The organism is Glaciecola sp. G7-5 (genome assembly GCF_055808975.1).
On sequence record NZ_CM147892.1, the window covers coordinates 3,575,631 to 3,633,301 of the forward strand.

The following is a 57,671-nucleotide window of genomic DNA, read 5'->3' on the forward strand; positions in this document are numbered from 1 at the left end:
CACCACAGAGTTACAGATCGAACTCTTAATATGAAATGTTCAGTTAAAATTTAACGTAATACACTCAATCAACGCTAGAACAATTTAGCGTCTACGAGATTTGGTGCTCTCCTCTATAGACTTTATCAAGAGAGTGAGTCCGTCATGTGGATCAACCATTAAAATATCGCACAACTCAATAAATTCTACCAATTCAATCTTACGCCTAGCTTGCTCAATTTTCCCAAGTATAGAGTGATGCTTGCCCCACTTTTCCGAGACTTCTCGCAAAGAAAGTGACTGTTCCTCACGATGTGCTTTTAACCACAATCTGAGTTTGTCGTAATGTGAGGAGTAAACTGATGTTTTCATTGTCTCGATGATAGAGACAAAGTACACTGTCGCGAAATTCGAGACAGTAATCATAAAAAGAGATATTTTGCAAATGCCAAAGAAGCAATATGACATTGATATATTAACCTTTATCCGCTCACTTTCACTGGAAACGTTCACTGTTACGGATATAACGAGACAGCTTTTAGAGGTTCACGTAAAGATGTTCGACAAAAAGAAAAATGCTACACAATTTGTCTATCGCCACCTTAAATTTCTCGAGAAACAAGGAATCATTAAGACACTAACTAAAAATAATCAGAAAGCGATCGTTTTTTGTTGGTCAGTCCAAGGTGAGGATATTAATGGTTTGCAAAAACGCACCCATCTCGAAAATAAAAGTCACAAAAGTATCATCAATAAATTACAGGAGAAGATCCGTTTATATAAGGCAGAAATGCTGACAAATATTGGTGAAACCGAAGCCTATTCTGAATGGGTAAACGAGATGCCTGAGTTAGCAGACGACGTTAAGTTACATTACCAACACACCCGAGACCAAGCAAAGGTGATGCTAGGCAAAGTAAAAGGGTTTGAGCGCTTATTGGCTCAGTATGAAGCGCGTTTATGATCAATTTGAGAAATTGGCAGAGTGAAGCCATCGCAACTGCTTTAGAAAAATTTGAAGCTCTATATTCTCACTTTTTATGTCTCGCGACCCCGGGTGCTGGCAAAACGGTCATGGCATCTGCGCTTGCAGATATCCTTATCAAAAAAGACAAGGTCGATTTAGTATTATGTTTTTCGCCATCAACCGTAGTTGCAAATGACTTTAAAGTCGAACTCGAAGCTATAACAAAAAAGCGTTTCTGTGGTGGGCTCGGTGCAACCGGATCATCACTCACGTACCAAAGCATGAGGCATTTAGATGCGGCGTTTTGGACGTTGCTCGATACCTATAGGGTATTTGTGATTTTCGATGAAATTCATCATTGTGCGGGTACTGGCATCGAAAATGCGAATGCGTGGGGAGAACAAATCCTAATGAACATACAAGGAAAAGCTCACTATACAATCGCATTGACGGGAACGCCATGGAGAAGTGACACAATTCCTATCGCATTGGCCAACTATATTGGCGAGGATAATAGATTACAGGTAGATTATCGATATGACTTAACTCAAGCTATTAAAGATGGTGTATGCCGTTCTCCACACATTACTTTGTTCGACAATGAGCTTATAGACGTTATTGAAAATAATGAAAGAACCTCTTATTCATCAATTTCAGATTTTCTTATTGAAAGTGGCTTGTCTTATTCCGAACTTATCTTTCATGATGAAGTAATTCGCAAAATACTAAAGCATGGAATAATTCAGTTAAACAAAGAGCGCCAGAATTTTCATGATGCTGGAGGTCTCATAGTCGCAGCAACGACATCTCATGCAAAACATATCCAAATGCTTTTATCAGAATTAGGCGAATCCAGTGAGGTCGTGACATATCAGGAAGATGAACCTGAAAGCCTTATTCGCCGATTTAAGAGCGGCAGTCAAAAGTGGATTATATCTATTGGTATGATAAGCGAAGGAACAAACATACCTCGTTTAAGAGTTTGCTGTTATTTGTCTCTAGTTACAACAGAGCTTTATTTCAGGCAAGTATTAGGTCGTGTTTTAAGAGCGCAATATTCACCTGTTGAGATTGGTTATCTGATTATGCCTGCGCATCCTCGTCTACTAGAATATTCAAATCGGGTCGATGAAGAAGTGCCGCATTACGCAGTGATCAAATCATTAGGCAATAATGAAGATCGGAACTCAGAAGATTCTTATTTAGAAGAGGATAGTGACTTACCGCCCAAGAGCAACGAACTAGAAATGCCATCCACAGCTCTCTTAAATATTGAGATAGGAGAGGAGCCTTCTCAAGGGCCACTCACCTCATGGTATGATTCCACAATCGATTCTTTTGGTCGGTTTCAGCAAAAAGTTTTTATGTTATGAACCTCTAGCAGTATCTCTCCCTAATCCAGTGAGCATCAATCTATTATCAACCAATTAGTAACGAAAGAAAACGACCATTTGTTTTACATCCCCGTTGCATAATTCATTTCCAGCAAATTATCTTGTTTTTGTGTAAATAAACCCGTAAATTAAACTATGTAAATTAAACGTACGTTTTTTGGTGGGATTGCTGTGAAATTGGGATATGCAAGAGTCAGTACAGATGAACAATCTGACAATGCTCAATTAGATGCACTAAACGCCGCTGGGTGCGAGCGCATATATAGTGAGAAGTTTAGTGGCAAGTCAAAACAACGCCCTGAACTTGAACGTTTGATAGACTCGCTAAGAACTGGAGATACCGTCGTAGTGCAGCGCCTCGATCGATTAGGCCGCAGCCTAAAAGATCTCATTGAGTTATTGGATGGCTTTCAATCGCAACAGGTAAGCTTTATTAGCCTTAATGAGAATATTGACACTACAACGGCGGTTGGTGAGCTAGCGTTTCATATGATTGGGTCTATCGCGCAATTTGAACGTCGGTTGATTTCGGAAAGAACAAAAGCCGGTTTGAACGCAGCGCGAGCCAGAGGACGCAAAGGTGGCCGACGTGTAAAACTAACACCTTCAGATATAAAAAAGGCGCAAGCAATGTTGCTTGATCCTACCGTAACAAAAAGTGAGGTCGCTGCACATTTTGGCGTGAGCAGACCAACCTTAAATAAATCATTGAGCACAGCACCTCCACCACAAGAGCGCTCACTATTTGAAAAGTGAGCTGAACGACTTTTAAACGGTTAAGTTTTAGGGCAAGGTTGCTTAGCTTTAGAAAATAATAGCAATAACAATTATTTGGATTAGAAATATAGATGTTTGAACAAACTTTTAAAAATATTGACGACATACTTCACAAGGACGCTGGCTGTTCAAGCGAATTAGACTATACAGAACAAACTTCCTGGATGCTGTTTTTAAAGTATTTGGATGACTTAGAGTTTGCCAAGTCGCAAGAAGCTGAATTAATTGAGCAGGAATACAGCTACATCATTGACGAAGCGCACCGCTGGAGTAAGTGGGCAGCGCCTAAAAAAGCCGATGGTAGTTTTGATCATGACAACGCTTTAACCGGTGATGATTTAATGGAATATGTCGATGGCAAATTATTCCCATACCTCAAAGGCTTTAAGCAGCGAGCAGAAAGCCCCAACACTATTGAATATAAAATTGGTGAAATCTTTGGTGAAATAAAAAATAAAATTCAAAGTGGTTACTCGCTGCGAGATGCCCTTGAAAAAGTAGACGAACTCCAATTTCGTTCACAAGAAGCCAAGCACGAACTATCGCACCTGTATGAAGTGAAAATTAAAAACATGGGTAATGCTGGGCGCAACGGAGGCGAATACTACATAATGTCATCTTCATTTTTTACTAACGAATGCCACCTTCATAAAGCAGCTTAAACTGTTACCCAGCGCGACTAAGACTTTTCTCAAATACCTTGTTAAATTTCATGGCCTATATCTGCAAGTTCTGCAATTAACTTTGATAGATAACATTAAATCAAAACACCTAATTTCTCCCATAGAGATAATTGATTATCTAAAGGGATAATATGTCGCCATTTACTACCTACTATAGTAAAAATAACAATGGCGCACCCACCATTTATAAATTCTTCATCCGGTAGGTATATCGCTTTTAAATTTCCAGAACTAAACGAAAAATTAGGATCTAACCCCTCAAAGGCAAATCGGTCTAATAGCTTATTAATTTTTAGGTCCTTTTTTAGAATCTCCTGAACTGAACACCACCTATCTCCAATAGAAATTAAATAATTATCCTCAGGTGACGGCATAAGTATCAGTTGACTAGTAAAATCAGGAATAAGGTCGTTAGAAGAGAGTGATTCCAAAAACTTAATAAAGCACTCAGGTGTCTTATGCATAGTCATATTCATATACTCACTAAAGATTTTCTACTCATTCAAATACATCTCCGCCATGTCATCCAATTTGGCTTTTACTTCTTTCCAGTTTGGCATTACTTGGGTTAATAAGCGCCAGAAGCGCTCGCTGTGGTTGTGTTCAGCAATGTGGCAAAGCTCATGTAGTATTACGTAATCAATGCATTCTTTCGGTGCTTTAACAAGGTGAGGGTTGAGCATCAAGTTGCCTTTAGTTGAGCAACTTCCCCATTGCTTTTTCATTGCCATCACACGAAAAGAGGGAATGCCTGTTACCCAAGTGGCTTTCGGAAGTAATTCGGCTAGTCGCTCATGAAAAATTGCTTTTGCTTTGTGCTGATACCATTTGTCGATTAGCGGTTTAATTTTCACCAACCGATCATCAATATCTTTAGTGACTTCCTGCTTGATTGTTACATTCAATTTGCCACGGCTTAGCTTCACGTTAGGCACTTGCTCTGCATCATTGATGATCTTTAATACATAGCGCTTACCTAAGTAAAACTGTGTTTCACCACTCACGTAACGCTTAGGTAAAACCGTATCTTTTTGCTTAGCAAATTCATCAATGCTTTGCCAAATCCATCTGGCACGCTTATGCATGGCATCTTGAATAGCATCATCACTTGCATCATGTGGCACAGTAACCACAACACGCTGATCTGGATGAACCTTGATAATTACCTTGCGTGCTGTTTTTTTAGTATTTTCAGCAGGCTTGGTTTTACGAATAACATCATAGTGAATGGTGTCGTTACCATATGTAAAAACACCTCGTTCATTGGTTGTTGTTCTGCTTTCTTTTGGGCAAATAGCGGCAGCAACGGCTTGTTTACTCACTCTCGTTAGCCCCTTGCTAAGCCTAAGCGAGTGATCTTAAGCACTTCTTCAATCAGCTTTTGAGCGTTATCAAGGCCAAGATCAGCAAATAACAGCGGTAGCAACTTCATGTGTATGGCGTTTTCAATTTCAGCAGGGTTGATGGAATACTCAGCAACAGCGGTATTCACAACTTCATCGATGCTAAACGCCAACGCTACGAGTTTATCGTTATCTAAGGCTTTATCATTCAAGAACTCAGCATCAAATAGGTGCTTAAACAAACCAAAATAGGCTTGAGCATGTTTATTTAACTTGCCGGAGTCATCTACAAAGTCATTGGGAACATCAGCGACTTTGCGCTCTTTCACTTCTTGCTCAAAGTCAGCAAAAAGGATGTACTGCTTAACTGGCGCATCAAACATCGCTTTGGCATCTTCAATCGCCTTTTTCAGCATCTTAGAGAAATATTCCTGTGCATAAGGATCATCTGCTAAGTCTTGCTCAATCATCTTAGTGATTCGGCCTGTAATTTTGTCCGTTTGGTTACGAGCTTCGTCATCGCTCATATCCTGTGGCTTAACGTCTTTCCCTAAATTACCGACCAAGTACGCACCGTCAGGCTCTTTAACTTCAATACCTGCAATATGCTTGTCTAATAGACTTCGAATATCTTCTGCGTATTCGTCATAATTAATGGTTTCGTCAGCATCTTCACGCACTTGTTTTCGCAAATCGACAAAGGCTTTTAGCTCACGTTTGTACAAGTCACGTTTGCTATCGAATGACTTATCTTCAAAGTAGGTTGCTGACTGCAATGCTACTTTCATACAGTTTGAAAATGCGGTCAGTGCCGAATAAAAGTCATCACGCTTTTTAAGATTGGTATCAACAAGCTTACCATCGACTTCTTGCACCTTTGGCGCTAACGCTTGGCGAAGCGCTGGACCATCTTGCTTGTTTTTAATACCATCAAATATTGCCCATAAATCGCTATGCAGCCCCGGAAGCTTTTTGTATTCCGTGTCCATGCGGTTATACAAACCTTTTAGGTCATCTATATCAAAACCGCCTTGAGTTCGCTCAGCAAGGTCTTGATACTTTTCTATTGTGGTATCAAGCTCTTTTAAAATGCCTCGGTAATCGATTAAGTAACCAAACTGCTTTTTGCTGTGCAATCGGTTAACACGAGCAATGGCTTGAATTAGGTTGTGCTCTTTGAGTGGCTTGTCGATATAAAGTACGGTGTTCTTTGGCTCGTCAAAGCCCGTTAGCAGCTTATCCACCACAATCATAATGTCAGGGCCATCATCTCTGCCAAAGTCTTCAATAATGGCTTTGGTGTAGGCTTTTTCGTCCAATTTATTTACGTTAGCTTTCCACCAATTTTGCACAATGTCTTTGCTTTCCTGATCAACCGCCTCGTGACCCTCGCGAGTATCAGGAGCCGACATCGCTACAACCGATGTCACTGTGCCTATTTTATCCAATGCCTTCTTATAACGGATTGCAGAGGCTTTGGAATCACAAGCTAGTTGGCCTTTTAAGCCTTGTTGTTTAAAGTTCTGGAAGTGGTCGGCAATATCATAAGCAATCAGGTCAATGCGACCTTCGGTTTGGTATATCTGACCTTTTTGAGAAAACTTCTTCTTTAAATCCGTTTTTTGCTTGTCAGTAAGTTTACTGGTACTGCGTTCAAACCAAGCATCAATGGCTTTGTCATTAACGTTCAACTCTGGAATGCGTTCTTCGTATAACAGAGGGGTAACGGTTTTATCTTCAACCGCTTGCTGCATGGTGTAAGAGTGAATGATCTTACCGAATTTGTTTTCAGTCTTATCGTCTTTTAATAAGGGCGTACCCGTAAAGGCAATATAGGCCGCTTTAGGCAGCGTCTGCTGCATACGGATATTATTTTCACCGTTCTGGCTACGGTGGCCTTCATCCACTAAAACAATAATGTTTGGGCTATCGTTGTAACATTCTTTATATTTAATCGCTGAGCCAAACTTATTGATGATCGAGAAGATAACTCGCTCATTTCCTTTACCAATTTGTTCAGCTAAACGCTTACCAGTTGTCGCCATTGCATCTTTTTTATCTCGGTCAGTTAATACACCACCAGATGCAAAGGTTCTGCTGAGTTGATCTTCCAAGTCCACACGGTCTGTCACTATGATCACACGGCATTGCGCCAGCTCTTCAAGCCAAATAAGCGCTTTGGATAAAAACACCATAGTAAATGACTTACCACTGCCCGTGGTGTGCCAGATAACACCACCTTCACGAGCGCCAGTGTCATCTAAGGTGTTTATGCGCTCAATAAGTGCCTTTATGCCAAATACCTGTTGATATCGAGCGACAATCTTGCCTGCTTTTTTATCAAACAAGGTAAACAAGCGAGTCATATCCAATAGGCGCTCAGGACGGAGCAAGCTAACAATAAGCCTATCTTGATCGGTAACAGTTAAGTCACCAGCAGCAACCAAAGACAAGTAATCATCTTTCGCTTTGGCAGGACGATGATTAAACAGCTTATTTAATTGTTCATCGCTCAGTTTATGATTTTTTAACCTGACAAATTCCGCTTCAGGTATTTGCTCTTCTTTCCACTTCGCCCAGAACTTTTCAGGGGTGCCGCAAGTAGCATATAAACCTTCATGCCCATTTACTGCTAATAACAATTGGCTATAGGCATACAAGTGAGGAATTTCAGCCTGACCTTGATTCCGAATGTGCTGAGAAATCGCCTCTGCGTTGGTTGATTTACCTTCTTTATTCGAATCTGGGCGTTTCGCCTCGATAACCACTAATGGCAACCCATTCACAAAACACACTATATCTGGAATGCGATTACCAGTGCCTTCGGCATTTTGCACCACTAACTCTTCAGTAAAATGGAATTGGTTATTATCAATATTATGCCAATCAATGAGTTTAATGGTGGGAGAGGCTTTTTTGCCATCTATAAACTCAGTAACACTCACGCCATACATTAGCGCATTGTAAATTTTCTCATTTGCTGCTTTTAGCCCTAAGTTCATAGCTGGGTTCAGTTCATGCATGACTTTATCAATAGCAGCTTCTGATAATGTATGTTGCTTGCCTGCAAACGAAAACGTTTGTTTTGCTAAAAAAGCACGCATTACGGGCAATAAAATAACCTGATGAGTGCTTTTTTTCTCGCTTGCTAAGGTATTACCTCGTAACGCCTCGCATTCACTTGGTGGAATGAAGGTATAACCCAAGTTGGTTAACAATGTTAGTGCGGGTATTTTTGCGCTGAATTCTTCTTGGAAGCTAACAGAACCATTACTCATGAGTTAATTCCTTTTGTTTGAATGAATTCACAAACATGAGCCATGATTGCTTCTGTATTTAGCAAAAGGGTAATTACCGTCACAATTAAGGAAATCCAAAAAGATAGAGGTACTTTATCCCTAAAGAAGCCGAATTTTCTTTGTTCGTCTATCCAAGCAATTTGCTGTTCCCAAAAGAATTTATAGTGAGCAAACCAAGTTGCAAACATAATGTGACTTGACGCACAGCTATTGTTATATCGCTGTTCAATGTCATTAAGTTTGCTTGCTATATCTGGAGTTTTTGGGGATTGAGATTTAGCGTCCGACATTAAATGTTTGAGTTCATTGAACAGACCAGTTAATGCAATACCTTTTTCTTCGTATATCTCTTTATCCCCATTTTTCATAGAAATATAAAGTCCAATAAGTCCAAGTACTAAAAGCGTGCAAGACATGAATTTTGTCGAAAGGCTAGAGAACGCTAACGCATAAATACCAAAGGCCATTGAAAAAAAGCTAATTAAGCCGGGTAGTCTTTCTATCATTTCATAGCTAGCGAAATGAAGCTTAGCTGAGTAGCCAACATTATAAGCTGTTTCAGCAATGTGCTTTTTCAAGTTATTAATATCCATTTTTTCTCCTATTGAATCGGCACGTCAATTCTGTCTTTCGCCACTACCACACCGTTCTGAATGGCGTAACATTCAACAATATGCTCGCCATTAAAGTCAGTCTTTTCTTCTTTATTTCTAAAGCCTTTGTCGATCACAATATCGCCACGGATACAATCACGCCTCTCCGCTTCTGTACCCTGATTCAAAACTTTCCACTTTAATATGAAGTCTCCGGGCACATTGATATCAGCTACATAAAACTTCAATTTTTTCTTTGCTTGTAATTTTAATTTTTTAGCCAACATCGTTCTTAATAAAGCTTCTCTAAATCCATTCTGTGACACTTCGCATTCAAGAGTTAAGTTGTATCTGATGTCTACACTGTAATAATCCTCAATAAATTGCTCGGTATTTCTATAGTTGTAAGCTGAGGATTTACTCTCTTGAATTGCTGCGGCAGGGAATGGTCTTCCAAATATTTTTTTCCACTTTTTGTTAGCTGATGATGACTCACCAGCGTCTATAGCTTTTAACGAGTCTTCATATGCTATTTTCGCTTTTCGCTGAAAATTTGCTTTAACGTTTACTCTTTGGTTGCTGCCAAGTGCCAAATAATAGTCTTTAGTAGGTTCTTCAGATAAATATTTGAAAAAGTCTCTGCACATCCAGTCATAGAATGCTGTGGACCGATTATCGTAATAAGAAGAGGACTTCAGAAAATTATACGCTAGTGTATCGATAAGTAGACCGCCCATACCAACACCGCTTTTGTTTTTCCATGCTCTAGCCATTTTACAAAGCTTCCGTAGATTTTTATTCTTTTGATCTACAAACTCTTTCATAGCCTTTATTTCTTCACGAGGTTTGGTAACTTTCCAGTTACCACCACTGTACGTGTCAGGGTATTTAAAGCTGCCATCATCTTGCTCAAACACAGGTTGAACTTCGACCATAAAACCATTGTAGATAACTTGAACTACTAATCGGTCCTTTTTAACGGTAGTTCTAGGATACCTAGCGGAAATGGCATCTTTTGTATCATCTAACAACTTAGATTGTTTACCGTCTTTGTAATCATTCCATTTTGATGTTGGCATAATGTAAAGCATATCAAGATCTGAAATGCCTTTTATGCCAGTCCAGCGACCATATGAACCGACCTGTAAGCTATTTGCTGTTTTGGATTCGGTATCGCGAAATTTTTTATTTAACGCTGATGTTATTTCTTCGTACTTTGAAGTAATAGAAGCCGCATTATCAATTTTTAAATTTGCTAAAAAATCGGTAAACATTTCTGTTGTTGTCATTGATATTCCCTTATCTAAATCTTAACTCTGCGCTTGCCTGTTAAAAGCTGCTGCATCAACGCTTTTTTCTCTTGTTTTAAGTCAGCAAGCTGTTGCTCTAATAATTCTATTTCTTTGTCCGCGTTGCTAAGAACAGAGGCGATTTTTTGCTGTTCTGCTTTTTGGGTAAAGGTATTTTTACCTTCAATAGCTGTGTTTTAGAAAGGTTATATCTAGTTGCTCCCTGAGCTAGTATTGAGATAGAGCGCCTAACAAAGCTACTCCTCAGGACATGTTTCATAAATATGGGAGTCGCTTGCTCAAAAGAATGAAGTCTGAAACCAAAGCAAAATGAGTTTAAATAAACAGCTTCATTTGGCATATCGAGCATCACTGAAGACATACCTACTTCTTCAGGAGTTTCAGATGAAGTTGTAAAAAATATGTCGCCAAACTTAACTTCGTTTTGTCGTTCATTTTCGCTTATATTTACACGCTCCAAATGATTGATATCCACAGATGCGTTTTTAAAGATATTGATGTAGGGAACATATAGTTTGCCTGAACCAAAGTCGGATTTGGTTTTGCCTGTCAAGCTGGTAAATGTAGTGCCTAGCTTTTCAAGCTTAACTTCTTCCCACTCTCCCTCAAACGGTTTACCTGAATCATCAAGTAGGCGCTTTTTACCTGTGAGCAGTTGTTGCATGAGGGCTTTTTTCTGCTGTTTGCTATTGTCGATTAGGCGCTCGGTGGTGATAATCGCCTTATCCCAAGTGGATAGGATTTTGGCGATTTTGCGTTGTTCTGGAAGCGGTGGTATTGGGGCTGGAAGCTCCTGTATTTGTTTAGCCGACAAATTGGCTTGCTTTGTTCCTCCCGGAATTGCATATAAACGAGATAGAATGATTTCACTTCTCAACAAGTTTAGTAAAAAACCAGAGCTAGATTGGTGCTTTGGTACAAACTTAATGACTCGCTGATTTAACAATGAGTATGGGGCATCAGTTGGAATTTTGACTGTGAAACCATAATCCCTTTTACCCATCGTCCCAGTCATGGACATGACTAAATCATTTGGTTTAACGAGAAATCTCTCATAACCATCTTTAAACGATTCAGGTAAATAAATTGGGTTGCGGTCAAAACTCAGTGTATTTTGGTATAGATTACCCATCCTCAATAGCGGAATACCTGTTTTGGTAAAGTCTGCACTCTTAAATGCATAACCCATAACAGTATCAGCAAGATCACTAATAACCCCAAGTTTCCATCCATTAGGCACCATAACCCAACTCCTTTAAGTAGCCTTCCATCTCTAATTCGAGGGTTTGCAGCTCGCTTTTAAGCTGTACACGTTCAGTGCGCACTGCCACTAAATCAATTTCAGCTTCTTCTTCAAAAGTATCTACATAACGAGGGATGTTGAGGTTAAAGTCGTTTTCTTTGATTTCATCAAAACTGGCTAGATAGGCGTATTTATCAACGCTTTCACGAGCCTTGTAGGTGTCGATAACTTTTTGGATGTTGTCAGGTGTTAACTGGTTTTGGTTTTTACCTGATTTGAACTCGCGACTCGCATCAATAAACAATACGTTTTTGTCTGTTTTGTGCTTTTTAAATATCAAGATGGCGGCTGGAATGCCTGTGCCGAAGAACAGCTTTTCTGGCAGGCCAATCACAGTATCGAGCAAGTTTTCTTCAATCAGTTGTTGGCGGATTTTGCCTTCGCTTGATGCTCTAAATAACACACCATGCGGCACGACCACACCCATTCGGCCCGTTTCAGGTTTTAGCGTTTCAATCATATGACTAATAAACGCATAGTCACCTTTGGTTTTGGGTGGAATGCCTCGTCTAAAGCGCCCGTATGGGTCATTACTGGCATCATCATGCCCCCATTTATCTAATGAAAATGGCGGATTTGCAGTCACTACATCAAAGTGTAATAAACCTGTACCTTCTTTATCTAATAGTAATGGATTACGAATGGTGTCGCCCCATTCAATGCGGTGGTTGTCTTCACCGTGTAGGAACATGTTCATTTTGGCTAATGCCCAAGTTGAACCAATCGCTTCTTGCCCATATAGCGCATACTTCTTTGAGCCAGAATTTTTACGCACCATAGTTCCACATTTTAGAAGCAATGAGCCACTTCCTGTACATGGGTCGCATATTTGGTCGCCTTCAACTGGCTCTAAAACGGTTGCTAAAAGGGTTGAGACCTCAGGCGGGGTATAGTATTCGCCAGCGGTAGCGCCACTGCCAGCCGCAAAGTGTTTGATAAGGTATTCGTAGGCATTACCGATGATGTCTAAGCTGCCCACACGCTCTGAGCTTAGGTTTAAAATGTCTTTACCAAAATCTTCTAATAAGTGGCGCAGTAAGTCGTTCTTTTGTTTTTCTTGACCTAGGCGATCTGTGTTAAAGCTGATGTCTTGGAATACGTTTTTAAGCTTACTGCCGTTGGCTTCTTCTAGAGCGTGTAAAGCTTTATCAATACGCTCACCATTGCCTGCTTCATAGCGCTTTTCATATAAGTCCCAAAAGCTTGCGCCTTCTGGCAGTACAAAGCGCTGCTTCGACATCATGGCGTGAATAAGCTCTGGATTATCACCATATTGCGCAACTAATTTGTTGTATTCGTCTTTATACACATCAGAGATGTACTTTAAAAACAGCATGGTCAGGATGAAGTCTTTATAAGTATCGGCACTGATCACTCCTCGGAAGGTGTCACAAGCGGCCCATACCGCTTTGTTGATATCGTCCTGATTGATTTGGTTGGTTGTGGTCATATGTTTTAAGTCCTTATTATTAATTTTTAAATCTGTTTTGTTTTAGGCGTTCTTTCAAACGCATGAGCTTTCAAGTGCGTGAATAGCAATGGCTTCTAGTTGCTGCTGTCTATTTTCAATCAGCTTTTGTAATACTTTTTGCTCTCTCACACCGCAGCGATGCATTGCAGCGAGTTGTTTTTGCTTCTCTAATTTAAGTACCTTAATAGGCACATTCTCCAGCACTTGCCTGCGAATACTTAGGTACATTGAACCTTCAGCAGTCGCTTTGAAATAACGCTGTGCAGGTTGTTGGTTGAGTTGCCAGCATAAAAAATCTGGCACGACCACATCTTTAAACTCAGGCTTTAAACGCACCACAAAAAAGTGTGGTGAGCAGACTGTGCGCTCTAATACCTGTTCTACTAATACGCTGTAATGTCTTGCCCCTTTAGCGACAAATAACACATCGCCATTTTGTAACCAGTCGGGTTGTTTCTTCGTATTTAATACGGTTTCAACCATAGTGTATTGGTTGATTTCACCCGTTGCTTCGGTATCCCTTACTTGCACAACATTTACGTCACCATTGTCGTATTGCTTTACCGTGCCACGAAAAGGGTGGCCTAAGCGGATATCGGCAATATCACTCAGGCGCAGCTCTTCAGTAGCTTGGCGCATTTTTGCATTCATGAACGTTAAACCTTGGTTGTGTTCAGCAAACCGATTTCTCCAAAAAGTAAATAAACGCCAATGGGGTATGACCAACTGGCGTTACAAAATCGGAATTAATTTAATGAAAATTATTGTGGCTGACATTGTTGGTTAGGTCAATTTATTTTTGCAGTAATCAAATACTGCAATTTGTTGTTGACACCTCAAATGCTTATGCGTATATTTTGCAGTATTATAATGGAGCATTTAGTTTGAGTGGCAATTATCCCAAAGTTGTAAAACAAACTGTAAATTTAGGCAGCCTGCCTTACGTATCGAACGTTGATGAGGAAGGTCAACGCACTATCGCTTTTCATGAAGATCACATTATCGAGCGTTTCCCTAGAGTGTTATCGCTGGTTCGAATTCAGGACGCTCTCGAAATCAATTTATTCTTAGAGCACCGATATAAAGGGCTTTTTATGCCGCCTAAACGTGGCGGTAAAAAGAATCCTCTTGGTGGCGTGTCGCTTATTACTGTGCAGTCATTAGCAAATTCGATGAGTTTGTTTTTGCAATGGGTTGAGAAGAATAACGTGGACTGGCATGAGGTTTATGCCGTAAGTGACAGTGATAAAGCGAAATATTGGCTTCCTGTGTACCGCTATCGTAAGCACCTTATAGAACAAGTGATTGCAAAGGATATCGACCGAGATACAGCAAACCTATACATCAACCATGTTAGGCAGTTTTACGAATGGGCAAGAAAGCAACGCAGAATTGATAAAGTGCCATTCAAATATAAAACTAAGGTCATTAAGAAAAAGCGTAAAGATGGCGGTTTAGATTTGCTGTTTACCGACTACGGGAGTGAGGAAAAAGGCTTTACCATTACCACGACTGATTTGCTGATCCCTAAAAAGTATAAGCAAAAGAAATCAGGCGATGCAGGTTTATCACCTTACAGCCAAGATGAATTGAAGCTGCTCTATGCCAGTAAAGAATTGACAAAGCAAGGTGCTAAATTGCGAGTAGATTTAGCCGTGCAATGTGGCTTGCGTGCGGAAGAAATTGCCACTTTTACTGCCAGTCATGTTGTTGATCCTGCCTTGGATAATAAACCAATTTATTACTTAACCATAATCGGCAAGTACGATAAGGAACGCACGATACTGGTGTCAAAAGGCTTGATGACATCACTTTGGCAATATCGTAACGGCAAAGAACATCAAGATAGATTAGCTAAGTGGCAGCTTGAACATGGTAACTGTGATGATGCTCCTCTGTTTCTTAATCGCTCTGGTAATTTCATGTCTCGTAAATCTATCGGCAATGTGATCTCAAAAGTGCGTAAGGAATTAGCGCCATTCGGGAAAACACTAAAACGTGATTTTCATGATTTACGTTCAACTTTTGCGACAAACCTTGCTGGTTTCCTAATTCATAAGAATCTGCCCATTGGCTTTGTGCAATACAAGTTAATGCAGTTGATGGGCCATGCGGATTTTTCAACGACTCAGAAGTACATCAATTTCGCTCGTTCACTGACATTTGATAAGCAAATGGCGAGTTGGGTAGATAAATTGTTTGGTGAGTTTGTTGCTCCACTACAAGAAGATGCATTTCATGCTGAGCAATCTGGAGGTGCGGATGCTTGATACAGTGCTTGATTTGTCACAGTTGGAAGAGCAGCTAGGCAGTTGTTTAACGGACGAAAACTGTAAACGGATTAAACAACACATTGGCTTTCTAAAACGGCTTTTGCTGCGTTATACCGTGTTGCGAAGCCATTGCCAAAGTTTAATACAAGATGTTAACTCGCTATTTCATGATGATTACTGGCTTAAGTTAGAAATACAGGCACAACATATTGAACCAGCAGATGATGTGCTATTTAGGCGTTGCTTATTTCATTTTGCAACCGCATTAACCAAGGTCAATTCAAGACCAAGCACCGTTTTTGTTTTTGATACAAACATTGATTTATTGCATTGGTATCGGAAAAGTTTCCTCTTGGGGAAAGAGCTTAACGATGCCATAAGTGCATGGGATAAGCGCTCAACGCTTGCCAGAAGTACCACTCGCTGTGATGCTCAAAAGGCTCAAAAATGTTTGCAACTACTGTGTGAAGCTGCTCCTTCAGTCGCTGAGCAGCTTTGTGAGCATGGATTGCTATGGTTTAACTCAACCATGCACTTTAGACAGGTTTTTAACGAATACCCGATTAAAGATAAACACTGTGTACTTCAGTCGGCATTATTCTCGGTGCTTAGCGCATTTAAGCCAGATCATTTTCAAGTCGTAAGGGTCACTATTAACGATAAAACCATAGATGTTACTGATTTAAACGATATTGATCCACTTTTGGTTGAACAGCTTCAAGCGCTTGCTAATTCCGATAAATTTAAGGGAGAGCTAGAGCATGATGTTGTGTCAATGACTAGGCGTTTTATTGCTGTTGTGAGTAGCATTCGAATAGTCGCTGACAAGAATAAATGCGCTTTTGTTGATGAAGGGCTTGATGGCTTCAAGAAAGATGAATTTGCTTTGCTTAAAGAAGCTAAGACATTACTAAGAAGAGATCAATTCACTGAGTTGCTTATACTGCTAGAGCTGCACTTTGGGCATGAGATTCATCGCCATGATTACGTTGATCATTTGCTGCCTTTTAATTTTGAAAAGGAGAAGAAGTATCGACTAATTGATTATAGCGATGTTGCTTCTAAGTGCCCGGAGATCATGGCGGAAATTGAGCGAATACATAAATCAGAGACCGAGCTACTACCCGAAAAAAATTACGACATGGAAACGCTACACACTCGGTTTAGTAAGCTTAAACGTGTGATATTGAAATATATTACTCCAACGTTCAAAGACGAGCTTTCAAAAAATGGCGTTAGCTGCTTAGGCATGAAAAAGAACCGTATTCAAAAAGCGGTCTTTCAGCAGTTGCAAAGTGACGTAAAAGCTAAAGTGATTAGTGTGAGAAGTGGTACTTCTTACACGGAGGCTATACGTTGGCTGATGTCAATCACAGGTCAACAGGTAGTCGAAGCTTTTAAAATATCACTTAAGCGGCATCAGCGTCACGCTAGAAGAACAAAGATGGAAGACTTGTACAGTGATGACGAACTACGAGAATTGATTTTTTACATTGAAAAGGGAATCAAAGAAACAGATAACGTAAAGCAATTGCTAGCACTGTACTTTGCTCGAATCCAAGTAAAAAGCTGCTGGAATACGTCACCCATGACGGATATTGAATTGAGTGACATTGCCGATGTCGCATTACCTACTGCCAAGAAAAGCATTACTCTATTAATTCAAAAGCCAAGAAAAGGCTATGACATTGATACCTATTCTTTAGATGGTCGCACAGTAAACAGTGTAATGCGAGATATCGTGTACGTGAAAGATACGCTGACTCACGGATACCGTCACTTGGGTGATAAGCATACTCAAAATTATTTATTTATCTTCAAAGAAAAAACCAATGTAAGTCGTGTATTAGCTGGCAATATCATTGCTCATATCAAATCTATCTTGAACCGACTTGGTTGCACGGTTAATTATGACTCAATGCGAATTCGCAAGAATGGTGCAAATCACCTTTACCGTGAAGTAGCAAAGCAAATGCGTGCTTATGAATCAGCAAAACTTCACACCTTTGACACGTTCATCAAGCACTACCAACGAGTGAGTGAACAAAAAACACAACAGACATTGCACACGGCAGTAGATGTGATGCAGCGTTATTTCACAGGTCGAGAAATTGACCCGGAAATTAAGGTGTTAATGGTTGATGACGGTAGCACTCAGAAAACGCCCACTGGTGAGTGTGCATCGCAAGGAAACGATGCAGAAGCCTCACAATACGGTAAAGAACATCGGCATCTATCAAGCGGCAACAAAAATGGGTGGTGCAGTGACTTTTTGGCGTGTGTGTGGTGCAAGCACTTTAGAACAGTCGCTGATCCTGAGCATGTTTGGCAGTTGCTTAGCTATCGTGATTATGTGTTGGCAGATATATCGGCCAGTATTTCTGATATTGAAAATAATGAATTTCAGCAGGAAGCGGTTACGGCACTGCATCAGCGAGTTGATGACATATTAGAGCAAGTAGCAATTAAAAATCCGATGGCAGTGACTAAGGGAAAAGAGCTAATGGCAGAAAAAGGAATGCATCCGTTTTGGGCATTTGCAGTTACATCAGTTAAGACAGTGGGAGATATTTTATGACAGGAATTTCAACTGCTGTAGATGCTTGTTTAAAAATTGATGGTGTAATAAGCGTTAACCCATATACCTTAACAAGTGATGCAGAACTCACAACGTTAGTGCTTTGGCAATACATACGCTCTAATAAAAAACAGATCACATTGTTCGGGGATGATTCGTGGTACTCGCAAGGCAACAATTTATCCGTAACCTTTAATGGTGTTGGAGTTAAGTATCAATATCAACTTAAAGCCCTAACACTTGGTATGTATACGCAAGGTTCAGGACAAGGCATGGAGTCGCTCGCATGGAATACGATTAGTAAAAATATTGCTAACCTAAAGCGCTTTGCCAAGTGGCTTGAGCGTTACAGTATTGAGAGTTTTGATGACTTAGACAAACAGCCAGAATTGCGTTTGCGCAATATCATATTGGACTTGGTGCAAGCATCTGACTTGCAAAAACATTCATCCTTTGCCCAATCACTGTTAACTGCTATTTATTGGTTAAGACTTTATTCAGTGGTCAAAAACGAACAGTTTTACGATTTAATGAATGAATATTTTTTCCCATTTACCTTATTATCAAAGGACAGAAGAAATAAGCATTCAGTCATTCCGATTCAAATAATGAAACAAGTTCTCAAAGCAAGTGACGAGCATGTCAATGCCGCTGAGAAGATAATCGATAATTGGCACAGCCTGCAAACAAAACTAAATGAAGCCATCCCGCATTTACCTTCAGCAGAGTTTAAAAATTCTACTTATATTGACGGCTTAGACAGTGATGAAAATGCTGAACTGGATGAATATTACGAACTGATTAAAAATCTTCGCAGATATACCTTTGTACTTGTGATTAGTTATACAGGTATGCGTTACAGCGAGGCAATGGCGCTGAGTGAGGACTCTGCTATTGAACGAAACGGTAAATACTTTATCAAGACCTTGTTGTCTAAAACAACAGATGAAACTCAAAGCTTAGAATGGGTAACGAATGAAATCACTTATCGAGCAGTAAAACTACTTACAAGAGTTTGCTCTGTTTACCTTGAACGTGCAGCCTTGCTATTGGAGCATCACGGCGATTTACTTCCAATAAAGCGTAGCCTGAATTTAGAGTTTGGTCTGAGTAATCGAACTTTGTTTGGTGTGTCGCCCCATAAAAAATCCTGCGAGTTTTCATTAAATACTAAGTCTACTAAAAATGGCTTCAACAACATAAACAAAATGTTTTCGATAAGAGTTACTGACCACGATATTGCTGAGCTTGAGCGTATGGGGTGCAATTATCAATCGGTCAGCTCAAACCATAAAAAGTTTAAGAAGCCCTATAAAGAAGGCGATTTCTTTAATTTTACGGCCCATCAATTTAGACATACCTTTGCGTGGTTTATTGTTGCAAATCGCTTGGGTGATTTAGACGACATTAAGTATCAGTACAAGCATTTAGAGAACATGATGTCATTGGTTTACAGTCAACGGGGATATGATTCTATGGAGGAGTTAATTGGACTAACAGAAAGCTTCTCTGAGTTTATGATATCGCAAGCAATGGAAGATATGGTGAGCGCAGCGCAAGACGGCACGCTTGCAGGAAAAGGCGGACAAAATTTTATCGCCAAATTAACTGAGATACTGGCTGATGACCTGACCACCGGAAGTACCCCTCACTTTAAAAATATGGAAGAGTTGATCACGTTTGCTGCTAAGCATACCAACAACTTTAGAGGCGTGTCGCACGGATACTGTACTAAGGGGTCGGAATGTAAAGTTCGTAATGCAGCAGATCCAAGCCACTGTGTATGGTGCGATAGCTACATTGCAACACCTCGACATTTACCACACTGGCTGGTTGTTAAAAAGCGGTGTGAATCGCAATTAGCTGCATTTGAAAAATTTCCGTCAGAGATAAAGCAGCGATTAAAAGCCTTTAGTACGGCATTAAATGACAACCTTGAAGCCGCAAATATCATCATTGACCAGTTAACGATAAAAGTGAAGGAAGCCTAGTATGAGCGAATCAGTTGAGATCACAATGGCAGACAAAATTGATACGACCTTGTCTGAAATGGCAGCCAATAACGAAAAAATTAATGTTAGCCAAGTAGCGAAACGATTAGGAATTTCAAATTCTGCTATCTACAAGTTTAACCCTGAGAAAATCCCGGATATTCAGACCGCTCAAAAGCGTCAGAAAAATAAAGCAGAGGCTATTGCTGTTGGTACTGAAAATGAACAGCTTAAGAAAGAAGTTGAATCATTAAAAAAATCGAACCTTGATTATAAAGAGCTTGCAGAGGATTTGAGAACGCAAAATCAGTCATTGTGGGAGCACATTCAGCAGGTTTATAACATGTACGATGAGGTATTGGCTGAGCGTAATGGTTTTGCTGAAAGGCTAAAACACGGACTCTAAATTTACATAATTAAATTAACAACCATGAGGTATTTACTATGAGTAAAAACACAAAGAAGACATCCCAAAGTGTGGCATCTAAGGCAGCTAAAACATTAAACGCTCCTAATGCTTCTAAGACCGCCAAAAAATTAGCTGGTTCTGCTCTGTCGCAAAAAGGAACTAGCAAGCAAACAGGTGCTGATATGGAAGACTTCGCATCAAAGGTACTGCAAAGCGACAAGTACAGTAAAGATACAAAAGAACTTGCAGGATCAGTGTTATCACAATCCAATAAAAAGCGTTAGAAATAGTAACAAAACTGTATTTTCCCACCTCAATTTGCTGCTGTTTTTATAGTAAATCCCTAAAAAACTGTTACCACTCTTCAAGTCAATAAGTACGGGGTGGTAACAATTTTTTAATTGTCGAAAACGACATTATCATGACACCACGCCCCCTTATTCGCGCGATGATAGACGTGATAAAACCCCAAATAGGTGAGACCATTTACGATCCAGCAGCAGGCTCTGCCGGCTTTTTGTGTGAAACCTTTGATTACTTGCGTAAAGGCGGTGCTGATAAACGCCAACTGAAGTCCAGTGATTTAACGGTATTACAAGAAAGCACCTTTTACGCCAAAGAGAAAAAGTCACTGGCGTATGTTATCGCCATCATGAACATGATCTTACATGGTATTGAAGCGCCTAATGTCATTCACACCAATACGCTAGCTGAAAACCTGCAAGATATTACACCTAACAGGCAACACGACATTATTTTAGCTAACCCGCCCTTTGGTGGTAAAGAGCGCCCTGAGGTACAGCAAAACTTTCCTATTAAAACTAGCGAAACAGCCTTCTTATTTTTACAGCATTTTATCAAATCGCTTAAACCTGGTGGCCGCGCCGCCATAGTGATTAAAAACACCTTTTTGTCCAATACCGACAAAGCGGCTATTGCCTTGCGTAAAGAGCTGCTTGAAAATTGTAATTTACATACTGTTCTGGATTGCCCTGGCGGCACCTTTATTGGTGCCGGGGTTAAAACCGTGGTGTTGTTTTTCACCAAAGGCGAACCAACTCAAAGCACTTGGTTTTATAAGCTTAACGTCGGCCGTAACATGGGTAAAACTAACCCGCTCAATGATAACGACTTAGCTGACTTTGTTAAGTTACAGGCTAGCTATACAGATTCCGACAATTCATGGTCAGTAGCCTCTAGTGAACTGGATAACAGCACCTGGGATTTGTCGGTTAAAAATCCTAATTCTAAGGAGGAAGCACCCTTACGAGAGCCTAAAGCCATTATTGAGGAAATCATCGCGCTTAATAAAGAGAGTGAAGCGATTTTGGATGGTATTCGGAGGTTATTATAATGGGCTGGAAAACCGAGCGATTTGGGGATGTGTGTACTTTCGTGCGTGGCCCGTTCGGCGGGAGTTTGAAAAAATATATTTAAAGAAGATGGCTATGCTGTTTATGAACAGCAACATGCAATTTATGACCAGTTTACAGATATTCGATACTTCGTGGATGAAGAAAAGTTTTCGGAAATGTCACGATTTGAGTTGTTTTCTGGGGATTTAATAATGAGCTGTTCAGGAACCATGGGCAAAATAGCAATTGTTCCTTCTGGTATTCCGAGAGGGATAATAAACCAAGCGTTACTCAAGTTGACTCCAAAAGGTGATTTGTCCCCTAAATTCCTGAAGTTTTGGATGGAAAGTAGAAACTTTCAAGAGCAGATCGAATTTCTATCGCAAGGGGCTGCAATTAAAAATATGGCGTCGGTAAAAATTCTCAAAGAGATAAGAGTCCCAACGCCACCATTAGAAGAACAAAATCGCATTGTTGCCATTCTCGACAAAGTCTTTGCCGATATCGAAAAAGCCCGCGCTACCGCAGAGACAAACCTGAAAAACGCCCGTGAGCTGTTTGATAGCTATTTACAGCAAGTGTTTAGTCAGCGTGGTGAAGGATGGAAAACGTCTAAGCTGAAAGATATTACTTCCAAAATTGGCAGCGGAGCTACTCCCAGAGGAGGAAAAGAAGCATATAAAGACGTCGGCATGTCACTCATCAGAAGTATGAATGTTCATGACCGTGTTTTCAAAGAAAAAAACTTAGCGCTAATTGATGATGAGCAGGCAGCAAAGCTTGATAATGTTGAATTATTAGAGAATGATATTTTACTTAATATCACAGGTGCCTCTGTTGCACGATGTTGTATTATTCCCAAAGAAGTATTACCAGGTCGAGTCAATCAACATGTATCGATAATTAGAGTAGATAAGTCAATGATAGAACCAAGTTTGCTGTGTTTTTTACTAACCTCAAAATTTTATAAAGACAAGCTCTTAGGGATTGGTGAATATGGTTCAACGCGACAAGCAATAACAAAGGTTCAAATTGAAAACTTTGAAATTATTTTTCCTCAAAATTTAGATGAACAAAAGAGATTGTTGCAAGACTTGGAAGCGCTTGAATTAAAAATGCTAAAGCTTCAGGACATTTATATTAAAAAAAGCCAAAGCCTAGTCGAACTTAAAAGCTCCATCCTCCAAAAAGCCTTTACTGGCGAATTAACGAAAAGCAAAGGAATTGCCGCGTGACATTGACTCCAAAGAATAAAGCGAAACGCAACGAGGCCGATACCCGTGCCGATTTAATTGATCCTCAATTAATCAGTGAGGGCTGGGGCGAAGTAGAGAAAAGCTTTATTCGACGGGAAGTGATTTGCCCAGGACGCATACTCACTGGAGGAAAACGCAGCCAACCAGTAAACAGTGATTATGTATTGGTGTACAAAGGCCGCAAACTTGCAGCGGTTGAAGCAAAAAAAGAAGCATTAAGCTATACCGAAGGCGTGCGCCAAGCTAAAGATTATGCCGAGCGCCTACAATGTCGATTAGCTTATTCTACCAATGGTCATGACATCTACCAGATTGATATGCTTACAGGCGATGAAAAGTTAGTTGAGCGATACCTATCGCCTGAGGAACTCTGGTCACTTACTTTTGCTGAGCAAGACAAAGCCGCTCCTAATTTTAAAAAGATTTGGCGTGAACGGTTCGCCGCCGTGCCTTTTGAAGTTAAAGGCGATTGGCAACCTCGTTATTATCAAGAAAACGCCATTAACAATGCGCTTGAAGCCGTAGCCGAGGGTAAACAAAAGGTGTTGCTTACTCTGGCCACTGGCACAGGTAAAACCTGTATTGCCTTTCAAACAGCGTGGAAGCTATTCCAAAGCCGCTGGAGTTTAACTGCGCAAAAAAGTCCTGAACAAGCAAAACGCCGCCCACGCATTTTGTTTTTAGCTGACCGCAATATATTAGCTAATCAGGCATTTAATGATTTTGGCCCTTTTGGTGAAGACGCGCTTGTACGTATTAATCCAAATGAAATAAGGAAAAAAGGCGCTGTGCCGAAAAACGCTAGTGTGTTTTTCACTATCTTCCAAACCTTCATGAGTGGCCCAAAAGACGATGAGGGCAATGAAACGCCTTACTTCGGTGATTATCCGTCAGACTTTTTCGATTTAATTATAATAGATGAGTGTCACAGAGGTGGCGCTAATGATGAAGGTAACTGGCGCAGAATACTCACGCATTTTTCACCTGCGGTTCAGTTAGGCTTAACTGCCACACCAAAGCGCACAGATAATGTAGACACCTATAATTATTTTGGCGAACCAGTTTACAGCTACACACTTAAGCAAGGCATCAACGATGGTTTTTTAACTCCGTTTAAGGTTTATCCAACTGTGGGCACAATGGACGAATATGTGTATACCCCAGGGGATGGAGTAGTGGTGCGCGGCGAGCCTGAGCCTGGCAGAGTTTATACTGAGGGCGACTTCAATCGTATTATTACTATCCCAGAGCGTGAACAAAAGCGTGTTCATTATTGGATGGACTTATTTAAACCCAATGAAAAAACCATCGTCTTTTGTGCCACCCAAGAGCACGCTGGCATGGTGCGCGACTTTATCAATCAGTATGCTAGGCAAAAAGGTTGGACGACCAACACTAACTACTGTGTTCGAGTAACTGCCAATGACGGTGCAGCCGGTGAAAACGACCTAAAAACATTTCAAGATAACGAAAAGACCATCCCCACCATTCTCACCACATCACGTAAGCTTTCTACAGGTGTCGACGCCCGTAATGTGCGCAATATTGTTCTCATGCGCCCGTGCAATAACATGATTGAGTTTAAGCAGATCGTTGGCCGTGGCACCCGTATGTATGAAGGCAAAGATTACTTCACTATCTATGACTTTGTAAAAGCTCACCACAACTTTGCCGACCCCGAATGGGACGGTGAGCCATTGCCTCCAGAAAACATCTGTGAGGTCTGCGGTGAGACGCCATGTAGCTGCGTAAAAGTGCCTTGTGAAGTTTGTGGCTTCAGCCCTTGTACTTGCCTTAAAGAGCCTTGTGCTGATTGTGGAAGTGAGCCTTGTATATGTGAGCAACCACCTTGTGGTCTCTGCGGAGCCTCTCCCTGTGAATGCGAGCCTGTTGAATGTCTAGAATGCAACAACACGCCTTGTTCATGCGATAAATCGGAAAAAATTACGATTAAACTCAGTGATGGTAAAACGCGACAAATTAAACATATCTCGTCAGTAATGTACTGGTTTGGCGATAAGCCAATTACAGCTAAGGAATTTGTAGAACGACTCTTCTCAGACTTGCCACAGTTCTTCAAAGACGAAGACCAACTGCGAGAAATATGGAGCGACCCAACAACCCGAGAAAAGCTCCTTGAAAGCCTTGCAGAAGCCGGTTACGACGAAGACAAGCTCGACGGTATGAAAGAGTTAATAGATGCCCAGCAAAGCGACGTATACGACGTGCTGAGATACGTTGCATACGCAAGAGAAGCCATTAGCCGTGAAAATCGAGTGAGCACCACTAAACCTAAAATTAACACCGCCTTTGGTAATTACAAACAACAAGAATTTATCGCATTCGTTTTAGAAAAATACATAGAAGACGGCGCAGGTGAATTAGCCACCAGTAAAATGCGCAGTTTAATTGAATTGAAATATCACACTATTGGCGACGCCGTACAAGAGTTCGGTACTACAGGAGCCATTCGAGAGACCTTTATTGGGTTTCAAAAATACTTGTATGAGTAACAGTTAAAGGATTAAACGTATGAAAGTTTGCCAATTGCAAATTAACAATTTTCGAACAATTCAATCCGCCTTGCTCAAGTTTGATGGCCATACACTCCTTGTGGGAGGAAACAACATTGGCAAGTCTACTGTGTGCGAAGCCTTAGACTTAGTTTTGGGGCCTGACAGAATCAATCGATTTCCACCTGTAGAGGAATTTGATTTTTATAACGGTAGGTATATTGATGACGACGGACAACCAATCGAAATTGTAATTGAAGTTGTACTAATAGACTTATCCGAAGATGTTTTAAAACTATGTTCCAATCATCTTGAATATTGGAATACTACAGAAAAAGTACTCGTAGAAAACCTCGAAGATATTGACAATGCCGAACGTTGTTTACGTCTAAAAGTCATAGCGTCATATGATGCTGATGAAGATGAGTTTGAGGCCGCAAGTTACTTTTCACACAGTCCAGATTCTGATGAAGGGGAATACAAAAAGGTTTCTAGAGCTATAAAACGTATATTTGGATTCTTGTATTTAAGAACTATTCGTACTGGCAATAGGGCTTTGAGTCTAGAAAGAGGTTCGTTGCTCGATATTATTTTAAGAGAAACAAATAAACGAGGGGGGCTTTGGGAGTCTACATTGCAAAGGTTAACTTCTCTAGACCCGCCGATTGATGATGACCAGAATGATCTAAAGGAATTATTAAAGGACATTGAGAGTCGGCTTGGTAAATACATACCTTTGCAGGGCGAAGAGAGGAAAACGAGATTGCATGTTTCTAATTTAACCCGCGAACACTTAAGAAAAACGCTGGCCTTTTTTTTGGCAACGTCAAATAGTCAAATTCCAGTTCCTTTTCAAAAAGTAGGCACGGGAACGCTCAATACACTGGTTCTTGCATTACTCTCCTATATTGCTGACTTGAAAAAAAATAATGTAATTTTTGCTATGGAAGAACCAGAAATTGCTCTTCCACCTCATACACAAAGACGGATAGTCAATTATCTTTTGAATGACTCTTCCCAGTGTTTTGTTACAACGCACTCGCCTTATGTAATCGAAGGTTTTAAACCTAATCAGATAAAAATTCTCCAGAAAGATGAACAAAACCATCTTAGTGCAACACAAGTTCGTTTATCTGTTGGACTCAAGGCAAAAAGTTACCATCAAAATTTAAGACGAATATATGCAGAAGCGATGCTTTCTAAGATAGTGATTGTGGGTGAAGGTGTTACAGAGGTTGCCGTCCTCAAGCATGTAGCCGATAGAATGGAAGAGGAAGAACCATCTCGACTACCGTTAGATCTAGCTGGGGTAACCATTCTTTCAGCAGATACAGACAGTCAATTACTTCCACTAGGACAATTCTTTAAATCTTTGGGCATCCCTGCACTTGCATTTTGCGATAAAAATCCTCGAAAGTCAGAAGAGGATTGGGCTGCGATATCAGCAGAATATGAAATTGTCTGTGACATAAATTATGCCTCAATGGAAAAATTGCTGAATGATAGTATTTCTTCAAACGACAAATGGAGCTTTTTAGAGAGCCTTATCGATGACATCGAAGCTAATAGAGACAATAAGTTCACCATACCCGTTGATCGACCAAGTGATGACATTATTGATGTAAAAATTGCTCAAGTCTTAAAGAAAATGAAAGGCGAGGGAGGCGCGGCAAGGCTGTTGTCATTCTGTGAACTGAAAGATATACCCGAAGTAATAACAAATTTTTTGGGCTCAGTATATTGTAGGGTTCAAGAACAAGATGCAAATGACACTGAAGATGTGATTGGTCTGAATGAAGTTGAACCAATGCCTACGAATCATGTTATTAGTAACTAAGAGAATTTATTCAACCGATGAATATAAAAATATGTGAACAAAGACAACGTATCTTAGATGAAACTGGACATATTTTAGTGATTGGTGGGCCTGGTTCAGGGAAAACTACTATTGCTTTAAAAAAAGCTCTTCTGAAACTAGAAGGTGATGCTACAACTAATGATGTGCTCTTTCTTAGCTTTTCTAGAGCAGCAGTTGCTCGTATTTTGGACTCAGCAAAAGAATGGATTCCTAAACAACTTCTCTCTCGTATCGACGTGCAAACATTTCACTCTTTCTTTTGGGGTATTATAAAAACACATTCATATTTGTTAGGTTATCCTCGAAAGCTCTCTATCTTACTTCCGCATGATGAGGCAGCGATTAATAAAGGCATTCAAGTTAGTGATGAGAACGAATGGAGCCAATGGCTATTGGAGCGTGAGAGGCTGTTTTTGCAAGATGGCAAAATTCCTTTCGATTTATTTTCGAGTACGGTTGTCAGACTGATGTCTGGCGCTCGAGATATTAAAAAATTAGTATCTCTTAAATACCCACTGATAATTATTGATGAATCTCAAGACTCTGATGAACAGCAATGGCAATTCGTTAAATTGATGGCCGAATACTCTCAGGTTTTATGCTTAGCTGATTTGGAACAACAAATTTTTGACTTTAGGCCAGGAGTAAGTTCTGAGAGAGTAAATGAAATTCAAACTAATCTAACCCCATTATTTATAGATTTGGGTACTCAGAATAACAGAAGCCCTGACTCTGAGATTTTAGACTTTGGAAACGATCTACTGCGAGGTTTTGCAAAAAACAATCCTTATAACGGTATATCTCGGATCTCTTATCAAGAGAGAGCGGATATGCGCGATAGATCCATACGTCAAAGTATCGGAATTTTAAAGAGGATGGTAAAAAATTCCACAGGGAAAAATCCAGATAGCATAGCTATATTAGCTTCAAGTAATAGGGGGTTGCAGTAATTATAAAAGCCCTCAGGGGAAATGAAGACAACAGATACATTTCACACAAAGTTGCCTTTGATGAGACCAAGGCCTTACTATCGAGTCGATTAGTTGCTTTTTTACTCGAACCTAAGGACCAGAAAAACATTCACCAAGAAAAAGCAGAGTTTCTTCGTTTGTTGTCGGACATATCATTATCGAATGGTAGTGTCGGCGCTAGAAAAGATGCTTTAACTTGGTTGAAGTATAGAGATAGTTTAATAGATAATGGTAAATGCCGAAATATTCCACTAATTAGCGCGATATCAAAAGTTTTTGAAAACATTAATCAAGAGGCCTTTGAGGGTATACCCTCAAAGGATTGGCTAAAAGTAAGACATCTCTTGAGAGAAAGTGGGGATGTTCGTTTAAAACATGTTGAATATTCTGTTCAATATCTTATGGCGTTCAACAGAGGTAAAGCTATTTCGAATAGCTTAAGCGATTTGTGGCAAAGTTATGGTGCCTATGTAAATGCTCGAAAAGCTATTGATTCAGCGTTAATACAAGAACAACTACTGTCTGATGATAACGACATAAGGGGGCTTCATGTTATGACAATGCATAAGTCTAAAGGAAAGCAATTCGATGGTGTAATTATTTTTCACGAAGAAAATATTGCACCGTTAACAAGTTATAGAGATGAAGAGCCTTATTTAAAGAGTAAAAAATTATTACGAGTATCTGTTACTAGGGCATCAAAGCAAGTTTTATTTTTAACGGGCGCGATAACGCCCCCAGCAATATTAAGTAACTATCGTTTTTAGGATATTCGTTCTTTTAATATTCTCTTTATTTAGAGGGTAGCTAGTACATCTTAGAGGCAAAACCCTGCTTGCACCCAAGCAGAGCATATTGCTTGTATTGGGATACTATTTACTGTTCAAATAATCCAACACAACTTCATGGTGATTACTAGTTTTGAACTTGTTAAAGACATGTTCGAGGTTACCACATTCATCGATCAAAAAGGTTGTTCTCACAACGCCCATGTTTTCTCGACCCATGAACTTTTTGAGTTGCCAGACTCCATACTTTTCACAAACCTCGTGTTCTTCATCCGCTAGCAAAGTGAAGTTTAAATCTTGCTTGTTGATAAAGTTTGTTAATTTTTTTGGGGTGTCTGGACTTAAACCAAGCACTACAACGTTGTGCTTATCCAACTCTGTTTTATTGTCACGTAAGCCTTGCGCTTGAACCGTACAGCCTGGTGTCGAAGCGCGTGGGTAGAAGTATAAAAGTACCTTTTTACCGGCAAGATCTGATAGTGTCACAGGGTTATTGTCTTGGTCATTCAGGGTGAAATCTGGCGCTACTTGTCCTACTTCAATTGACATTGGTGTCATCCTTATTCTATTTACGGAGTGAATTATAAAGTGTTATTTGATACGACCTTTAAGCATTTTAATACGTTACGTTATACATTTTGATCGATAGTTTTATATCTTGCAATTAATTACACTAAACAGGACGTTTTTGTGAGAAATCCCCTTTGATAAGGTTATCTGCTCTCGCCTTGACAACTCTGTCCATAGCTTTCTCTCGCTGACTTTCGTGCAACATTCCCATGAGTTCTTGAACCATTTTTATATGGTTCGCTGCTTGTATAGCTAGCGCTTTTTCATGGCTTCTAGCGAGCTCTAGATATTCCTTTTTCTTCCTATTCGCTTGTGTCTTATCGCTTTTTAACTGTTTTACTTCAGCTTGTAAAATATCAATAGGCGATTGATTTGATTTATCTTGTGCCACGCGTGATTCAAGTGATTTATTCTTCACCATATCGCTGATATCATCATGCCTTCGCAATGCTCCAACGGAAAGCCCAGCTTCTTTTTCGACACTACTGTTATTGATTTTTAGCTTGCCTTCCCGGGCTTTTATCTTTAATTCCCGGTTTTCTGGCTTAGCCGATAATAGTCTTTCTAGGGCATTTATCAGCTTGTTTTTAGTTGCTTGTGTCACTATGCTTGCACTCCAAAAGGTATCAGCAATTTTTTTACTTCTTGTGGCAAATTAACCGGTTCATAGCTGATATCTAGGTCATTCATAATACGCTCAGCTGCCGTTATTTTGATATACGCCTCCGATGCAGACTGAGGCGTTAATTCATCGTGCTCAATGTCCCATAACATATGAATTTCGGCTTCTTTTCGTTTAGCCTCGGCAAAAACGGCATCAACAATGAAGTCATTCTTACAATCAACACACTCTAATAACTTGACTTGTGTACGCAGGCTACAAGCTGTTGAAGTGCAATAAACTCCTGGTGCGACGGCGTGAATGTGACGTTTTTGATCGAGAATTTGCTTTTTCCAATAGTTCAGAGAGAGCATGTCGTTGTCTACCTTATCTTTAAACATGTTGCGCTCAGCCTTCATCATGCTTTTTGCAAACTCTTTACCCTTGCCCCCTGCAACACGTTCTTTGTTTGCCAACTTACTAAAGATGTTTAAGTATACTTGCGCTTTTTGTTCGACTCTTTCTTCATCAATGGCATGCGCTAAATTTTGTTTTTGCTTTCTGAATTTTTGGAATTTACTTGCATTCTTAGCGTAGTGGCGAGTCATTGCCATCGAGACATGGCTGAATTGCTGCTTGAGTTGGGGGAAGTCGCAAAGCTCGAAACCAATGAGATAGTAAGCAAACGAACGGCGAAGCTGGTGACCGGAAAATGTATACTCGTCCCCAACATTAAATGAAAGATTAGGATCAGAAACCTTTAAGTCTATGACGTCATCATTAGTTAGCTTAAGCTTCTCTCCAGTGATGCTTTTAAACCAACTTGATAGGTGTCTTCCTAATTCCTTTTTGTTAAGAGCACAACAGCCTTGCTTAACCGAATGAAAAAAAGTATGGCTTTTAGGGTGGCGTTTTCTTAGTGGGGAATGTAGCGTTTGTAGTATCTCGTAAGCCTTTTTACCGACTTCTGTGGTGATGAACTCATCCTGCTTTGACTGAGATCCTTTCACGGTTTTAGAGAGATCAGCATGAATAATGTTAATCATTTGCCCAGATATGTTATCTGTTGTGCACCCATTTACAGTATGCAAGTGATATATTTCATCAGAGCGCATACCTGTGCGCGACATCAACGCCCAGAGACAACCACCATTTAGTTCTTTAAAGAACGATTGCGCCTCTGTGAGCCCGCTTACTACTTTGTTACAAATAGTAATTTTTCGGTTAGGGTGAAATTCGTTAATGTATTCTGTTTTGATTGCCGGTTTGTGCCTTTTGAGAAGTTCAAGAGTTAATTCTTGTGACGGGTTACTTAGCGCACGAAAAGCATCCTGAAAGGCTAATTTCCTTTCACCATCGCGTTGGTTTGCTGACGATAGATACCATTGAACTCGTCCACTTTTTAATTTTGCTTTATCGCTTACTATGTATTTAGCATATCCTTGATAGGATTTTTTATGGTATTCAGCAATGTAATTCGAAAGCATGCCAAGTTCGTTACGAATGGGATATAGATCGTTCACCAGTCTCTCTGATTGTTGAAGCCCAATATAGTAAAGGCGCTGTGGGATAACAGTGAATTGCTTATGATCTTTAAGTGTTAAGCCGAAATCCGAAGGGGTTAAGTAATGGGTAAGACTAACATTAAACGGTAATCGTGTTTTTTCCACGAACAATTTATTAAGTGTTGGATACGTTTGTTCTCGTTCGAAGTCCAAACAGGTCTCGCTGGTTAATACCCATGTTTCCAAGCGTTCAAAACTAAGAAATTCAAAGCTGTTGTGCCCTTCAGCAAGTAGTGCAACGGCGAATTTCTTTAATGCTCGGATCGTCTTCACAATAGTCGGAAAAGAGTAATATTTAGGAGAGATCCACATCATAATCAATGCCAGCGCTTTTAATTCATTGATTAGGTTACGCTCCAGCACCTTGCCATTGAGTAAGAAATCTAGGATGTCCATCTCGGTAGAATGTGGTGCAAAAAACGCATGGAGTTTTCGCCAGGCGTCGTTGTTCCGTACTTTTCCTAGCGACTCACCAGTGATATCAAAACCAATGTCTAACGCTTCAAACTGTTCCCAGTCTCTCGCTTTAATCACAGGCTCTAGAACCTCTTTCAAATAGTTTGTATAGCTTCCAACTTTACTTTGCGCTTTTACTATAATATTTTGTTGGTTAATCCTGTAATCAGCTAGCTTTATCATGAATGTCTCCAAATAGACGGAGCCTGATCTGTGGCCACGATCGCGTGTTCTAGTGATACTCTCTGGTGACGCCCATTTTTGTTAAATAATGACATTGCCGCTTCGTACACTTCCGTGCTTGCAGCATCAAGTGTTAGCTCAAAGGCGGCGATTCGTTCATGCACATACTCATGCGCGTTTGGGTAGTGGTTTACAGCCTCTTTGAGTACATCAATGAAAGAGATAAGTTTGTAGATGGATTGCGTCTCATCGACAGCTTTGGCTGATTGGCATTTAAAACACATGTCATATTCAGTGCAGGGTAGTTGGAGCTTCATGGCGTTATTGGTTTCGCGTTGAGTGCTTTTTCCATCTAGGAAACTTTGTTGCCCATCACAATGAATGCCATTTGGGTTTGTTCTAGCTTTTTCTTGTTCTAACTTATTTTTCCATTCGTCATGTGCCAGCATTTTAATGCCAAACTTGTCAGCGACCGACTTTTTCGCTTGTACAAAATCAGCACTTTCGTCCAATTGTCCTAACACTAGTATAGCTTGTGATAGGATGATTTTATTGAGCCGCGGATCACCATTTGCATAATGCGTATCAATGGTTTGAAGAAGGTTTTGTAGCAGGCTCTTCACACCGCTTACGCCACTATGAGAAAAGACTTCATTGCTGGTCATCTCTCGCCAGCGGCTTGATTGGAGCGATACAAAGTACTCATTTGTTTCAATTGACCAACCTTTAAGTGTATTTGCGCTGATGGGGCTAATTCCTTCCCAATCTCTAGGGGGCTTTTTATCACCGCCTCGTTTCAGCAGCAACCGCTCATATTTTTTTGCTTGTTTATCGGCTGACTCAGTGGCGAATTGTTCAATATCATTAATTAGTCTCTTGTCAGAAGCAGGTATTGAAAAATGACCGTGATCGCCATTTTTGTATTTGAACGACACTTTAATGTTGCCATTTTCATCTCTATTTGAATACGTAAGTGGCAATAAGATACTCTTGAGGGGTAATTCTGTGTAACACGATAAAATGCAATATGCGGTTTCCCTAGCGCCTCTAATGGCTCCAGATTTTGAGCACTGGCGAGTCACTTTACGTACGGTCACCCTGCCAAGCTCATTAGGCGCTTTGCTAAGCTCGCCAACACACTGTTTTCGATAGCTGTAAAATAATGCTTGTAACCATGGCACGCAGGATATGCGGGTCGGAGAAAGCAAGTTTAGCGTAACACAAAGATGTTTATTAATTTCCACCATATTGAATGAGCTGTTTTCTTCACCATGATTATTAACCGTGAACAGTAACACAGAGCCTTCTTCGCCACCTCCGTAGAGTGCTGAGAGTGTCTCAAGGGTTTTAATAAACTTCACGCCATCTCGCTTATCAACTTCGAAGCTTTGATTGGTCAATACAGCGTTCACCTCCTTGTTTGCACGTGCTTTAAAACTTGACACAGTAACTACTTGTAACTTTTTATCCCGCTCCTCAGTATGGATTGTTATTGGATGAGCGATACTTCGCACGTCGCTATCGTTGAGCGAGCTAAAAAAGCACATGAGGTGATAAGCAGCTCCCATTACCATATTAATCGCAGCGCTTGCTTTTACCAGTTTCCCATTTTTGCTCCAAGCAACTGTCTGGGTTTTGACGGATGTGTGAATTAAAACTACTTGCTTGAAGCCAGCTAAGTCAATAACGACAGGCAATTCTGAAGGTACTTCAACGTTTTCTTTTTTTGCCGCAATGAGCTGCGGGGCTAAGGTGAAAAATAATTCGCTTAACCTAGTGACCAGAAGCTTTTCTTCAGCGTCAGAATACCCCCTAAATGAAGTATTTTCATTGGCAAACTCTCTATGTTGGTTTACCCATGCTTCAGCGGGTAATCCGCACCATGACAGGGCCCTGCGAAGCATTGGAACTCTAGTGCTTGCTGTGCTTTCCTTAATCCCAATTTCATCTCCGTGGTTCATTTCCCATAGCTTCTTTGATGGTCTGTAAACTTTAATCAGATGGCGCAGTTCACCATCATTTCCTGCATATTTTAAATACCCAACCTCCGAAAAGGGGTCAGCGCACACAGCGTCACAAAAGACAATAAAGCTGCGTAAAACTTCGTAAATCGAAGTGACAGTTTGTGCTGAATTGCCATTTCCAACATATTTGTATGCATTTTTACTAAACTTTCTGACTAACGGGATGCGGCTGTATATTTTTTGATTTTTGCTGTCTGCTCCAAGATGTAACAGGTGTGATATATCAAGTTTTTCTACCTCCCTATTTTGGGACTCCTTGGAGGGAATTGAATAGCTTAGAGGAATAATATTTTTATTATTTCTGACATACTTAACCGTTTTTGAATTTCTTGCGAGTGGGCTCTTTGGCATGTATTCACCACTTATTGATTTTGTTATTTTTGCTTGCTGCAACACGTAATTGTTCATCCAATTTATTCATGAACTCAATGTATTTTTCGGTTATTGCAGTGCTCGAATGCCCCATCAGTGTTGCTAACTCGTCGAGTAGGTAATTATATGCAACCTGCCGTTCTTGAGACCTGTCCCTCAGCCAAAATGTAGCATAAGTAGAGCGAAGGTCATGGATTCGGTAATACCAGATAGAATCTATTGCTCTGAGATTTTTTCTTAGTACGCTAAAATATACTTCAAGAGTATTTTCAGTGTATGGCCGTCCTCTGTTAGAAACAAAAAGATAACAAACGCTGTCCTTTTCTTGATTAGAGTTGATGATGTTTTTTCCGCGAATCAAATTCTCTTGTCTTTGTTTACTTTCTTTGAATTGCTCTAGTTCTTCATAAAGAGCGAGCGGTAATTCAACCGTGCGCGGCTTACTGTTTTTGGTGTGTGTAAGTCGTACAGGAACAACATCTAGTTCACTGCAATCTTTATCACCAATAACTTGCGAAGGAAAGTGAGTGGCTTCATCAATCCTTAGTCCAGCCTCGATACAAAGTCTGAGCACAAGACGCACCGCCTTAGGTAACCTATCAATATGTTGATAGAATAGGTCTCTATGATTGAGCGACATTGGCTTCAATTTTTGATGGGCAGGCGTTTGGTCATTTTTGGGAAACATCTTCATAATGTTTGACATTTCATAGACCCGTTTTGCCCCTGACTTGGTATGAGCAAGTATGTCGTGCTGATTGTTACTTTGATATCTCTCAACCTTGTTGAAATGTGTTACAACATGCTCATCATCGTTTGTAAGATAACCGTACCTTTGCATCCACTTATAAAAGCAAATAACAGCACCTGTGTAACTTCTTGCTGTACTAAGCGAGTATGCCTCCTTTGCAGTAGCTCCTTGTTTAGCTCGACAGTTAGCTAAAAGGTGCTCTGCAAATCGCCACGGCGCACCTTCTTCTTCATACTCGGTTAGTGTTTTATAGGTTAACCGCTCAGCAGGTATCTCATTTCCATCCTGATCAACCTGAGAATAATGAGTAGAGTCTAAATACCGAGTGAAAGCTAGTAGAGCTTTGGCTATTGAACGTGTGTCACTAACGGCAGCTTCGCCGCGTAGCTTTGAAACGATATAAAGTGATTGTGGATAAACAACAGACCCATTGGGCGCAATAATTATGTCTGTTTTTTTAGAGCGAGATGCATAGTTTGATGGAGAAAGGTGAGAAGTATAAGAGATTTCACCAGATTCGATATCTGTGTGTTCTATAATTTTGAGCTTTGCTAATGTGTCTATTTCAATCGAGAGCAATTGATAGTCATCATAAATATCATTTTCGTGTTGCGTTTTTATCACAATTTAACCCTGTGTGTGTCCCCCATACACTATAGTTTATTTGTCATAAAAAACAATTAAGGTTTTCTGTCAATAAAAATAATCAGGGGTAAACTTTTTTAATCCCCACACACCAAAAGCATCGGCGATAGCGTGATCTTCGTCAGACAGCAAATCAAAATTTAGTGCTTCTTTTTCATGAAATTTTTGTAAACGTTTAACTGGGTCTGGACTGATCCCCACGACCGTGACGTTTTTCTGGTCGAGCTTATTCATACTGTCGCGTAAACCTTTTGCTTGTACGGTACAGCCCGGCGTAGAAGCTTTGGGATAAAAATAAACAAGCACTTTACTACCCTCTAAGCTTTGTAAACTAATTTCATCGTTGTTTTGGTTTTTTAACGTGAATTGAGGTGCGTCATCACCAGCTTTCAGTGTATTCATCATTTTCCTTAATTGGTTTGTGGCTAATTTTACCATGTAATCCCATCTTGTTGAGAAGGGCTTTAATATTTTCGTCAAATACGACTAAGTCGGTACTTTTGGGCGTCGTCAAAATCATTTTGCATTCTAGGATGTTCTGTTCTGACTCAACAACGGTTTTTTGCCTTATAGCACTTACTGACACGCCTAATTGTGCCAAGGCTTGCGTAACCTGATGCATGACGCCGCTGGCATCTCTACCTGAAAAAGACAAGCGCAGGACTTGTTCTATATTCTGTTTTTTATGGCCACTGGTACGTTTCATCATGCAAAGAAGATCATCGCGTACGCACAAGCTAGACATTTCAATCTCAAGCAGAGTTACCGCGTTTTGTTTGCCGCTGACAATTAATGTGAGTGAGAAATCGGTTCCATATTGGGCATGGCGACTATCTAGAATATTGCAGTTTTGTTGGCTAATACAAGCTGTGATATTGCTCAGTGCGCGTAGAGAGTTTTTGCCTATTATGGTAATAATTAACTGATGAGTCATGGGTAAAAGGTCCATAGATAGTAACAGACTGCTTCATAAAATTTCTGATCGCTATATTAGCAGTAATCATTTGATTGAAGAAATGTTCTATTTATTTTTTTATAAAGCATATATTTCGCCAGTTAATTCATAAAATAAGCGTGAAACCCTTGTTTTTAACCGTTCAGCAAACTACTATTGCGCTACAAAAAAAAGGGGAGATATCATGTTCCAAGGTAGTTACGTCGCGCTGGTTACGCCCATGTTCGATTCGGGTGAAACTGATTATGCGAGTTTGGCGCAATTAGTCGATTTTCACATAGAAAATAATACCCATGGTATTGTTGCAGTGGGTACCACAGGTGAGTCAGCTACTCTTCCTTTTAAAGAACATATAAAAGTCATTCAATTTATCGTTGACTGCGCTGCTGGTAGAATTCCAGTTATAGCGGGTTCAGGCGCAAATAGCACTGATGAAGCTGTGTTTTTAACTACGCAAATTGAAAAATTGGGTGTTGACGGATTTTTAAGTGTTGTTCCTTATTACAATAAACCTCAGCAAGCTGGTTTAGTCGCTCATTTTACCGCAGTAGCTAATGCGTCTGACTTACCTCTCATTTTATATAATGTTCCTTCTCGAACGGTACTTGATATGCAAACTAGTACTGTTGCTACGCTGGCATCTCACGCCAATATAGTGGGTATTAAAGATGCAACAGGAGATTTAAATCGTCTTCAAGAGATGAAATCAAGTTTGCCAGAGGATTTTTTACTATTTAGTGGTGACGACGCTACTGGATGTGCTTTTATGGAAAAGGGTGGTCACGGCGTCATTTCAGTAACGGCGAATATAGTACCTGCAAATATGTCAGCAATGTGTGTTCATTCAAAGGAAGGTCGTTTCAAAGAGGCTAAAAATATTGATGATCGCTTACAAGCGCTCCATCATGCATTGTTTATAGAACCCAACCCTGTTTTACCCAAGTGGGCCTTATATAAAATGGGTAAATTAGCTTCACCTTATTTACGATTACCTATGGTGTTACCTGAACTAAATCACCAAATAAGCATCGAACAAGAGTTAAAAGAATTAGGATTACTATAAAACCAAATGAAAAATTATTGTCTTATTATCATTTGCGCTGCGATAGCATTAAGCGCATGCTCAAGCCCAGGTTCGCGTGAGCGCACTTCTGGCGATTACAAATATATGGAAGCTAAGCAAAAAAGTGCAGATTTAAAGGTCCCAGAAGAATTAGATCGCCCTAAGCGTTCTAATCGTTACGACTTACCTAACTTGAATTCATCATCTACCAACAACGTGATCATTGGTGACGAAATTAGTATTGCTTCTCCGCGTTTAGTTTTGCCTCTTGTTACTGGTTCTCATGTCGAAGAAGGTATTGAAGGCGCAACGGTGATGTTTGATCAAGTTGACGACAGCACTAGTCTCGATAAAACCATTTGGGATAAAGTGTTAGCGTATTTAGAACAAAATAACATTGGTGTAGAAAGTTTCGATCGAGAAGCCAACGTGCTTTCGACAGATTGGGTTATTTCAGTGTCTGAATTAGACAGCAGTTGGTATGATCTTTCTAGCGAATATATAGAACAGGCGAAGAAATTTAAATTGACCTTAGATGTTGCGCCTCATGGCAGAACAGCGTCACTCAGCAATGAGATTATTGATTATATCGATGAAGACGGCAATGCATCGCTTGCATCAATGGATCCAATAAGCAAGCGCACTAACGAAGTTGAATTTTTAAACTATATTATAGAAGAATACGATTTCGGCGTGCGCTTAGCACGTTCAGAAAGAATTGCTAAAATCAGAGACGGTTTTAACAGTGAGCTTGGTTTTAACGCCGACGGCGATTCTGCTGTAATAATAGACGCGAGCTATAATGATGCGTGGCCAAGATTGCTTTTAGTCCTGCGAAAAATGGGCTTTGACGTGATCGACTTAGATCAATCCTCGGGTATTATGTTTGTCTCTTACAACGGTTCAGAAGATGGCTTTTGGAATAGTTTATTTACTAAGGAAGGATTACCCTTAAAAGAAGATAACTATCGCTTATTCGTTCAGCGTGCAGGCCAAAGAACAAGTCTAACGTTTAAAGACAACGATAACGTAGCATTTAACCCTAGACAACTAAGCGACATTTTCCCAGTTTTTAAAGACTACATGTCGTCCGATGATTTAGATATATAACAAACGCTCAACACTTTTATTGGAGTAAATATGCAAAAAGTCTCTGAATTGTATCGCGGTAAAGCGAAGACAGTATTTGTAACCGACGATCCTAATATGCTGATATTAGAATTTAGGGATGACACATCAGCCTTTGATGGGGAAAAAATAGAGCAACTTAGCCGTAAAGGTGAAGTGAATAATAAGTTTAATCACTATATTATGCAGCAACTAGAAAGTGCTGGCGTGAAAACGCAAGTAGAAGCGCTTATTAACGACAACGAAAGCTTAGTAAAAAAATTGAACATGATCCCAGTCGAATGCGTCGTAAGAAATTATGCCGCGGGCTCACTCTGCCGCAGACTGGGCGTAGAAGAAGGTCTTGCCTTGTCGCCACCTACCTTTGAATTTTTTCTGAAAAATGATGCCTTACACGACCCAATGATTAACGAATCTCATTGCGTTGCTTTTGGCTGGGCAAGTGAAGCACAAATTGCTCAGATGAAAGAATTAACATTTAAGGTAAACAGTATTTTAACGCCCTTGTTTGATAAAGGCGGCATGTTACTTGTTGATTTTAAACTTGAGTTTGGTGTTGATGCTGAGGGTAATATTGTTTTAGGGGACGAGTTCACACCCGATGGCTGTAGACTATGGGATAAAGAAAGCAAGAAGAAGCTAGATAAAGACCGCTTTAGGCAAGGCTTAGGTTCAGTTGTTGAGTCTTACATTGAGGTCGCGTCGCGCATTGGTTTGGATTTATAAGGCCAAAGATATTAGGCTTTAATATTCTATTTTTATCTTTATGTTACTACTGGCTACAGTACAACAAGAAAGAAATTCATCATCATCAATAAATGCGAGTGGCTCGATACGATATTCTACAGAGCCGCTCAACAATTTTGTTCTGCACACGCCACAAAAACCTTCTCGACAATTATAATTAACGTCAACCTCAGCTCGCTCCAAGGTTTCGAGTATAGTCTCGTTGTCCTCTGAGCGCAGGCTAACGTCTCCAATGTCTATTGAATTTTCTTGTGTTAAATTTTCACAACTAATATTATTTTTCACTAGAAGAGCAGTCCGACGCTTATTAAAATGCCAGACTTAACGCGACTTTATCGCAATTAGTCTGGCAAAATGAACCGGTGTTAAGTTAAAGATCAAAACCGCCAAAGTCATCAGCACTTACTTCCGCATCTATTTGCGATACTAAGTATGAGCTTACTTCCACTTCTTGTGGAGCAACTTGAACATTGTCTGAACTTAAATAGTTATTCATCCAGGGCAATGGGTTACTCTTACTTTCAAATTCTGTTTCCATGCCAATTGCTGCCATTCGCTGGTTAGCGATAAACTCGACATAATCACTCAGTATTTCTTCGTTTAATCCCAACATAGAACCATTTTTAAACAAATATTTTGCCCACTCTTTTTCTTGTCTAACGGCCGTTAAAAATATTTCGCGGGCTTCGTCAGCACACTCTGCGGCTATCGATTCCATTTCTGGGTCGTCTTTACCTTTGGTCCAAAGATTTAAAATATGCTGGGTACTGGTTAAGTGAATATTTTCATCGCGGGCAATTAGGCGAATAATTTTCGAATTGCCTTCCATTAATTCACGTTCAGCGAAGGCGAAAGTACAGGCAAATGAAACATAGAAACGAATTGCTTCTAGTGCATTTACTGAATTCATACATAAAAATAGCTTTTTCTTGAGTTCGCGAATATTGATAAGGTGAGTTTCGCCGTCAATATCAAAGCTACCTTCACCTTGCGTCTGGTAAAGTTGAGTAGCAAATATAAGGTCGTCATAATATTTTGAAATATCTGTTGCTCTTCGTTTAATTTCTTCGTTTACCACGATGTCGTCAAAGATCTCGCTTGGATCCGAAAATAAATTACGCAATATATGTGTATATGAACGAGAGTGAATCGTTTCAAAAAATGACCACGTTTCTACCCAAGTCTCTAGCTCTGGCAAAGATATAATTGGTAAAAACGCAATATTCGGTGACCTGCCTTGAACAGAATCAAGGAGTGTTTGATATTTTAAATTAGAAATAAAGATATGTTTCTCAGCGTCACTTAATTTGCTGAAATCTACTCTGTCTTTGCTGACATCAACTTCTTCAGGTCGCCAGAAAAAGGAGATTTGCTTTTCGATTAACTTTTCGAAAATAGGGTGCTTTTGTTGGTCATATCTAGCCACGTTAACCGAGTTACCGAAAAACATCGGCTCAATCATAGTGTCGATAGTTTTTTGATTAAAAGTAGTATATTTCATAATTGTTATATTTATGCCTAGTAAAAATTAAACCTTGATATTGATCATAGTACTTAGCGCTGATTCAAGGCCAAAAGTTGTGTCAATTTAAAATGCGTTAGCGTAAACCACCATTTACTCTAGCCTCTTCTATTCTCAATAAAAGCCTGCTGAAGCGATGGTTTACGACCAACATTGTAATAAAGCTTATATTTTGCAAGCGCCTCCTGCGCAATCATCGTCTTCTTCGATAATGACTTCTTTCGCCCGAGCTTTATTACTATCAAGTTCTTGTTCTGCATCAGATTTATCAGAAGCGCCATCGCGAGTGTTATGGTAATACAAAGTTTTTATGCCCAACTTGTAAGTGGTCAATAAGTCTTGAAGCAACACTTTCATTGGCACTTTTCCACCCTCGAATTTACCCGGGTCATAACTTGTATTTGCCGAAATAGTTTGGTCAATAAACTTCTGCATAATCGCAACTAATGCTAAATACCCATCATTAGAAGGGATGTCCCACAATAGCTCATATTTATCGCGCAATCTTTTGTATTCGGGCACTACTTGCTTAAGTACGCCATCTTTACTCTGCTTGATGCTGATGTGTCCACGCGGTGGCTCTATACCGTTTGTTGCATTTGAAATTTGTGACGAGGTTTCAGAGGGCATAAGTGCCGATAAGGTACTATTGCGTAGCCCATGTTCTACGATATCAGCGCGTAGGGCATCCCAATCATAGTGCAGAGGCTCATTACAAATCTTGTCTAAATCTTTTTTATAGGTGTCTATGGGTAACAAGCCTTGCGAATATGTCGTTTCATTAAACTTAGGACAGGCTCCTTTCTCTTTCGCAAGATTATTAGACGCTTTTAATAAATAATACTGAATTGCTTCAAATGTTCTATGTACGAGGCCATTTGCGCTAGAGTCTGAGTATTTAACGCCATTTTTAGCAAGATAATAGGCAAAATTTATAACACCTATGCCTAAAGTTCGTCTGCCCATGGTTGCGTTTAAAGCTGCGGGTACTGGATAATCTTGGTAGTCAAGCAGGCTGTCTAATGCACGTACCGACAAATCGGCCAACTCTTCCAAATCATCAAGGCTTTCAATGGCTCCAAGATTGAAGGCAGAAAGCGTACACAAAGCAATTTCCCCTTCAGGATCATTAACATGCTCTAATGGCTTTGTTGGTAAAGCAATTTCTAAACATAAGTTGCTTTGTCTAACAGGCGCGACCTTAGGATCAAAAGGACTGTGGGTATTGCAATGATCCACGTTTTGTAAATACATACGCCCAGTATTAGCGCGCTCTTGCATAAATTGCCCAAAAATATCAATCGCTTTAATGCGCTTTTTACGAATGCTATCGTCATTTTCATATTTTACGTATAAACGCTCAAATTCGTCTTGGTCGGCGAAGAATGCATCATATAATCCGGGCGTATCTGAAGGACTAAATAATGTAATGTACTCTCCCTTCAACATGCGGGTATACATCAATTTATTGCATTGCACACCATAATCGAGATGACGTACTCTGTTTTCTTCCACACCGCGGTTATTTTTTAGCACTAATAGTGATTCAATTTCTAAATGCCAGATTGGGTAGAATAGGGTTGCCGCTCCACCGCGCACACCACCTTGAGAACAGCTTTTAACTGCCGTTTGAAAGTATTTATAAAAAGGAATACATCCAGTATGAAAAGCCTCACCGCCGCGAATTGGGCTGCCTAAGGCTCTAATGCGACCAGCGTTAATACCGATTCCAGCTCGTTGACTAACGTATTTTACAATAGCGCTGGCGGTAGCGTTGATTGAATCTAAGCTGTCACCAGCCTCAATCAATACGCAGGAGCTAAATTGACGAGTAGGTGTTCTAACACCCGCCATAATTGGCGTCGGTAAAGATAGTTTAAACGTCGAAGCGGCATCATAAAAACGTTTAACGTAATCTAAGCGGACTTCTTTGTCATATTTTGCAAACAAACATGCGGCAACAAGTACATATAAGAATTGAGCACTTTCGTAAATATCGCCAGTTACGCGGTTTTGTACTAAATACTTGCCTTCTAGCTGTTTAACAGCGGCATAGCTAAAATTAAGGTCACGCGTGTGGTCAATAAACGCATTCATTTCATTAAATTCTTGCTCGCTATAGTCTTCAAGCAAATGCTTATCATATTTGCCCTTTTCAACCATTGATGTCACTTGCTTATATAAGTGCGGAGGTTCGTATTGGCCGTATGCTTTTTTGCGAAGATGGAAAATAGCCAACCGCGCTGATAAATATTGATAATCAGGCGTCTCAGGGGTGATTAAATCGGCCGCAGATTTAATCATTGTTTCATGAATTTCGGCCGTTTTAATACCATTATAAAATTGAATCTGCGCTTTTATTTCAACTTGGGAAACAGATACATCTTCTAGACCTTTAGCAGCCCAAGATACTACTTTGTGAATTTTCTCTAAATCGATCGGTTCTTGTGTACCATCGCGCTTTGTTACTAACAAATTGTTATTCATTATTTGGTGCTCTATAAATTTGTATTTCAGTTCATTAACGCACCTGAGGTATGCGCTAAAAGAAATTAGTAGTAGTAAGTAAAGTGAGAGGTGGCGATATAGATAAACATGGTGTTCAACAGCCTGCTCGCGTTGTTTGACCTATTTTTTATATTTTTTAATGACATAGGCCTCACTCACCAGACACAAGATAGTGTGTTAAAGGATGCTTTGCAATCACTATATGTAGTGTTTTGCGTCAAATTTTTGACGCGTCAAAAAAGGTTAGTGCAGGCTAACCTAAAAGGGCAAAAGAGACGCCTTCTTTTGCCGTTTCAAGTTTTATTTATAGATTATTTTTGAGGTGGAATATTTAGTTATAACGAAATAGCTTTTTAACACAAAGTAAAAAACCATAACAAAAATTAATCAATTCACCTGCTAGCTAAGCCCAGATGCAATTTACTAAAGCGGATTTTTACACACGACAAAATAATTAACGTCTACGTTTTTGTTTGATAGAAAATAACCTTGGGTTAATGGGTTAAAGTGCATGCCCGTCATATTAGTCACAGTAAGTGTGGTGTTTTCAATCATGCTAATGAGTTCGCTCGGGCGTATGAATTTACCATGATCATGCGTCCCTTTAGGCACCATTTTTAAGAGGTATTCAGCGGCAACGATGGCCAATGCGTAGGACTTTATATTTCTGTTGAGAGTAGAGAATATGACCACGCCACCAGGTTTGACTAACTGAGCACAAGCACTTACTACAGATGCAGGGTTTGGAACATGCTCAAGCATTTCAAGACAGACCACCACATCATACTCTTTGGCATGTGCTTGCGCCCAGTCTTCTGCGGTAGATAGAACATAGTCAACACTTATTCCACTTTCTAAGCGATGCAAGTTAGCAACATCCAAAGACGCTTTGGCCATATCGAGGCCGGTGACCTTAGCACCTTTTGCCGCAAGTGCTTCTGACAATATTCCGCCTCCACAACCAACATCGATGACCACTTTATCGAACAACGACTCTACTTGTTCTTCGATAAAATCAACACGCAGGGGGTTTATATCGTGAAGGGATTTAAATTCACCGTTTTCATCCCACCAACTACTGGCCAATTCAGAAAATTTTGCTAGCTCTTGTGTATCGACGTTACTCACGATATCGCTTCCTTAATCTGACTTATCAGACACTCAATTTATTGGTCTGTTGAATAATAATTGTACATCTATAGCTTTTTCGATGGCCTGATCCATAAAATATTTTGAATTGTCATCGAATTTAGCTATTTTCGAATGCTCTTCATGCTACAGTTTTGCCTTAACTAATGATACTATGCAACATGAAAAACGTGAATAATAACAAAGTAATCGCGTGCGCCAGAAACAAAGTCCATTTACATAATGAACAAGATCAGGCAGCAAACGAAATACATAAAAAAGGATCATGCAGTTTATGACTGACAATGCCAATGCAATTTCTTCAATCAATATCGAAGATGAGCTAAAAAACTCCTATTTAGATTATGCGATGAGCGTTATTGTGGGCCGTGCCCTACCTGACGTCCGAGATGGGCTAAAACCCGTTCATCGCCGCGTACTCTTTGCCATGAACGAGCTTAAGAACGACTTCAACAAGCCATACAAAAAATCAGCAAGGGTAGTAGGGGACGTTATCGGTAAATATCACCCCCATGGCGATAGTGCTGTGTACGATACAATTGTACGAATGGCGCAACCATTCTCTTTGCGCTACATGTTGGTTGATGGCCAAGGTAATTTTGGTTCTGTCGATGGCGATTCAGCAGCTGCAATGCGTTACACCGAAATAAGAATGGCGAAAATAGCGCACGAATTGCTTGCCGATTTAGATAAAGAAACCGTCAATTTTGTACCAAACTACGACGGACAAGAACATATTCCCGAAGTTTTGCCGACCAAAGTTCCCAACTTACTAGTTAATGGCTCATCAGGCATTGCTGTGGGCATGGCAACGAACATTCCACCGCACAATCTTACTGAGGTTGTCAACGGATGTATCGAACTTATCAAAAATCCAGACCTGACTATCGAAGAGCTTATTGAGTTTATCCCTGGCCCAGATTTTCCGACCGCCGCAATCATCAGTGGCCGACAAGGTATTATTAGTGCTTATAAAACTGGACGCGGCAAAATCTATTTGCGCGCCAAGGCTGAAATTGAACAAGAAGATAATGGCAAAGAAACCATTGTTGTACACGAGATTCCTTACCAGGTAAATAAGGCCCGTTTAATTGAAAAAATGGCCGAATTGGTAAAAGAAAAGAAAGTCGAAGGCATATCTGCCTTACGAGACGAATCAGACAAAGATGGTATGCGCATCGTCATTGAAGTTAAGCGCAACGAATCTGCTGAAGTGCTACTCAATAAACTGTATTCCTTAACCCAACTACAAACCGTATTTGGGATAAACATGGTTGCATTAGACAAAACGCAGCCTAAAGTGTTTAACCTCAAAGAAGTACTAGAATCATTTATATTACATAGGCGAGAAGTGGTTACCCGCCGCACAGTTTATGAACTTAAAAAGGCAAGAGACCGTGCACATATATTAGAAGGCTTAGCAATAGCCCTTGTTAATATAGACCCAATCATTGAATTGATTAAAGCGTCAAGTAGTCCTTCAGATGCTAAAAAAGCTTTAGTTAGCTTAGGATGGGATTTAGGCGATGTAGCCCAGATGCTCGAAAGGGCGGGCAATAATGCGGCTCGACCTGATTGGCTAGCTGATGAATACGGCATTCGCGATGGCAAATACTTCTTAACCGAAGAACAAGCGCAAGCCATCCTTGATTTACGTCTAAACAAATTAACTGGCCTTGAACACGATAAAATTCTTGAAGAATATCGTAACCTAATTGATTTTATTGCAGAATTATTAGAGATCCTTGGCAGTTCAATTCGCTTGATGGAAATTATTACCGAAGAACTTGAAAAAATTAGAGATGAATTTGGCGACGCGCGCCGAACTGAAATTACCGCTGCGAGCCATGACATCGATATTGAAGATCTGATTGAACGTGAAGAGGTTGTGGTTACTCTCTCCCACGAAGGCTACGTAAAATACCAAAAACTGTCCGATTATGAAGCTCAGCGTCGTGGTGGTAAGGGTAAATCAGCCACTAAGATGAAAGACGAAGATTTTATTGAAAAACTTCTCGTCGCCAATACCCATGATCACATACTTTGCTTCTCTACACGCGGACGCTTGTATTGGTTAAAAGTGTATCAATTACCCCTTGCAAGCAGAAATGCGCGCGGGCGACCCATAGTTAATATTTTACCATTAGAAGAAAACGAACGTATCACTGCGATACTCCCGATCCAAGAGTTTGAAGCAGGTAAATATGTCTTTATGGCGACCGCAAATGGCTCTGTGAAAAAGACTGAATTAATTCATTACTCTCGCCCACGTGCAAACGGCATAATTGCTGTTAATTTAAATGATGGTGACGAATTAATCGGAGTTGACCTTACCGATGGGTCTTCTGAAATCATGCTGTTTTCGAACGCGGGTAAAGTTGTTAGATTTGCAGAAGACCAAGTAAGACCGATGGGTAGAACCGCTACCGGTGTAAGAGGAATAAGAATTGCTGAAACTGAGAAAGTCGTATCTTTGATTATTCCAAACACCGAAGGCGACATATTAACCGCTACCGAAAACGGCTATGGTAAATGTACAGCTATTTCTGAATATCCAGCGAAAAGCCGTGCTACTAAAGGCGTAGTTTCAATTAAAGTATCAGATAGAAACGGCCAAGTTGTTGGCGCGGTACAAGTAAGCCAGACAGATGAAATGATGCTTATTAGTGATCGAGGTACGCTTGTGCGTACTCGTGTTTCTGAGGTCTCAAGAGTAGGGCGTAACACCCAAGGCGTTACCCTCATTCGTACAGTTGAAGGCGAGCATGTAGTCGGCCTACAACGTATTGATGAAATCATTGAAGACGAAACCGTCATTGAAACCGATGAAGATGGGAACGTGATTGAAGCAAATGATTCTAACGCGGCATTAGCTGACGATGACAATGCAGCGCCAACAGCGTCTGACGATGCTGATGACGAGGCAGACGACAGCGATGACGAAAAAGAATAATCGTCACGCGCAGTAAAACGGTGTACTAAAGTGCGTACCATGATTCACATTTAGTATGTAAGTAACAATTTGTTAGCACCAAGCAGCAAACACAAGATGTGCTTTGCTGCTTTTTTATGTTGAGAATTACATGAGTGTATTTAATTTTAGTGCTGGACCGGCAATGCTTCCAAAAGCGGTAATGGCGAAAGCACAGTCTGAGTTTGTTAATTGGAATGGCTCGGGTACGTCTGTGATGGAAGTCAGTCACCGAGGTAAGGCATTTATTGAAATCGCTGAAAAGTCAGAAGCTGATCTGCGGCGTTTGTTAAATATACCGGCTAACTACAAAGTTTTATTCATGCAAGGAGGAGGACGCGGTCAGTTCTTCTCAGTGCCGCTTAACTTGGCGAAAAGAGGTACACTTTCACAGCATTTGGTTTCGGGCCAGTGGTCAAAAAGTGCTGTCGCAGAAGCTGCAAAATACATGCAAACCCAAGTCCTTGCTGAAAATTACACAGAAAATGGAAAGACGTACGCCCCGCAAGAAACTTCATTTAGCGTCGATCAGCAAGCAGCTTACTTTCACTATTGTCCTAATGAGACCGTTGAAGGCATTGAAATTAACTGGGTACCAAAAACCGGCAGCGTTCCACTTGTTGCTGATATGTCGTCAAACATATTATCTAAACAACTCAATATTGCAGACTACGGCATTATTTATGCAGGAGCACAGAAAAATATCGGGCCATCAGGATTAGCCATCGTGATTGTACGTGAAGATTTAATTGGCCTTGAAAGAGACGATACCCCATCAATATTTAGTTATAAAGCGCAATCTAGCCATGACAGTATGTACAATACACCACCTACTTTTTCTTGGTATTTAGCCGGCCTTGTGTTTGAGTGGTTACTGGAAAACGGTGGTGTGAGTGCGATTGAAAAAATTAACAAAGTAAAAGCTGATAAGCTATATTCATGTATAGATAACAGCAAGTTTTATGTTAATCATGTGGCTGAGGCTAACCGCTCTAAAATGAATGTCACTTTTCATCTCAACGACCCCAAACTTGACAGCCTCTTTTTAGAGAAAGCTGAAGCACAAGGTTTACTAGCGCTCAAAGGCCATCGCGCAGTAGGTGGCATGAGGGCAAGCATATACAATGCAATGGAGCTTGAAGGTATCAATGCCTTGGTCTCGTTCATGCAAGATTTTGAACGCGTCAATGCTTAAGCGAAATTTAAATTTAAACTTAGGAAACTTATTACTTCAATGGATCAGTTAACGCTTTCCCCAGTAGCAAAAGTGTCGGGGCACATTCACTTACCTGGCAGCAAAAGTTTGTCTAATAGGGCTTTATTGCTTGCGGCATTAAGCAAAGGACAAACTACGCTTAGCAACTTACTCGACAGTGACGATATTCGTCATATGTTGAACGCCTTATCATCGCTAGGTGTGCAATTTGAGCTCAGTGAAAACAATACGCGCTGCGTAGTGCAAGGATTAGGGGTAAATTCACCCATTCAAAACACTTGTCACTCTTTTTAGGAAATGCAGGCACGGCGATGCGTCCACTGTGCGCAGCCTTGGCATTTTCAGATGTCGATTGCGTGCTAACCGGCGAACCTCGAATGGAAGAACGCCCCATTGGTGATCTAGCCAACGAGCTTATTCAAGCTGGTGCTGACATTACTTATCTAAAGAACGAAGGCTTTCCGCCTATAGCCATTAAGCGCGCAGATATCAGCCAAGATACATTTGAAATAGACGGCAGCGTATCCAGTCAGTTTTTAACAGCATTATTAATGGCCGCCCCTTTACTCGCAAAAGAAGTGAGTAGTAAAAAAGTGACTATTCATATCAAGGGAAGCTTAGTATCGAAACCCTATATTGATATTACTTTGGATTGTATGGCCAAATTTGGTGTTGAAGTCGAAAACGATGACTATCAGACCTTTGTAATAAATGAACAGAGCTACATTGCACCTGAGCACTTTCTAGTAGAAGGTGACGCATCCTCGGCTTCATACTTTTTGGCAGCAGGAGCAATTAAAGGAGGCGAGGTCCGTGTCTCTGGGATTGGGAGAAAGAGTATACAAGGTGATATAGGTTTCGCGGATGTACTTGAAAAAATGGGCGCAAAAGTAAGCTGGGAAGATGATAGCATTACGGTTAGCGCGGGTGAGTTAACTGCGGTCGATATGGATATGAATCATATACCTGATGCTGCTATGACCATCGCAACTAGTGCTTTATTCGCGAAAGGCACCACGACCATCAGAAACATTTACAATTGGCGAGTGAAAGAAACAGACCGTTTGTACGCGATGGCAACTGAATTACGAAAGGTTGGTGCAATAGTTACAGAAGGTGAGGATTTTATTGAAATCACGCCACCAGCAAAAATTCTGCATGCGCAAATAGATACTTATAATGACCATCGAATGGCGATGTGCTTTGCACTTGTTGCGCTTGATGACCGTTGTGGCGTGACGATAAACGATCCTAAATGTACAGCTAAAACCTTCCCTGATTTTTTTGAGAAATTCTCTCAAGTATGCCATTCATAGCACTTGACCCTATATCATTGTTATGCAAACACATTTGCATAACAATGAAAGGGGCGTATAATCCCGCGGTTTTCATTAGTGAGGAATCGTTTTGGTGCAAAAAGTTTCTGTAGTAACCGTAGATGGGCCAAGCGGCGCTGGCAAAGGTACATTAAGTAGCATGTTAGCGGAAGCATACAATTGGCATTTCCTTGACAGTGGCGCTATATACCGCGTGCTTGCTGTAGCAGCTATTCATCATGATATCGCCCTTGACGATGTTGACGCACTAAGCCCTCTTGCCACTGGTCTTGATGTGACATTTAAAATTACCAAAGAAGGCAATCGCGTAATTTTAGAAGGCGAAGATGTATCTGATGATATTCGCACAGAAGAAGTCGGCAGCGCTGCCTCACAAGTTGCCGCCATTCCCTTAGTAAGAGAAGCATTACTAAGACGGCAAAGAGCATTTGCCAACGAACCGGGCCTTATTGCCGATGGCCGAGATATGGGAACCGTTGTCTTCCCTGAAGCAATTGCGAAGATATTTTTAACGGCCAGTGCCGAAACCCGAGCACAGCGCCGATATGAACAGTTGAAAGCTATGGGTAGAGATGTTAAAATCTCGCGCCTTTTGGCGGATATACAAGCTAGAGATGAACGCGACCTCAACAGAAGTGTCGCACCTTTACTTGCCGCTGATGATGCATTAGAGATAGATTCTACTGCATTGGGTATAGAGCAAGTGTTTGAAAAAGCTAAAGAATTTATAGATTCTAAAATCTTTGGCCAAGACGAATAGTTGCATTTAGTTAACTGAATTTAGGATGAATTCGGTATATTTAATAACCCCGTCATTTCAGGATTGAATGGTCGGATTAACTTAGAATGTGAATATGACTGAAAATTTTGCAGACCTTTTTGAAGAAAGCCTACAACAGATAGAAACGCGTCCAGGCGCGATTGTTAGAGGTACCGTGGTATCAATTGATAAAGATATCGTACTTGTAGATGCTGGACTTAAGTCAGAAAGTGCCATACCAATCGAGCAGTTCAAAGCTGCTGACGGTTCTATCGAAGTAGCAGTTGGCGACAGTATTGATGTTGCGTTAGATGCTGTAGAAGACGGCTTCGGTGAAACTATTCTTTCTCGCGAAAAAGCTAAGCGTCATGAAGCTTGGGTTGAGCTTGAGAAAGCCTACGACGAGAAAGCAACTATCAAAGGTATCATTAACGGAAAAGTTAAAGGTGGCTTTACAGTTGAAGTGAACACAGTTCGCGCATTCTTACCTGGTTCGCTAGTAGATGTACGTCCAGTACGTGAAACTACGCACCTAGAAGGTAAAGAGTTAGAATTCAAAGTAATCAAGTTAGATGCTAAGCGTAACAACGTCGTTGTTTCACGTCGTGCAGTTATTGAAGCGGAAAGCAGTGCAGAACGCGATCAATTGCTATCTAACTTGGAAGAAGGTGATGAAGTTAAAGGTATCGTCAAAAACCTAACTGACTACGGAGCATTCGTAGACTTAGGTGGTGTAGACGGACTACTTCACATCACAGATATGGCTTGGAAACGCGTTAAGCATCCAAGCGAAATCGTTAACGTTGGTGACGAAATCAACGTTAAGGTACTTAAGTTTGACAAAGATAAGTCACGCGTTTCATTAGGTATGAAGCAAATGGGCAGCGATCCATGGCAAGAAATTGCACATCGTTACCCTGAAGGCGCGAAATTAAGTGGTGCGGTTACTAACCTAACTGACTACGGTTGTTTCGTTGAGATTGAAGACGGTGTTGAAGGTCTTGTTCACGTTTCAGAAATGGACTGGACAAACAAAAACATTCACCCATCTAAAGTCGTTAACCTTGGTGATGTTGTAAATGTGATGGTCCTAGAAATAGACGAAGAACGTCGTCGTATTTCATTAGGTCTTAAACAGTGCATCGACAATCCTTGGGAAACCTTCGCTAAGTCGCACGAAAAAGGCGACAAAGTGTCTGGTAAGATCAAGTCTATCACTGACTTTGGTATCTTTATCGGCCTAGACGGCGGTATAGACGGTCTTGTTCACTTATCTGACATTTCATGGCAGAAACAAGGTGAAGAAGCGGTACGTGATTACAAGAAAGGCGATGAGATTAGTGCTGTTGTACTACAAGTCGACCCAGAGCGTGAGCGTATCTCTCTTGGCGTGAAACAAATCGACGAAGATCCCTTCAATAAGTATCTGACAGATATAAAGAAAGGTGCTATTGTTAATGGAACTGTTATTGAGGCCGATGCTAAAGGTGTAACTGTAAACTTAGCAGAAGAAGTTGATGGTTATATTAGAATTGGTGACTTAGCACGTGAAAGAGTCGAAGACGCAAGTGACGTAGTGAAAGTGGGTGATACCATTGAAGCTAAATACACTGGTGTTGATCGTAAGAATCGCGTAATTACTTTGTCGGTTAAAGCAAAAGATCAAGCGGACGAGAAAGACGCCCTTGATAAAGTGAATAACCAACCGGAAGATGCTGGCTTTGCAAACGCAATGGCTGAAGCATTTAAAGCGGCAAAAGGCGAATAATTGCACTATTGTGGGCAACAGACATTGTTGCTCACATATCAATATGAAAGTACTTAATTCAGTACTTTCATATTGTTTCAACTCTCCACTCCCTAGGTTCCCAATACTCATTACCTTAACAGTTGTTTAATAATTGGAGTATTACCAGTGACCAAATCAGAACTAATTGAACGTTTATCTATTTATACCAAAGACTTGCAAGGCAAAGAACTTGAAGACGCGGTTAAAGAACTTTTAGAACAAATGGCCCAAACATTACAACGCGGCGATCGCATAGAGATTCGCGGCTTTGGTAGTTTTTCATTACATTATCGCGCCCCAAGAGTAGGTCGTAATCCTAAAACAGGTGAAACGGTTGAGCTTACGGGTAAACACGTACCGCACTTTAAAGCCGGTAAAGAGTTGCGCGATAGAGTAGATTTGTAGAAAATAGAGAGTATAAACTCTCAGCACTAGCTTTTGTGACAGCGTCATTGCCTATTGATTAAGAGCTAGTCACAATGACAAAACAACATAGGAAAGGTATGAAAGGAATTATCCTGCTTATTCTTGCAATCATTCTTATTATGATTGCTGTGGTTGTGGGCTTTAGAAATTCGGATGTGGTGACAATTAACTATTTAATTGCGCAACTGGACATGCGAATTTCTACATTTATGGTAGTGTGTATATTAATTGGATTTTTCCTAGGTTTTAGCACGATACTAACTAAATACTTAGCCTTAAAAGTACGTTTTGCTACTATGAAACGTCGCTTAGAAAAGCTAGCTATAAACAAGTCTGCCTAAATGCTTGAACTTCTCTTTTTATTACTGCCTGTTGCCGCCGCCTATGGTTGGGTGATGGGCAGAAATAGTTTACGCAGTGCTCAGCGTAAACAATCCTCTATACTCTCTAACCACTATTATAAAGGCTTGAATTTCTTACTATCAGATGAGCCTGATAAAGCGGTTGATACCCTAATAAAAATGATCAGCGTCAACAATGACACGATTGAGACCCATATCGCAATGGGTAATTTCTTTAGGCACCGAGGCGAATTAGACCGTGCCATTCGGGTGCATCAGAATTTAATAAGCCGAGATGAAATATCAAAAAAACAAGAAGCGCTTGCCCTTGTAGAGCTCGGCACCGATTATCTGCTGACCGGCTTTTTAGAACGCGCAGAAGGCGTGTTTATTCAACTGCTAGAAAATGAGCGGCACTTTGGAGTTGCGCAACAGAAGTTGTTTAGCATCTATCAAATTACCAAAGAATGGAATAAAGCCGTCGAGCTTGCTAGCCGTAGTTTAAAAATAACGCCAAATGATGATCATCTCTATTTATTACTATCACACTTTTACTGTGAACAAGCAGTCTCATTTATTGAAGAAAACAAACTAGACGACGCCCAAAACACGCTTAAAAAAGCAATAATGATAGAAGGTAAACAAATACGTGCTTGGCTCGAACTCGGAAAACTTGCCATAAAACAAGAGCAGTATGGCCAGGCAATGGACTATTTATCTGAAATACCTAAACGCGATCTTGATTGGTTGAGTGAAGCTATTCCGCACCTTGAAATTAGCGCCGCTAAAACAGACGGATGGGACAGACTAGAATTGATATTAGAGCCGTATTGGCAAAAATGTGCCTCATCATATATCGCCAAAGTCAATATCATCGCGCGAAAAGGCGAGATTGAACCTGCTGTTGATACCTTGTTAAAACAACTTAAAAATCATCCTACTATGCGCGGTTTTAAGTCTTTACTTTCACTTTACAGACAAATGCTAAGTGACGAACGCACGCAAACTAGCATAGATCATTTGAACGAGCTTATCGATAAACAAATCGCCCAACGACCAAAGTACAGATGCCAAAGCTGCGGATTTTCAGGCCGTCAACTTTATTGGCTATGTCCTTCATGTAAAAAATGGTCAGTAATTAAACCCATTAAAGGACTTGATGGAGAGTAAGATGTCTAATTGTTCTTCCCCTGTAATCGTCGCGCTAGACTTTGACGATATCAACACTGCAAAAAAACTAGTTACAAAATTATCTCCTTCTCAATGCTGCTTGAAGGTTGGAAAAGAGATGTTTACCTTATTTGGTCCTGATTGGGTGAAGTTCTTACGCGACGAAGGTTTTGATATCTTTTTGGATTTAAAATTTCATGATATCCCCAATACGGTCGCAAAAGCAGTAGCTGGCGCTGCGCAATTAGGGGTTTGGATGGTTAATGTTCATGCTAGTGGCGGCAGGGACATGATTGAAGCTGCAAAAGAAGCTTGTTTACTCGCTAAAACGCCACCATTGCTCACTGCCGTAACGGTGCTTACAAGTATGGATGAACGGCAATTTACGGGTGTTTACGAAAGTGGCAGTATTGCAGACAAAGTATTGAGCTTGGCTAAACTAGCCCAAAGTGCAGGCGCAGATGGCGTTGTTTGTTCTGCTCAAGAAGCGGTAGTATTGCGAAAAGAATTGCATCCTAATTTTAGTTTAGTGACGCCAGGTATTCGCCCTGAGGGAAGTAGTAGTGACGACCAAAAACGTATTATGACTCCAGTAAATGCAATAGCTGCAGGCGTTGATTATCTTGTCATCGGAAGACCCATTACCAAAGCAGCAGATCCATCGGCAGTTTTAGCACAAATTAACACGTCTTTAGGTCTTCAATAACCTTAGCTAGTTTACATACAGTGTTCGAATAAAAAAGGAGGCGCTACTTTCGAAGGCCTCCTAAATTTAATGTTGTTAAAACGACTCGGTTTTTATTTTTCGAGCGCTTCTAAAGCAGAGCAATATTTCAAATCTAATTTGCTTCCCAAAGCATCAACCACTGCTTTGTAGGTTACCAAACCTTTATGAACATTTAGACCATTTAATAAATGACTATCGTCTAACATCGCTTGTTTTAAGCCTTTATTCGCTAAGGCAAGACCGAAAGGTAGTGTCGCATTGTTTAAGGCCATTGTTGATGTTCTAGCAACACCGCCAGGCATATTGGCAACGCAATAGTGTACAACATCGTCAACAATATACACTGGATCTTGATGCGTCGTCGCTCTTGAGGTTTCAAAACATCCACCTTGATCTATTGCGACGTCGACTAAAACAGAACCCGGTTTCATGTTTTTGATATGTTCTTTGTTTAATAACTTTGGTGCAGCAGCACCAGGGATTAATACCGCACCAATAACCAAGTCTGCTCTTGACGAATAGTGTTCAATAGCGTCCTCTGTTGAATATACAGTCTTAATTTGTGAATTAAATATATCATCAAGCTCTCGTAGACGCGGCAATGATCTGTCAAGGAGCGTAACATCAGCGCCTAAACCAACAGCCATTTTAGCTGCATTCGTGCCTACAACACCGCCGCCAATGATAAGTACTTTACCAGAAGCAACGCCAGGTACGCCACCGAGTAGCGTACCACTGCCACCATGTGCTTTTTCTAGATAATGCGCGCCAGCTTGTACTGACATTCGTCCAGCAACCTCGCTCATAGGCGCAAGTAAGGGCAGTGCACCATAGCGGTCAGTCACTGTTTCATAGGCGATGCAACTCGCTTTCGATGCAACCAATAGTTCTGTTTGTACAGGATCAGGCGCTAAATGCAGGTAAGTATAAAGAATTTGTCCTTCACGTAGCATTTTGCATTCGTTTGGCTGTGGTTCTTTAACTTTGATGATCATTTCAGCTTTTGCAAAGATGGCTTCTGCAGACGCTATTATCGAAGCGCCAGCTTGTTCGTATAAATCATTGGTAAATCCAATGTCCGCACCAGCTTCAGTTTCAATCAATACAGTATGACCATTATTGACAAACTCTTTAACGGCCGCAGGGGTTAAACCCACTCTGTACTCATGGTTTTTTATTTCTTTTGGTACACCTACTATCATTGATATTTCCTAAGGTCATTCATTAAGCAATAATTCTAATATAAATCTAAAAAATAAAAATATCGAAGTTTTATCAAATTCAGCATATAATGCTGATATAACTCTTTTATGCAAAATATAATAATGTTAGTAAAAACGCCAAAACATATCGACAAAATTGACCGCCGTATTTTGGTTGAGTTGCAACGAGATGGAAAAATATCCAATGTGGAGCTTTCAAAAATAGTTGGCTTGAGTCCAAGCCCATGTCTAGAAAGGGTTAGGCGTTTAGAACAACAAGGATACATAGTTGGATATCAAGCCAAACTTGATCCAAATAAATTAGGGGCTGCAATGTTGGTGTTTGTAGAAATCACTTTAACAAAAACCTCTGTAGATATAT

47 protein-coding genes and 2 pseudogenes (1 of these 49 only partly in view) are annotated in these 57,671 nt (G+C 40.4%); 28 read left to right on the forward strand and 21 right to left on the reverse strand.

What is annotated here, in order from left to right; all coding sequences use genetic code 11:
- Positions 1–84: 84 nt before the first annotated feature.
- Entirely contained in the window at positions 85–351 is a 267-nt protein-coding gene (locus AC0L6H_RS15740; protein ID WP_473390069.1) for a helix-turn-helix domain-containing protein, read from the reverse strand.
- Positions 352–424: 73 nt separating this feature from the next.
- Between AC0L6H_RS15740 and AC0L6H_RS15745 the strand changes: the two genes are divergently transcribed.
- The 4 genes from AC0L6H_RS15745 (at position 425) to AC0L6H_RS15760 (ending at position 3,779) form a co-directional block, all read left to right on the forward strand.
- Positions 425–943, forward strand: coding sequence for a hypothetical protein (locus tag AC0L6H_RS15745; RefSeq protein WP_473390070.1), 519 nt, complete (start codon positions 425–427; stop codon positions 941–943).
- Positions 940–2,319, forward strand: coding sequence for a DEAD/DEAH box helicase (locus tag AC0L6H_RS15750; protein WP_473390072.1), 1,380 nt, complete (start codon positions 940–942; stop codon positions 2,317–2,319). The genes AC0L6H_RS15745 and AC0L6H_RS15750 overlap by 4 nt, the downstream gene beginning before the upstream one ends.
- A gap of 192 nt (positions 2,320–2,511) precedes the next feature.
- Positions 2,512–3,096 carry a recombinase family protein gene (locus tag AC0L6H_RS15755; protein WP_473390073.1) on the forward strand — a complete coding sequence of 195 codons (585 nt, stop codon included), beginning with the start codon at positions 2,512–2,514 and terminating at the stop codon, positions 3,094–3,096.
- A 92-nt stretch (positions 3,097–3,188) separates the two neighbouring features.
- Positions 3,189–3,779 (forward strand): type I restriction-modification system subunit M N-terminal domain-containing protein, encoded by a 591-nt coding sequence (locus AC0L6H_RS15760; RefSeq protein WP_473390074.1) that lies wholly within the window; start codon positions 3,189–3,191, stop codon positions 3,777–3,779.
- Between the two features lie 95 nt (positions 3,780–3,874).
- Here the strand turns inward: AC0L6H_RS15760 and AC0L6H_RS15765 are convergent, their stop codons facing one another.
- The 8 genes from AC0L6H_RS15765 to AC0L6H_RS15800 form a co-directional block, all read right to left on the reverse strand.
- Positions 3,875–4,264, reverse strand: coding sequence for a hypothetical protein (locus tag AC0L6H_RS15765; protein WP_473390076.1), 390 nt, complete (start codon positions 4,262–4,264; stop codon positions 3,875–3,877).
- Positions 4,265–4,294: 30 nt separating this feature from the next.
- Complete coding sequence (locus tag AC0L6H_RS15770; RefSeq protein WP_473390077.1) at positions 4,295–5,122, reverse strand: M48 family metallopeptidase; 828 nt, start codon at positions 5,120–5,122, stop codon at positions 4,295–4,297.
- Between the two features lie 5 nt (positions 5,123–5,127).
- Positions 5,128–8,421 (reverse strand): type I restriction endonuclease subunit R, encoded by a 3,294-nt coding sequence (locus AC0L6H_RS15775; RefSeq protein WP_473390078.1) that lies wholly within the window; start codon positions 8,419–8,421, stop codon positions 5,128–5,130.
- Positions 8,418–9,035, reverse strand: a complete 618-nt coding sequence (locus AC0L6H_RS15780; RefSeq protein WP_473390080.1) for an SLATT domain-containing protein — start codon at positions 9,033–9,035, stop codon at positions 8,418–8,420. The genes AC0L6H_RS15775 and AC0L6H_RS15780 overlap by 4 nt, the downstream gene beginning before the upstream one ends.
- An 8-nt stretch (positions 9,036–9,043) precedes the next feature.
- Positions 9,044–10,324, reverse strand: coding sequence for an SMODS domain-containing nucleotidyltransferase (locus tag AC0L6H_RS15785; protein WP_473390081.1), 1,281 nt, complete (start codon positions 10,322–10,324; stop codon positions 9,044–9,046).
- Between the two features lie 106 nt (positions 10,325–10,430).
- On the reverse strand, positions 10,431–11,588 hold the full coding sequence (locus AC0L6H_RS15790; RefSeq protein ID WP_473390082.1) for a restriction endonuclease subunit S: 1,158 nt from the start codon (positions 11,586–11,588) through the stop codon (positions 10,431–10,433).
- Positions 11,578–13,098 carry a type I restriction-modification system subunit M gene (locus tag AC0L6H_RS15795; protein ID WP_473390083.1) on the reverse strand — a complete coding sequence of 507 codons (1,521 nt, stop codon included), beginning with the start codon at positions 13,096–13,098 and terminating at the stop codon, positions 11,578–11,580. The genes AC0L6H_RS15790 and AC0L6H_RS15795 overlap by 11 nt, the downstream gene beginning before the upstream one ends.
- Before the next feature lie 54 nt (positions 13,099–13,152).
- Positions 13,153–13,770, reverse strand: a complete 618-nt coding sequence (locus AC0L6H_RS15800; RefSeq protein WP_473390084.1) for a restriction endonuclease subunit S — start codon at positions 13,768–13,770, stop codon at positions 13,153–13,155.
- Positions 13,771–14,003: 233 nt separating this feature from the next.
- Between AC0L6H_RS15800 and AC0L6H_RS15805 the strand changes: the two genes are divergently transcribed.
- The 11 genes from AC0L6H_RS15805 to AC0L6H_RS15855 all read left to right on the forward strand — a co-directional run bounded on the left by AC0L6H_RS15805 (position 14,004) and on the right by AC0L6H_RS15855 (position 29,090).
- A complete protein-coding gene (locus tag AC0L6H_RS15805) occupies positions 14,004–15,389 on the forward strand; it encodes a tyrosine-type recombinase/integrase (protein WP_473390085.1) in 1,386 nt (461 codons plus the stop codon).
- The gene (locus AC0L6H_RS15810; RefSeq protein WP_473390087.1) at positions 15,382–17,970 is read left to right on the forward strand and encodes a hypothetical protein; all 2,589 of its coding nucleotides are present in this window, start codon (positions 15,382–15,384) and stop codon (positions 17,968–17,970) included. The genes AC0L6H_RS15805 and AC0L6H_RS15810 overlap by 8 nt, the downstream gene beginning before the upstream one ends.
- Positions 17,967–19,961, forward strand: a complete 1,995-nt coding sequence (locus AC0L6H_RS15815; protein ID WP_473390088.1) for a hypothetical protein — start codon at positions 17,967–17,969, stop codon at positions 19,959–19,961. The genes AC0L6H_RS15810 and AC0L6H_RS15815 overlap by 4 nt, the downstream gene beginning before the upstream one ends.
- A 1-nt stretch (position 19,962) precedes the next feature.
- Complete coding sequence (locus tag AC0L6H_RS15820) at positions 19,963–20,367, forward strand: DUF6262 family protein (RefSeq protein WP_473390089.1); 405 nt, start codon at positions 19,963–19,965, stop codon at positions 20,365–20,367.
- Between the two features lie 38 nt (positions 20,368–20,405).
- Entirely contained in the window at positions 20,406–20,654 is a 249-nt protein-coding gene (locus AC0L6H_RS15825; protein WP_473390091.1) for a hypothetical protein, read from the forward strand.
- A 137-nt stretch (positions 20,655–20,791) separates the two neighbouring features.
- The gene (locus AC0L6H_RS15830) at positions 20,792–21,724 is read left to right on the forward strand and encodes an HsdM family class I SAM-dependent methyltransferase (RefSeq protein ID WP_473390092.1); all 933 of its coding nucleotides are present in this window, start codon (positions 20,792–20,794) and stop codon (positions 21,722–21,724) included.
- A gap of 153 nt (positions 21,725–21,877) precedes the next feature.
- Positions 21,878–22,960, forward strand: a complete 1,083-nt coding sequence (locus AC0L6H_RS15835) for a restriction endonuclease subunit S (protein WP_473390093.1) — start codon at positions 21,878–21,880, stop codon at positions 22,958–22,960.
- A complete protein-coding gene (hsdR, locus tag AC0L6H_RS15840) occupies positions 22,957–25,494 on the forward strand; it encodes an EcoAI/FtnUII family type I restriction enzme subunit R (RefSeq protein WP_473390095.1) in 2,538 nt (845 codons plus the stop codon). The genes AC0L6H_RS15835 and hsdR overlap by 4 nt, the downstream gene beginning before the upstream one ends.
- 19 nt (positions 25,495–25,513) lie before the next feature.
- Entirely contained in the window at positions 25,514–27,331 is a 1,818-nt protein-coding gene (locus tag AC0L6H_RS15845) for an AAA family ATPase (RefSeq protein WP_473390096.1), read from the forward strand.
- Between the two features lie 17 nt (positions 27,332–27,348).
- Positions 27,349–28,302: a UvrD-helicase domain-containing protein gene (locus tag AC0L6H_RS15850; RefSeq protein WP_473390097.1), complete on the forward strand. Its 954-nt coding sequence runs from the start codon at positions 27,349–27,351 to the stop codon at positions 28,300–28,302.
- Positions 28,303–28,463: 161 nt separating this feature from the next.
- On the forward strand, positions 28,464–29,090 hold the full coding sequence (locus tag AC0L6H_RS15855; RefSeq protein ID WP_473390099.1) for a 3'-5' exonuclease: 627 nt from the start codon (positions 28,464–28,466) through the stop codon (positions 29,088–29,090).
- A 105-nt stretch (positions 29,091–29,195) separates the two neighbouring features.
- Here the strand turns inward: AC0L6H_RS15855 and bcp (AC0L6H_RS15860) are convergent, their stop codons facing one another.
- The 7 genes and pseudogenes from bcp (AC0L6H_RS15860) to AC0L6H_RS15890 all read right to left on the reverse strand — a co-directional run bounded on the left by bcp (AC0L6H_RS15860) (position 29,196) and on the right by AC0L6H_RS15890 (position 37,212).
- Positions 29,196–29,660: a thioredoxin-dependent thiol peroxidase gene (gene bcp / locus AC0L6H_RS15860; RefSeq protein WP_473390100.1), complete on the reverse strand. Its 465-nt coding sequence runs from the start codon at positions 29,658–29,660 to the stop codon at positions 29,196–29,198.
- A 124-nt stretch (positions 29,661–29,784) separates the two neighbouring features.
- Complete coding sequence (locus AC0L6H_RS15865; protein WP_473390102.1) at positions 29,785–30,285, reverse strand: hypothetical protein; 501 nt, start codon at positions 30,283–30,285, stop codon at positions 29,785–29,787.
- Positions 30,285–32,486, reverse strand: coding sequence for a tyrosine-type recombinase/integrase (locus tag AC0L6H_RS15870; RefSeq protein ID WP_473390104.1), 2,202 nt, complete (start codon positions 32,484–32,486; stop codon positions 30,285–30,287). The genes AC0L6H_RS15865 and AC0L6H_RS15870 overlap by 1 nt, the downstream gene beginning before the upstream one ends.
- Positions 32,483–34,861 carry a hypothetical protein gene (locus tag AC0L6H_RS15875; RefSeq protein ID WP_473390105.1) on the reverse strand — a complete coding sequence of 793 codons (2,379 nt, stop codon included), beginning with the start codon at positions 34,859–34,861 and terminating at the stop codon, positions 32,483–32,485. Before AC0L6H_RS15875 ends, AC0L6H_RS15870 begins: the two co-directional genes overlap by 4 nt.
- 4 nt (positions 34,862–34,865) lie before the next feature.
- Entirely contained in the window at positions 34,866–36,257 is a 1,392-nt protein-coding gene (locus AC0L6H_RS15880) for a tyrosine-type recombinase/integrase (protein ID WP_473390107.1), read from the reverse strand.
- Between the two features lie 90 nt (positions 36,258–36,347).
- Positions 36,348–36,680 (reverse strand): annotated as a pseudogene (bcp, locus tag AC0L6H_RS15885) (thioredoxin-dependent thiol peroxidase); the annotation flags it as partial.
- Positions 36,658–37,212 (reverse strand): glycine cleavage system transcriptional repressor, encoded by a 555-nt coding sequence (locus AC0L6H_RS15890; protein WP_473390108.1) that lies wholly within the window; start codon positions 37,210–37,212, stop codon positions 36,658–36,660. The gene AC0L6H_RS15890 and the pseudogene bcp (AC0L6H_RS15885), both read right to left, overlap by 23 nt.
- Before the next feature lie 205 nt (positions 37,213–37,417).
- On the opposite strand from AC0L6H_RS15890, the gene dapA reads away from it, so the two are divergent.
- From dapA to purC, 3 genes are read left to right on the forward strand one after another with little or no spacing between them, the layout of a single operon-like run.
- The gene (dapA, locus tag AC0L6H_RS15895) at positions 37,418–38,296 is read left to right on the forward strand and encodes a 4-hydroxy-tetrahydrodipicolinate synthase (RefSeq protein WP_473390110.1); all 879 of its coding nucleotides are present in this window, start codon (positions 37,418–37,420) and stop codon (positions 38,294–38,296) included.
- A 6-nt stretch (positions 38,297–38,302) separates the two neighbouring features.
- On the forward strand, positions 38,303–39,406 hold the full coding sequence (bamC, locus tag AC0L6H_RS15900; protein WP_473390112.1) for an outer membrane protein assembly factor BamC: 1,104 nt from the start codon (positions 38,303–38,305) through the stop codon (positions 39,404–39,406).
- Positions 39,407–39,436: 30 nt separating this feature from the next.
- Complete coding sequence (gene purC, locus AC0L6H_RS15905) at positions 39,437–40,150, forward strand: phosphoribosylaminoimidazolesuccinocarboxamide synthase (RefSeq protein ID WP_473390113.1); 714 nt, start codon at positions 39,437–39,439, stop codon at positions 40,148–40,150.
- Positions 40,151–40,168: 18 nt separating this feature from the next.
- Here the strand turns inward: purC and yfaE are convergent, their stop codons facing one another.
- The 4 genes from yfaE to ubiG form a co-directional block, all read right to left on the reverse strand.
- Complete coding sequence (yfaE, locus tag AC0L6H_RS15910) at positions 40,169–40,456, reverse strand: class I ribonucleotide reductase maintenance protein YfaE (RefSeq protein WP_473390115.1); 288 nt, start codon at positions 40,454–40,456, stop codon at positions 40,169–40,171.
- 85 nt (positions 40,457–40,541) lie between these two features.
- Positions 40,542–41,672: a class Ia ribonucleoside-diphosphate reductase subunit beta gene (gene nrdB / locus AC0L6H_RS15915; protein WP_473390116.1), complete on the reverse strand. Its 1,131-nt coding sequence runs from the start codon at positions 41,670–41,672 to the stop codon at positions 40,542–40,544.
- Between the two features lie 186 nt (positions 41,673–41,858).
- Positions 41,859–44,180 carry a class 1a ribonucleoside-diphosphate reductase subunit alpha gene (gene nrdA, locus AC0L6H_RS15920; RefSeq protein WP_473390117.1) on the reverse strand — a complete coding sequence of 774 codons (2,322 nt, stop codon included), beginning with the start codon at positions 44,178–44,180 and terminating at the stop codon, positions 41,859–41,861.
- Positions 44,181–44,624: 444 nt separating this feature from the next.
- Positions 44,625–45,329, reverse strand: coding sequence for a bifunctional 2-polyprenyl-6-hydroxyphenol methylase/3-demethylubiquinol 3-O-methyltransferase UbiG (gene ubiG, locus AC0L6H_RS15925; RefSeq protein WP_473390119.1), 705 nt, complete (start codon positions 45,327–45,329; stop codon positions 44,625–44,627).
- A gap of 295 nt (positions 45,330–45,624) precedes the next feature.
- Here ubiG and gyrA point away from each other — a divergent pair, with 295 nt between their 5' ends.
- From gyrA to pyrF, 9 genes and pseudogenes are all read left to right on the forward strand, one after another.
- Positions 45,625–48,303: a DNA topoisomerase (ATP-hydrolyzing) subunit A gene (gyrA, locus tag AC0L6H_RS15930; protein ID WP_473390121.1), complete on the forward strand. Its 2,679-nt coding sequence runs from the start codon at positions 45,625–45,627 to the stop codon at positions 48,301–48,303.
- A gap of 130 nt (positions 48,304–48,433) precedes the next feature.
- On the forward strand, positions 48,434–49,516 hold the full coding sequence (gene serC / locus AC0L6H_RS15935; RefSeq protein ID WP_473390122.1) for a 3-phosphoserine/phosphohydroxythreonine transaminase: 1,083 nt from the start codon (positions 48,434–48,436) through the stop codon (positions 49,514–49,516).
- A 39-nt stretch (positions 49,517–49,555) separates the two neighbouring features.
- A pseudogene (gene aroA / locus AC0L6H_RS15940) lies at positions 49,556–50,853 on the forward strand (3-phosphoshikimate 1-carboxyvinyltransferase).
- A 94-nt stretch (positions 50,854–50,947) separates the two neighbouring features.
- A complete protein-coding gene (cmk, locus tag AC0L6H_RS15945) occupies positions 50,948–51,634 on the forward strand; it encodes a (d)CMP kinase (RefSeq protein ID WP_473390124.1) in 687 nt (228 codons plus the stop codon).
- Positions 51,635–51,728: 94 nt separating this feature from the next.
- Positions 51,729–53,402, forward strand: a complete 1,674-nt coding sequence (gene rpsA, locus AC0L6H_RS15950; RefSeq protein ID WP_473390125.1) for a 30S ribosomal protein S1 — start codon at positions 51,729–51,731, stop codon at positions 53,400–53,402.
- 147 nt (positions 53,403–53,549) lie between these two features.
- Entirely contained in the window at positions 53,550–53,828 is a 279-nt protein-coding gene (gene ihfB / locus AC0L6H_RS15955; RefSeq protein ID WP_473390126.1) for an integration host factor subunit beta, read from the forward strand.
- A 98-nt stretch (positions 53,829–53,926) separates the two neighbouring features.
- On the forward strand, positions 53,927–54,190 hold the full coding sequence (locus tag AC0L6H_RS15960; protein WP_473390127.1) for a lipopolysaccharide assembly protein LapA domain-containing protein: 264 nt from the start codon (positions 53,927–53,929) through the stop codon (positions 54,188–54,190).
- Positions 54,191–55,360 carry a lipopolysaccharide assembly protein LapB gene (gene lapB / locus AC0L6H_RS15965; RefSeq protein WP_473390129.1) on the forward strand — a complete coding sequence of 390 codons (1,170 nt, stop codon included), beginning with the start codon at positions 54,191–54,193 and terminating at the stop codon, positions 55,358–55,360.
- Position 55,361: 1 nt separating this feature from the next.
- Positions 55,362–56,066: an orotidine-5'-phosphate decarboxylase gene (gene pyrF / locus AC0L6H_RS15970; RefSeq protein ID WP_473390130.1), complete on the forward strand. Its 705-nt coding sequence runs from the start codon at positions 55,362–55,364 to the stop codon at positions 56,064–56,066.
- Positions 56,067–56,158: 92 nt separating this feature from the next.
- Here pyrF and ald read toward each other — a convergent pair whose 3' ends face one another.
- Positions 56,159–57,289, reverse strand: a complete 1,131-nt coding sequence (gene ald, locus AC0L6H_RS15975; RefSeq protein ID WP_473390131.1) for an alanine dehydrogenase — start codon at positions 57,287–57,289, stop codon at positions 56,159–56,161.
- A 123-nt stretch (positions 57,290–57,412) separates the two neighbouring features.
- Between ald and lrp the strand changes: the two genes are divergently transcribed.
- On the forward strand, positions 57,413–57,671 hold the 5' portion of the coding sequence (gene lrp, locus AC0L6H_RS15980) for a leucine-responsive transcriptional regulator Lrp (RefSeq protein ID WP_473390133.1). The gene runs 227 nt beyond the window's last position; 259 of the gene's 486 nt are visible here — the first part of the coding sequence; its start codon is at positions 57,413–57,415; the stop codon falls past the right edge of the window.

Excerpts from the sequence above, each read along its gene's own strand:
- AC0L6H_RS15740 (WP_473390069.1), bottom strand. The coding sequence starts at position 351 with ATGAAAACATCAGTTTACTCCTCACATTACGACAAACTCAGATTGTGG.
- AC0L6H_RS15745 (WP_473390070.1), top strand. The coding sequence starts at position 425 with ATGCCAAAGAAGCAATATGACATTGATATATTAACCTTTATCCGCTCA.
- AC0L6H_RS15750 (WP_473390072.1), top strand. The coding sequence starts at position 940 with ATGATCAATTTGAGAAATTGGCAGAGTGAAGCCATCGCAACTGCTTTA.
- AC0L6H_RS15760 (WP_473390074.1), top strand. The coding sequence starts at position 3,189 with ATGTTTGAACAAACTTTTAAAAATATTGACGACATACTTCACAAGGAC.
- AC0L6H_RS15765 (WP_473390076.1), bottom strand. The coding sequence starts at position 4,264 with ATGCATAAGACACCTGAGTGCTTTATTAAGTTTTTGGAATCACTCTCT.
- AC0L6H_RS15775 (WP_473390078.1), bottom strand. The coding sequence starts at position 8,421 with ATGAGTAATGGTTCTGTTAGCTTCCAAGAAGAATTCAGCGCAAAAATA.
- AC0L6H_RS15780 (WP_473390080.1), bottom strand. The coding sequence starts at position 9,035 with ATGGATATTAATAACTTGAAAAAGCACATTGCTGAAACAGCTTATAAT.
- AC0L6H_RS15785 (WP_473390081.1), bottom strand. The coding sequence starts at position 10,324 with ATGACAACAACAGAAATGTTTACCGATTTTTTAGCAAATTTAAAAATT.
- AC0L6H_RS15790 (WP_473390082.1), bottom strand. The coding sequence starts at position 11,588 with ATGGTGCCTAATGGATGGAAACTTGGGGTTATTAGTGATCTTGCTGAT.
- AC0L6H_RS15795 (WP_473390083.1), bottom strand. The coding sequence starts at position 13,098 with ATGACCACAACCAACCAAATCAATCAGGACGATATCAACAAAGCGGTA.
- AC0L6H_RS15800 (WP_473390084.1), bottom strand. The coding sequence starts at position 13,770 with ATGAATGCAAAAATGCGCCAAGCTACTGAAGAGCTGCGCCTGAGTGAT.
- AC0L6H_RS15810 (WP_473390087.1), top strand. The coding sequence starts at position 15,382 with ATGCTTGATACAGTGCTTGATTTGTCACAGTTGGAAGAGCAGCTAGGC.
- AC0L6H_RS15815 (WP_473390088.1), top strand. The coding sequence starts at position 17,967 with ATGACAGGAATTTCAACTGCTGTAGATGCTTGTTTAAAAATTGATGGT.
- AC0L6H_RS15820 (WP_473390089.1), top strand. The coding sequence starts at position 19,963 with ATGAGCGAATCAGTTGAGATCACAATGGCAGACAAAATTGATACGACC.
- AC0L6H_RS15825 (WP_473390091.1), top strand. The coding sequence starts at position 20,406 with ATGAGTAAAAACACAAAGAAGACATCCCAAAGTGTGGCATCTAAGGCA.
- AC0L6H_RS15830 (WP_473390092.1), top strand. The coding sequence starts at position 20,792 with ATGACACCACGCCCCCTTATTCGCGCGATGATAGACGTGATAAAACCC.
- AC0L6H_RS15845 (WP_473390096.1), top strand. The coding sequence starts at position 25,514 with ATGAAAGTTTGCCAATTGCAAATTAACAATTTTCGAACAATTCAATCC.
- AC0L6H_RS15850 (WP_473390097.1), top strand. The coding sequence starts at position 27,349 with ATGAATATAAAAATATGTGAACAAAGACAACGTATCTTAGATGAAACT.
- bcp (WP_473390100.1), bottom strand. The coding sequence starts at position 29,660 with ATGTCAATTGAAGTAGGACAAGTAGCGCCAGATTTCACCCTGAATGAC.
- AC0L6H_RS15870 (WP_473390104.1), bottom strand. The coding sequence starts at position 32,486 with ATGATAAAGCTAGCTGATTACAGGATTAACCAACAAAATATTATAGTA.
- AC0L6H_RS15875 (WP_473390105.1), bottom strand. The coding sequence starts at position 34,861 with ATGCCAAAGAGCCCACTCGCAAGAAATTCAAAAACGGTTAAGTATGTC.
- AC0L6H_RS15890 (WP_473390108.1), bottom strand. The coding sequence starts at position 37,212 with ATGACTCATCAGTTAATTATTACCATAATAGGCAAAAACTCTCTACGC.
- dapA (WP_473390110.1), top strand. The coding sequence starts at position 37,418 with ATGTTCCAAGGTAGTTACGTCGCGCTGGTTACGCCCATGTTCGATTCG.
- bamC (WP_473390112.1), top strand. The coding sequence starts at position 38,303 with ATGAAAAATTATTGTCTTATTATCATTTGCGCTGCGATAGCATTAAGC.
- purC (WP_473390113.1), top strand. The coding sequence starts at position 39,437 with ATGCAAAAAGTCTCTGAATTGTATCGCGGTAAAGCGAAGACAGTATTT.
- nrdB (WP_473390116.1), bottom strand. The coding sequence starts at position 41,672 with ATGAAATATACTACTTTTAATCAAAAAACTATCGACACTATGATTGAG.
- nrdA (WP_473390117.1), bottom strand. The coding sequence starts at position 44,180 with ATGAATAACAATTTGTTAGTAACAAAGCGCGATGGTACACAAGAACCG.
- gyrA (WP_473390121.1), top strand. The coding sequence starts at position 45,625 with ATGACTGACAATGCCAATGCAATTTCTTCAATCAATATCGAAGATGAG.
- serC (WP_473390122.1), top strand. The coding sequence starts at position 48,434 with ATGAGTGTATTTAATTTTAGTGCTGGACCGGCAATGCTTCCAAAAGCG.
- rpsA (WP_473390125.1), top strand. The coding sequence starts at position 51,729 with ATGACTGAAAATTTTGCAGACCTTTTTGAAGAAAGCCTACAACAGATA.
- AC0L6H_RS15960 (WP_473390127.1), top strand. The coding sequence starts at position 53,927 with ATGAAAGGAATTATCCTGCTTATTCTTGCAATCATTCTTATTATGATT.
- lapB (WP_473390129.1), top strand. The coding sequence starts at position 54,191 with ATGCTTGAACTTCTCTTTTTATTACTGCCTGTTGCCGCCGCCTATGGT.
- pyrF (WP_473390130.1), top strand. The coding sequence starts at position 55,362 with ATGTCTAATTGTTCTTCCCCTGTAATCGTCGCGCTAGACTTTGACGAT.
- ald (WP_473390131.1), bottom strand. The coding sequence starts at position 57,289 with ATGATAGTAGGTGTACCAAAAGAAATAAAAAACCATGAGTACAGAGTG.